General features: G+C 44.9%; 59 protein-coding genes, 1 pseudogene and 1 other annotated feature (1 of these 61 running past the window's edge). Of the genes and pseudogenes, 12 read left to right on the top strand and 48 right to left on the bottom strand.

The window, feature by feature from the left end; translation table 11 throughout:
• Nucleotides 1–190: 190 nt before the first annotated feature.
• A complete protein-coding gene (locus SLU01_RS12195) occupies nucleotides 191–3328 on the bottom strand; it encodes a DEAD/DEAH box helicase (protein ID WP_147058711.1) in 3138 nt (1045 codons plus the stop codon).
• Nucleotides 3301–3717, bottom strand: a complete 417-nt coding sequence (locus SLU01_RS12200; RefSeq protein ID WP_147058712.1) for a (deoxy)nucleoside triphosphate pyrophosphohydrolase — start codon at nucleotides 3715–3717, stop codon at nucleotides 3301–3303. Before SLU01_RS12200 ends, SLU01_RS12195 begins: the two co-directional genes overlap by 28 nt.
• Nucleotides 3718–4042: 325 nt before the next feature.
• Here SLU01_RS12200 and fmdA point away from each other — a divergent pair, with 325 nt between their 5' ends.
• The 3 genes from fmdA (at nucleotide 4043) to SLU01_RS18025 (ending at nucleotide 5779) form a co-directional block, all read left to right on the top strand.
• A complete protein-coding gene (gene fmdA / locus SLU01_RS12205) occupies nucleotides 4043–5221 on the top strand; it encodes a formamidase (protein ID WP_147058713.1) in 1179 nt (392 codons plus the stop codon).
• A gap of 12 nt (nucleotides 5222–5233) precedes the next feature.
• Entirely contained in the window at nucleotides 5234–5503 is a 270-nt protein-coding gene (locus SLU01_RS12210; protein WP_147058714.1) for an FmdB family zinc ribbon protein, read from the top strand.
• Between the two features lie 123 nt (nucleotides 5504–5626).
• Complete coding sequence (locus tag SLU01_RS18025; protein ID WP_170232696.1) at nucleotides 5627–5779, top strand: hypothetical protein; 153 nt, start codon at nucleotides 5627–5629, stop codon at nucleotides 5777–5779.
• A 489-nt stretch (nucleotides 5780–6268) separates the two neighbouring features.
• Here the strand turns inward: SLU01_RS18025 and SLU01_RS12220 are convergent, their stop codons facing one another.
• A complete protein-coding gene (locus tag SLU01_RS12220) occupies nucleotides 6269–7453 on the bottom strand; it encodes a serine hydrolase domain-containing protein (RefSeq protein WP_147058717.1) in 1185 nt (394 codons plus the stop codon).
• Between the two features lie 436 nt (nucleotides 7454–7889).
• Here SLU01_RS12220 and SLU01_RS18475 point away from each other — a divergent pair.
• Nucleotides 7890–8228, top strand: a pseudogene (locus SLU01_RS18475) (PD-(D/E)XK nuclease family transposase); the annotation flags it as partial.
• On the top strand, nucleotides 8194–8529 hold the full coding sequence (locus SLU01_RS12230; protein WP_147058721.1) for a FliH/SctL family protein: 336 nt from the start codon (nucleotides 8194–8196) through the stop codon (nucleotides 8527–8529). The pseudogene SLU01_RS18475 and the gene SLU01_RS12230, both read left to right, overlap by 35 nt.
• 51 nt (nucleotides 8530–8580) lie before the next feature.
• Here the strand turns inward: SLU01_RS12230 and SLU01_RS12235 are convergent, their stop codons facing one another.
• From SLU01_RS12235 to SLU01_RS12245, 3 genes are all read right to left on the bottom strand, one after another.
• A complete protein-coding gene (locus tag SLU01_RS12235) occupies nucleotides 8581–9432 on the bottom strand; it encodes a dimethylarginine dimethylaminohydrolase family protein (protein ID WP_147058842.1) in 852 nt (283 codons plus the stop codon).
• 184 nt (nucleotides 9433–9616) lie between these two features.
• On the bottom strand, nucleotides 9617–10939 hold the full coding sequence (dsdA, locus tag SLU01_RS12240; protein WP_147058723.1) for a D-serine ammonia-lyase: 1323 nt from the start codon (nucleotides 10937–10939) through the stop codon (nucleotides 9617–9619).
• A gap of 59 nt (nucleotides 10940–10998) precedes the next feature.
• Nucleotides 10999–11859: a D-alanyl-D-alanine carboxypeptidase family protein gene (locus tag SLU01_RS12245; protein ID WP_147058725.1), complete on the bottom strand. Its 861-nt coding sequence runs from the start codon at nucleotides 11857–11859 to the stop codon at nucleotides 10999–11001.
• 195 nt (nucleotides 11860–12054) lie between these two features.
• Between SLU01_RS12245 and SLU01_RS12250 the strand changes: the two genes are divergently transcribed.
• Entirely contained in the window at nucleotides 12055–12546 is a 492-nt protein-coding gene (locus SLU01_RS12250; protein WP_170232697.1) for a hypothetical protein, read from the top strand.
• A 438-nt stretch (nucleotides 12547–12984) separates the two neighbouring features.
• Here SLU01_RS12250 and kynA read toward each other — a convergent pair whose 3' ends face one another.
• From kynA to SLU01_RS12295, 9 genes are all read right to left on the bottom strand, one after another.
• Complete coding sequence (gene kynA / locus SLU01_RS12255; protein ID WP_147058729.1) at nucleotides 12985–13803, bottom strand: tryptophan 2,3-dioxygenase; 819 nt, start codon at nucleotides 13801–13803, stop codon at nucleotides 12985–12987.
• A complete protein-coding gene (gene kynB / locus SLU01_RS12260; RefSeq protein WP_147058731.1) occupies nucleotides 13800–14432 on the bottom strand; it encodes an arylformamidase in 633 nt (210 codons plus the stop codon). Before kynB ends, kynA begins: the two co-directional genes overlap by 4 nt.
• Entirely contained in the window at nucleotides 14429–15700 is a 1272-nt protein-coding gene (kynU, locus tag SLU01_RS12265) for a kynureninase (RefSeq protein WP_147058733.1), read from the bottom strand. Before kynU ends, kynB begins: the two co-directional genes overlap by 4 nt.
• 270 nt (nucleotides 15701–15970) lie before the next feature.
• Entirely contained in the window at nucleotides 15971–16576 is a 606-nt protein-coding gene (locus SLU01_RS12270) for a response regulator transcription factor (protein ID WP_147058735.1), read from the bottom strand.
• Complete coding sequence (locus SLU01_RS12275; protein ID WP_147058844.1) at nucleotides 16573–17703, bottom strand: sensor histidine kinase; 1131 nt, start codon at nucleotides 17701–17703, stop codon at nucleotides 16573–16575. The genes SLU01_RS12270 and SLU01_RS12275 overlap by 4 nt, the downstream gene beginning before the upstream one ends.
• Before the next feature lie 76 nt (nucleotides 17704–17779).
• Entirely contained in the window at nucleotides 17780–18841 is a 1062-nt protein-coding gene (gene desA, locus SLU01_RS12280; RefSeq protein ID WP_147058737.1) for a Delta(5) desaturase DesA, read from the bottom strand.
• A 161-nt stretch (nucleotides 18842–19002) separates the two neighbouring features.
• On the bottom strand, nucleotides 19003–19743 hold the full coding sequence (locus SLU01_RS12285; RefSeq protein ID WP_147058739.1) for an SDR family NAD(P)-dependent oxidoreductase: 741 nt from the start codon (nucleotides 19741–19743) through the stop codon (nucleotides 19003–19005).
• Nucleotides 19744–19827: 84 nt separating this feature from the next.
• Nucleotides 19828–20154 carry a bacillithiol system redox-active protein YtxJ gene (gene ytxJ, locus SLU01_RS12290; protein ID WP_147058741.1) on the bottom strand — a complete coding sequence of 109 codons (327 nt, stop codon included), beginning with the start codon at nucleotides 20152–20154 and terminating at the stop codon, nucleotides 19828–19830.
• An 80-nt stretch (nucleotides 20155–20234) separates the two neighbouring features.
• Nucleotides 20235–20813, bottom strand: coding sequence for a glycerol-3-phosphate acyltransferase (locus tag SLU01_RS12295; protein ID WP_170232698.1), 579 nt, complete (start codon nucleotides 20811–20813; stop codon nucleotides 20235–20237).
• Nucleotides 20814–20892: 79 nt separating this feature from the next.
• On the opposite strand from SLU01_RS12295, the gene SLU01_RS12300 reads away from it, so the two are divergent.
• Nucleotides 20893–21546: a phosphatase PAP2 family protein gene (locus SLU01_RS12300; protein WP_170232699.1), complete on the top strand. Its 654-nt coding sequence runs from the start codon at nucleotides 20893–20895 to the stop codon at nucleotides 21544–21546.
• 15 nt (nucleotides 21547–21561) lie between these two features.
• On the opposite strand, the gene SLU01_RS12305 is transcribed toward SLU01_RS12300, so the two are convergent.
• Nucleotides 21562–22110 carry a hypothetical protein gene (locus SLU01_RS12305; RefSeq protein WP_147058747.1) on the bottom strand — a complete coding sequence of 183 codons (549 nt, stop codon included), beginning with the start codon at nucleotides 22108–22110 and terminating at the stop codon, nucleotides 21562–21564.
• Between the two features lie 83 nt (nucleotides 22111–22193).
• Here SLU01_RS12305 and SLU01_RS12310 point away from each other — a divergent pair, with 83 nt between their 5' ends.
• A complete protein-coding gene (locus SLU01_RS12310) occupies nucleotides 22194–22520 on the top strand; it encodes an MGMT family protein (RefSeq protein WP_147058749.1) in 327 nt (108 codons plus the stop codon).
• Nucleotides 22521–22624: 104 nt separating this feature from the next.
• Here SLU01_RS12310 and SLU01_RS12315 read toward each other — a convergent pair whose 3' ends face one another.
• Nucleotides 22625–22846 carry a transcriptional regulator gene (locus SLU01_RS12315; protein ID WP_147058751.1) on the bottom strand — a complete coding sequence of 74 codons (222 nt, stop codon included), beginning with the start codon at nucleotides 22844–22846 and terminating at the stop codon, nucleotides 22625–22627.
• A 91-nt stretch (nucleotides 22847–22937) separates the two neighbouring features.
• Here SLU01_RS12315 and mscL point away from each other — a divergent pair, with 91 nt between their 5' ends.
• Nucleotides 22938–23318, top strand: a complete 381-nt coding sequence (gene mscL, locus SLU01_RS12320) for a large conductance mechanosensitive channel protein MscL (RefSeq protein ID WP_147058753.1) — start codon at nucleotides 22938–22940, stop codon at nucleotides 23316–23318.
• A 214-nt stretch (nucleotides 23319–23532) separates the two neighbouring features.
• On the opposite strand, the gene SLU01_RS12325 is transcribed toward mscL, so the two are convergent.
• The 10 genes from SLU01_RS12325 to SLU01_RS12365 all read right to left on the bottom strand — a co-directional run bounded on the left by SLU01_RS12325 (nucleotide 23533) and on the right by SLU01_RS12365 (nucleotide 33328).
• The gene (locus tag SLU01_RS12325) at nucleotides 23533–25470 is read right to left on the bottom strand and encodes a DUF2207 domain-containing protein (RefSeq protein ID WP_170232700.1); all 1938 of its coding nucleotides are present in this window, start codon (nucleotides 25468–25470) and stop codon (nucleotides 23533–23535) included.
• A gap of 191 nt (nucleotides 25471–25661) precedes the next feature.
• Nucleotides 25662–26669: a nuclease-related domain-containing protein gene (locus SLU01_RS12330; protein WP_170232701.1), complete on the bottom strand. Its 1008-nt coding sequence runs from the start codon at nucleotides 26667–26669 to the stop codon at nucleotides 25662–25664.
• Nucleotides 26670–27216: 547 nt separating this feature from the next.
• Nucleotides 27217–27375 (bottom strand): hypothetical protein, encoded by a 159-nt coding sequence (locus tag SLU01_RS18030; RefSeq protein WP_170232702.1) that lies wholly within the window; start codon nucleotides 27373–27375, stop codon nucleotides 27217–27219.
• Entirely contained in the window at nucleotides 27372–28613 is a 1242-nt protein-coding gene (locus SLU01_RS12335; RefSeq protein ID WP_147058757.1) for a helix-turn-helix domain-containing protein, read from the bottom strand. Before SLU01_RS12335 ends, SLU01_RS18030 begins: the two co-directional genes overlap by 4 nt.
• Before the next feature lie 324 nt (nucleotides 28614–28937).
• Complete coding sequence (locus SLU01_RS12340; protein WP_147058759.1) at nucleotides 28938–29921, bottom strand: ABC transporter permease; 984 nt, start codon at nucleotides 29919–29921, stop codon at nucleotides 28938–28940.
• Nucleotides 29899–30816, bottom strand: coding sequence for an ABC transporter ATP-binding protein (locus SLU01_RS12345; protein WP_147058761.1), 918 nt, complete (start codon nucleotides 30814–30816; stop codon nucleotides 29899–29901). The genes SLU01_RS12340 and SLU01_RS12345 overlap by 23 nt, the downstream gene beginning before the upstream one ends.
• A complete protein-coding gene (locus SLU01_RS12350) occupies nucleotides 30813–31532 on the bottom strand; it encodes an ABC transporter ATP-binding protein (RefSeq protein ID WP_147058763.1) in 720 nt (239 codons plus the stop codon). Before SLU01_RS12350 ends, SLU01_RS12345 begins: the two co-directional genes overlap by 4 nt.
• Nucleotides 31525–31893 carry a GntR family transcriptional regulator gene (locus SLU01_RS12355; protein ID WP_147058764.1) on the bottom strand — a complete coding sequence of 123 codons (369 nt, stop codon included), beginning with the start codon at nucleotides 31891–31893 and terminating at the stop codon, nucleotides 31525–31527. The genes SLU01_RS12350 and SLU01_RS12355 overlap by 8 nt, the downstream gene beginning before the upstream one ends.
• 2 nt (nucleotides 31894–31895) lie before the next feature.
• Complete coding sequence (locus tag SLU01_RS12360) at nucleotides 31896–32549, bottom strand: hypothetical protein (RefSeq protein WP_147058766.1); 654 nt, start codon at nucleotides 32547–32549, stop codon at nucleotides 31896–31898.
• The gene (locus tag SLU01_RS12365; protein ID WP_147058768.1) at nucleotides 32546–33328 is read right to left on the bottom strand and encodes a hypothetical protein; all 783 of its coding nucleotides are present in this window, start codon (nucleotides 33326–33328) and stop codon (nucleotides 32546–32548) included. Before SLU01_RS12365 ends, SLU01_RS12360 begins: the two co-directional genes overlap by 4 nt.
• Before the next feature lie 416 nt (nucleotides 33329–33744).
• On the opposite strand from SLU01_RS12365, the gene SLU01_RS12370 reads away from it, so the two are divergent.
• Entirely contained in the window at nucleotides 33745–34113 is a 369-nt protein-coding gene (locus tag SLU01_RS12370; RefSeq protein ID WP_147058770.1) for a VOC family protein, read from the top strand.
• Between the two features lie 5 nt (nucleotides 34114–34118).
• On the opposite strand, the gene mazF is transcribed toward SLU01_RS12370, so the two are convergent.
• The 3 genes from mazF to SLU01_RS12385 are packed head-to-tail and all read right to left on the bottom strand — an operon-like array spanning nucleotide 34119 to nucleotide 35683.
• On the bottom strand, nucleotides 34119–34454 hold the full coding sequence (gene mazF, locus SLU01_RS12375) for an endoribonuclease MazF (protein ID WP_147058772.1): 336 nt from the start codon (nucleotides 34452–34454) through the stop codon (nucleotides 34119–34121).
• Nucleotides 34448–34678 carry an AbrB/MazE/SpoVT family DNA-binding domain-containing protein gene (locus SLU01_RS12380; protein ID WP_147058774.1) on the bottom strand — a complete coding sequence of 77 codons (231 nt, stop codon included), beginning with the start codon at nucleotides 34676–34678 and terminating at the stop codon, nucleotides 34448–34450. The genes mazF and SLU01_RS12380 overlap by 7 nt, the downstream gene beginning before the upstream one ends.
• Before the next feature lie 54 nt (nucleotides 34679–34732).
• Nucleotides 34733–35683: a hypothetical protein gene (locus SLU01_RS12385; protein ID WP_147058776.1), complete on the bottom strand. Its 951-nt coding sequence runs from the start codon at nucleotides 35681–35683 to the stop codon at nucleotides 34733–34735.
• A gap of 117 nt (nucleotides 35684–35800) precedes the next feature.
• On the opposite strand from SLU01_RS12385, the gene SLU01_RS12390 reads away from it, so the two are divergent.
• On the top strand, nucleotides 35801–36274 hold the full coding sequence (locus tag SLU01_RS12390; protein ID WP_147058778.1) for an immunoglobulin-like domain-containing protein: 474 nt from the start codon (nucleotides 35801–35803) through the stop codon (nucleotides 36272–36274).
• A 54-nt stretch (nucleotides 36275–36328) separates the two neighbouring features.
• Here SLU01_RS12390 and SLU01_RS12395 read toward each other — a convergent pair whose 3' ends face one another.
• From SLU01_RS12395 to SLU01_RS12470, 16 genes are all read right to left on the bottom strand, one after another.
• The gene (locus tag SLU01_RS12395) at nucleotides 36329–36787 is read right to left on the bottom strand and encodes an acyl-CoA thioesterase (protein ID WP_174842651.1); all 459 of its coding nucleotides are present in this window, start codon (nucleotides 36785–36787) and stop codon (nucleotides 36329–36331) included.
• Nucleotides 36788–36989: 202 nt separating this feature from the next.
• Nucleotides 36990–37937 (bottom strand): C40 family peptidase, encoded by a 948-nt coding sequence (locus SLU01_RS12400; RefSeq protein WP_147058782.1) that lies wholly within the window; start codon nucleotides 37935–37937, stop codon nucleotides 36990–36992.
• Between the two features lie 59 nt (nucleotides 37938–37996).
• Complete coding sequence (locus SLU01_RS12405) at nucleotides 37997–38920, bottom strand: S66 peptidase family protein (RefSeq protein WP_147058784.1); 924 nt, start codon at nucleotides 38918–38920, stop codon at nucleotides 37997–37999.
• 110 nt (nucleotides 38921–39030) lie between these two features.
• Complete coding sequence (gene dppA, locus SLU01_RS12410) at nucleotides 39031–39855, bottom strand: D-aminopeptidase DppA (protein WP_147058786.1); 825 nt, start codon at nucleotides 39853–39855, stop codon at nucleotides 39031–39033.
• A 202-nt stretch (nucleotides 39856–40057) separates the two neighbouring features.
• The gene (opp4A, locus tag SLU01_RS12415; RefSeq protein ID WP_147058788.1) at nucleotides 40058–41902 is read right to left on the bottom strand and encodes an oligopeptide ABC transporter substrate-binding protein; all 1845 of its coding nucleotides are present in this window, start codon (nucleotides 41900–41902) and stop codon (nucleotides 40058–40060) included.
• Between the two features lie 21 nt (nucleotides 41903–41923).
• Nucleotides 41924–42769 (bottom strand): ABC transporter permease, encoded by an 846-nt coding sequence (locus SLU01_RS12420; RefSeq protein ID WP_147058845.1) that lies wholly within the window; start codon nucleotides 42767–42769, stop codon nucleotides 41924–41926.
• A gap of 93 nt (nucleotides 42770–42862) precedes the next feature.
• Nucleotides 42863–43831, bottom strand: coding sequence for an oligopeptide ABC transporter permease (gene opp4B, locus SLU01_RS12425; RefSeq protein WP_147058790.1), 969 nt, complete (start codon nucleotides 43829–43831; stop codon nucleotides 42863–42865).
• Nucleotides 43832–43845: 14 nt separating this feature from the next.
• Nucleotides 43846–44772: an ABC transporter ATP-binding protein gene (locus SLU01_RS12430; protein ID WP_147058792.1), complete on the bottom strand. Its 927-nt coding sequence runs from the start codon at nucleotides 44770–44772 to the stop codon at nucleotides 43846–43848.
• Nucleotides 44753–45778: an ABC transporter ATP-binding protein gene (locus tag SLU01_RS12435; protein WP_147058794.1), complete on the bottom strand. Its 1026-nt coding sequence runs from the start codon at nucleotides 45776–45778 to the stop codon at nucleotides 44753–44755. Before SLU01_RS12435 ends, SLU01_RS12430 begins: the two co-directional genes overlap by 20 nt.
• Nucleotides 45779–46068: 290 nt before the next feature.
• Complete coding sequence (locus SLU01_RS12440) at nucleotides 46069–47034, bottom strand: DUF4003 family protein (protein WP_170232703.1); 966 nt, start codon at nucleotides 47032–47034, stop codon at nucleotides 46069–46071.
• Nucleotides 47035–47085: 51 nt separating this feature from the next.
• Entirely contained in the window at nucleotides 47086–47877 is a 792-nt protein-coding gene (gene trpA / locus SLU01_RS12445; RefSeq protein WP_147058798.1) for a tryptophan synthase subunit alpha, read from the bottom strand.
• Nucleotides 47874–49067 (bottom strand): tryptophan synthase subunit beta, encoded by a 1194-nt coding sequence (gene trpB, locus SLU01_RS12450; RefSeq protein ID WP_174842650.1) that lies wholly within the window; start codon nucleotides 49065–49067, stop codon nucleotides 47874–47876. The genes trpA and trpB overlap by 4 nt, the downstream gene beginning before the upstream one ends.
• The gene (locus SLU01_RS12455) at nucleotides 49057–49680 is read right to left on the bottom strand and encodes a phosphoribosylanthranilate isomerase (protein ID WP_147058800.1); all 624 of its coding nucleotides are present in this window, start codon (nucleotides 49678–49680) and stop codon (nucleotides 49057–49059) included. Before SLU01_RS12455 ends, trpB begins: the two co-directional genes overlap by 11 nt.
• On the bottom strand, nucleotides 49677–50468 hold the full coding sequence (gene trpC, locus SLU01_RS12460; RefSeq protein ID WP_147058802.1) for an indole-3-glycerol phosphate synthase TrpC: 792 nt from the start codon (nucleotides 50466–50468) through the stop codon (nucleotides 49677–49679). Before trpC ends, SLU01_RS12455 begins: the two co-directional genes overlap by 4 nt.
• Nucleotides 50465–51496 carry an anthranilate phosphoribosyltransferase gene (gene trpD / locus SLU01_RS12465; RefSeq protein ID WP_147058804.1) on the bottom strand — a complete coding sequence of 344 codons (1032 nt, stop codon included), beginning with the start codon at nucleotides 51494–51496 and terminating at the stop codon, nucleotides 50465–50467. The genes trpC and trpD overlap by 4 nt, the downstream gene beginning before the upstream one ends.
• 30 nt (nucleotides 51497–51526) lie before the next feature.
• Nucleotides 51527–52885 (bottom strand): anthranilate synthase component I family protein, encoded by a 1359-nt coding sequence (locus SLU01_RS12470; RefSeq protein ID WP_147058850.1) that lies wholly within the window; start codon nucleotides 52883–52885, stop codon nucleotides 51527–51529.
• A gap of 407 nt (nucleotides 52886–53292) precedes the next feature.
• Nucleotides 53293–53521, bottom strand: a binding site (T-box leader).
• 211 nt (nucleotides 53522–53732) lie between these two features.
• Here SLU01_RS12470 and rluF point away from each other — a divergent pair.
• Nucleotides 53733–54437 carry a 23S rRNA pseudouridine(2604) synthase RluF gene (gene rluF, locus SLU01_RS12475; RefSeq protein WP_147058806.1) on the top strand — a complete coding sequence of 235 codons (705 nt, stop codon included), beginning with the start codon at nucleotides 53733–53735 and terminating at the stop codon, nucleotides 54435–54437.
• Nucleotides 54438–55033: 596 nt separating this feature from the next.
• Here rluF and SLU01_RS12480 read toward each other — a convergent pair.
• Together SLU01_RS12480 and SLU01_RS12485 are read right to left on the bottom strand one after the other, a co-directional pair.
• Nucleotides 55034–57589 carry an ABC transporter permease subunit gene (locus SLU01_RS12480; protein ID WP_147058808.1) on the bottom strand — a complete coding sequence of 852 codons (2556 nt, stop codon included), beginning with the start codon at nucleotides 57587–57589 and terminating at the stop codon, nucleotides 55034–55036.
• On the bottom strand, nucleotides 57570–57671 hold the 3' end of the coding sequence (locus SLU01_RS12485) for an ABC transporter ATP-binding protein (protein ID WP_147058811.1). It continues 795 nt past the right edge of the window; the window shows 102 of its 897 coding nt (coding positions 796–897); its start codon lies beyond the right edge, outside the window; it ends in the stop codon at nucleotides 57570–57572. The genes SLU01_RS12480 and SLU01_RS12485 overlap by 20 nt, the downstream gene beginning before the upstream one ends.

Genomic DNA, 57671 nt, shown 5'->3' on the forward strand with positions numbered 1-57671 from the left:
TGCGTGATCTTCCTTTTCACTTCGCTTGCATAGTAAGTAACGGCCGTCCTTGTATATGGCCGCTTCTGTGTTGACGATAAACATGGTTGATCGCTCCAATCTGTAGTTTTATTGGACTAATAAAAGCAGAGCTCCGATAAAAAAGCCCTGCTTCTCTTCCATTTTCACTTCTTCGTTCAATAAAGTACTTTTATAAAACACTCTTATTCGCCACTGGTAACAGCCATGCCGGCATCCGCTCATACAATCGCCATTCAAAACTAATTGGCTTATTGCCCTCATGTGTCACATAATCGGCAGTCCCTAGGAAAACAAACGGTGAAGTATAGCCATCTTTCTGTTTATGCTCTCGAACAAACAAAGCAATTTTATTTCCGGATTGTCGATGGTTAATGTACCTTTTGCCAGTAGGACTTGTGTCTGATGTCTTATTCTGAGATTGCCAATGAAATAGTCGATCACTTATCGCATAGTCTTCATACTGCGTTGACGGTGAGAAATCCTTGTCCGATTTATTTAATGTGATGAAGAAAATATCCGTTTGTTTATCTTCAAAGTACTTAACTCCTTCTCGAAATGCTGGTTTGACTTCTTCATTGAAATAACCGAAAGCCGCCAGCACTTGATCAGATGTATATTGCGCATGCACGCGAAGCGGAGACGTATAGTCGAATGGCGATGGCTTTTCAACTGAACGGATTTTATCCATGCACACCTCTAACACTTGCTGTATTTCACTTTTATGAACTTCATTTGAAATGATTTTTTGTATACCATCATGCATAGACTTGAAGCCTAAATTTCCTGGAGGCGCGTCGAAGAACGAGTAGTATAACATCCCTACCATCAGATACTGTTCATCATTTTCAATTAAACCGCCTACCAAGTATTTCTGGTAAAATTCGATAAGATCTGCTGAGTCTAGATGAAACAAAGCATGAATTCGCTTAGTTACAACCTCTTCATATTTGCTATCAAAATCAGCTGCTATACCCGCTTCGATTTTAAGCCTCTCAAAGGACCTGTTTTTTCCCTTGCCATAAAATTCAGCCAGCGTAAGATGATGATAATGAAGAAAATTTGATAACGTTAGCTTCTCACCCGTATCTTCTTCAAAATACTTGATCTTCGTAATAAGATTTTGTTTCGTGTTTTTCACTTCTTTTACATTCCGCAATATATATTCCTTCGCTTGCTTCTCCATCTGAATGACGGATCCTTTAGGTAAATGAAAGAACCCATTTTCAATGTAGTGCCGAATGGAATGCTTTGTCCTTCCGACCAGCCCCCTGAACTTCTCTTCGAATGGATAATCTGCGTGAGCTTGTCCTACAAAATCTAGTACAGTTAAACATTCCTTGTCGTCTGATAGACGTAAACCTCGGCCTAATTGCTGTAGAAATACGGTTAGACTTGCAGTCGGTCTAAGGAATAACACAGTATTGACTTCGGGAATATCAATCCCTTCATTGTATAGATCCACAACGAATATGAATTTGATTTCACCACTTACTAATTTTCGCTTTGCTGTATTCCGATCCTCATCTGACGACTCCCCATGCAAAGCGATTGCAGGAATTTTCTTTGAGTTAAAGTATTTAGCCATATATTTTGCGTGTTCAACTGACACACAAAATCCTAAAGCTTTTACCTGATCTAGGGCAGTAACATACTTATTAATACTGCGGATTATAAGATCACTTCGACGGTCATTCGAAGTATAAACATTTGTAAGCTCGTCAGTATCGTAACCTCTTCTTGACCATTTAATTGCCGAGAGATCAACATTATCTGTTACACAAAAATAATGAAACGGACTTAACAATTTCCGATCGATCGCCTCTGTTAATCGCATCTCAGTTGCAATTCGGTCGTCAAAATAACTAAGTACATTTTGATTATCCATTCGTTCTGGGGTAGCTGTTAGACCTAATAGAATGTTCGGCTCATAATACTCCAATAAGGACCGATATGTTGGTGCTGTAGCATGATGAAATTCATCCACAATGATAAAATCATAGAAGTCAGCCGTTGTTTTTTCTATCATCTTTCTACTATTCCAACTTTGGATACTCATAAAAAGTTGGTCGTATGAAGAAGGTTCAAAACGGCCGACAAACATTTCTCCAAAGTTGGCATTCTTTAAAATCGCACGAAAGGTATACATACTTTGCTTAAGTATTTCTTCTCTATGGGCAATAAACAATAATTTCGCATTCGGACTCTGCTGCATGAAACGCTTGAAATCAAAGGCAGAGATGACTGTCTTGCCAACTCCAGTAGCCGCCACGACTAAGTTTTTCATATGCCCATGTACAGTTCGTTCAACTTCCAGTTCGTCTAAAATTTCTTGCTGGTAATGGTACGGCCGAATATCAAGGAAATACTGTTCATTCGTCTCTGCCACTTGTTCTTTCGTTAAGGATTGGCGAACTTTAGACCAGTTTTCTTCGTCACTTGCTGACAGACTTTTAAACTCTTCATCATTCCAATAACCTTCGAAAGTCGCTTCAAACTTCCGTATAATATCAAATGAATCTTTCTCTGTTACTTTTAAGTTCCACTCGAGTCCCGAGGTAAGTGCTGGATTGGAAAGGTTTGAGGAGCCTATATACGCAGTACTAAACCCTGTTTTTCGTTTAAACAAATATGCTTTTGCGTGTAAACGTGTTCTTTCTTTATCCAAAGAAACCCGAATTTCAGTATTAGGGAGCTTACTTAGCTCTTGAAGTGCTTTGTAATCTGTCGCTTCCATGTATGACGTTGTAATAATTCTTAGACAGCCGCCATGTTCAGTGAAATTACGAAGCTCTTCAATAACAATTCGCAAACCAGACCACTTCACAAATGAAACTAGCCATTCAATTTCATCAGAAGTAGCAATTTCCTTTTTTAACTCCTCTAACATATTAGGCTCGGCATGTGATCCGGTGAATAAAGAGCTTTGTGTCAAAGGCGTAACGGGTCGAAGTACTTTTTTCTTTTTTAATGATTGAGCTGTGTTTATCGTTTTATAGATTGATGTAAGTATTTCTGCATGCTCCTCCAATTTAAGTCCCGCAAAATCATTGTCATTTAATTTTTGGTGAAGCACATCAATGATTTCATTACAAATTTGAATTTGTCTAAGGAGTGAATCTTCCTTATCTCCACCGTCTCGAATATGTGATAACGCATTCCTTGTTACAGATGAAATATAACTGGATAAAAGAACCCTTGCCTCTGCTTCGTCTATTCCTTCCTTTCCCACAGCAAATATATCTGGAAGCTCGTCCAATTCAGCTTTAATTTTCTTGTTTATTAATTGTTCATAAATCCCTTCTTGCATTGTTGTATCACCCTTTCGACGGCTGGAATATCTGCTGGTGCCCATTCCAATGTTTTAAGTTCACTGAACGGCACCCATTTTAATTCACTATGTTCCATAGCAATTGGTGTTCCACTATTAATTTTGGCGAAATATGTTTCTAAACGCACTGTAAACTGCTCATATTTATATGACGTATCTTCAACAAATTGACTGATTTTAATATTACAATTAAGTTCCTCTTTTATTTCACGAACTAAAGCAGTCTTTGGTGTTTCACCTGGTTCAATTTTACCGCCAGGAAATTCCCAATAACCTGGCAAGAACATATTCTCCGATCGTCGCGCACAAAGAATATCGCCTTTTTCGTTATGTATAACTGCAGCCGCGACGTGAATGATTTTAGTCATTCGAACTCTCCTCTATTTTAGCTATAGTTCAACCTTAATGTATGTTGTATAATTCTAACTTTCTAAATTGGATACCGTTTCCATTGTAGCATTTTCTCTATTCCAATTGAACGAATTATTGAAATTCAAAATTCAGAGTGTCCACGAGCCTTTGTTAATTATTCCCTAGAATTCTCTACACTTTACAGTATTCATTTCATCACCCAATTCTCCTAATCGAAACCAATATAAATTCAAGTTTTACAAATTTCATATTTGTTTGACAGTTTAATATTTTATTGCTAATATGAAGGCGCATTCAAAATCTATGATTGGGGGAATAGGAATGGCGAAAACAATGTATGCACTTGATTTGAGTAAGCCGATGGAAGAGCAAGCACATCCGGGTCACAATCGGTGGCATCCGGATATTCCTGCTGCTTTTTCTGTAGATCCTGGTACTTCTTTTAGGATGGATTGTAAGGAATGGACGGATGGGCAGATTGAAAATAATGATAGTGCGGAGGATGTTCGGAAAGTGAACCTTTCGCGTGTTCATGTTTTGAGTGGCCCGGTGTATGTGAATGGTGCGGAACCTGGTGATTTGCTTGTTGTCGATATTTTGGATATCGGGTCGCATCAAGGGTATGAATGGGGTTTTAACGGGATTTTTGCGAAAGAAAATGGTGGTAGCTTTTTAGTGGACGAGTTTCCGGAAGCACAAAAGTCGATATGGGATTTCGAGGGTATTTATACGACTTCGCGACATGTACCTGGTGTGAAATTTGCGGGGTTGATTCATCCTGGTTTGATTGGCGTTGCTCCTTCAATGGAACTTTTACAAAAGTGGAATGACCGAGAACAAAAACTGATAGATACGGATCCGAATCGGGTACCTGCGCTTGCGAATGCCCCTACTTCGGAGAGCGTTGTGCTTGGTACTTTATCAGGTGCAGAGTTTGATAGAATCGCTAAGGAAGGTGCTCGGACTGTACCGCCACGGGAGAATGGCGGAAACTGCGATATTAAGAACTTGTCGAAAGGATCGAGAATCTTCTTCCCTACTTTTGTAGAAGGAGCGAAGTTATCGGTCGGCGATCTCCACTTTTCTCAAGGGGACGGGGAAATTACGTTCTGCGGTGGGATTGAGATGTCCGGCTGGATCGAGTTGAAAGTAGACATTATTAAGGGCGGCATGGAAAAATATAAAATTACTGAAAACCCTGTGTTCCAGCCTGGTCCGGTTGAACCGAATTATAGTGATTATCTAGTTTTCCAAGGGATCTCAGTTGATGATCGTAATGGACAACAGACTTATTTGGATGCCAATATTGCTTTCCGCAGGGCATGCTTGAATGCTATTGAATATTTGAAGACGCTTGGGTATACGGGCGAACAGGCGTATATGCTGTTGAGTACTGCGCCGGTTGAAGGGCGCATCAATGGCATTGTTGATATTCCGAATGCATGCTGTACAATCGCGATTCCTACTCAAATTTTCGATAGAGATATTATGCCGAAATAAGGGGGAATCATTTTGCCTAGTTATACATTCCGTTGCAAAGACTGCGGTGAATTTACGCTGTTCTTCAAATCTATGTCCGGCAATAAAGAGATGGCTGACTGCCCAGACTGCGGCCATGTGTCGACTAGAGTGTTTCTAGCGCCTAATCTTCATTCCCTTTCAAGAGAATTGAGTTCACGCATTGAAAAAGGGATGGAACCGCAGCGCATGACGCGGGAAGAGTTAGGTGCCAAACAGCCAAAGAAAAAGACGAAGGTCAATCGTCCTTGGCAAGTTGGTTAAGTGAATCGGACAAGCTTTTATCCACGTAGGCTCTTTTGGCTTGTGTGGATTTTTTGCATGAAATCGGTATTCGTATATCTCACTCCCGATTGGATAGCCTATATTTAGAAGGGAGTGTTGCATATGATGCCAGAACGTTTGCCGCTTGCAATATTGGATGAGGCGCAGTTGAAGGTGTTGGGTGACTTGGAGGAGGAGCTCGGGGTGACATTGGTCGCTTATGAGAGTTCGATGCATGATGATGCGACAAATCATATTGTTGAATCGGATGTTTGACTGATAAGGGCTATCTACGGATAGTCTTTTTTTGATGGATGGAATTTATTATTCCCAAGTTGAATTTATTACCTGTCGGGTTAATTCTTCCTGTTATGATACGTTTTTCACTTGCCAGCCGGGAATACATGTTCCACAACTCAGATAACAGGTTTATTTTGGGGGTGTCTGCATTTGAGTATTGCGGACAGATTGAGCCAGCTGTGCGGAGTTTTGAGCCACTGTTTACGGACAATAGAGCCAGTGAAGGCGGATGAGAGAGCCACTTGTGTAGTTTTAAAAAGAGGTTTGATCATAAGAAAGTTCCAACCATACCCACATTTTACAATAAGTAATTAGAACCCATTCCAACAAAAGATTGATCAAAATGGGTTCTAATCCAGCAAATTTAAGTTTTGTTTTCTAAAAAAGGAATAATTACTCCGGAAATTCGAATCTCCAACTAAAGCACCCGTTCAATAACTGCCTAGAACTTAAACGACAGTTTCATTATTTTTGTTTTTCACTCAACTCTTTTAATCTCTCATATGCTTGGTCATTCGCTAATAATGGGCTTTCTGATTTGATTGCTGGTAAAATATATTCATTTAGCGATATTCTTTCAAAACTTCTACCGGTTTCAATAACAATTAGCTCTAGTTCGGGAACAACTATAATCCACTGACCACCTGCACCACGTGCTGAGAATAATCGTCCATTTTCACTTTCATTCAAATAAAAATAGTAACCATAATCATAATCATACACATCAAATTCAGTATGTGGATAAAGGGATTCCTTCACCCACTCTTTTGGAACAATTTGTTCCCCATCCCATTTTCCATCATGAAGATAAAGGTAACCAAATCTTGCCATGTCCCGTGGGGTCATCTGGGAATAGGTTCCACCATGTGCTATTCCTTCATTTGTAACATAAAACTCCAAACTATCCATCCCGATTCTATCGAATATCTTTTCTTTGCCATATTCGTTTAATGTCATTCCAGATGCACGTTCAATAATGGCACCTAGAACGTAGGGCGCGCCAGTATCATAGTTCCATTCACCCACTTGTTCCTTAATGATTGGTTGATTTAGATAATATTGAAGTAGACTTTTACTATTGTCCCATACCCTAAAAAGTTGAATTGATGATTCTTCTGAGTCCCATTCCGGCCACTGAATACCAGTTTTCATCAAAAGTAATTGTTCGATCGTCATATTTTCTTTTTCTTCACTCATATTTTCAAACGTCATGTCAGGAAAATAATCAAGTACACGGTCATTAAGATTAATAATTCCTTCATCAATTGCAATTCCAGCTATTGCGGAAGTTAGACTTTTCGTTACAGAATAAGTATTATGCGGATACTTCTCATTGTATGGAGAAGTATATTTCTCTGCGACGATATGCCCATTTCGTATGATGAGTAAACCATGTAATTGTCTCGGGTCATTTTGTTCAATGTATTCAAACAGCTCTACTAACTTTTCACTATCCATTCCTTGTTCCTCCGGTGTTGAAGTCGGCCATTCTTCTGTTGGCCAAACAGTATGGAGTTCAGATAGAATAAGCTCTGATGTTTCTTCTTTTTCTCCCTTTGCCACCCTTTCACTTCCATACCTTTCCAAATAACCGGTAATAATTAAAATAAGAAGAATAACTGCTACAATAATTACTTTAGATTTTCGCATGATCTCCGCTCCTTCGGACTATGAAATGTGCTGTGAGGTCCACTTGGTTGGTACAGAGAGACCAATCCCTCAAGCTGCTTGGTACTACTATTACCTTATAGGGACAATGGAATTGTCCCTTTGTCGAACAAAATGGATAGTAATAGTTATTTTATACGACTTTCATAAATTTTTCAATTATTCTATTTAAATAAGCGAATCAAAGGAAACATGTTAATAGGCAACGCGTTCAGAGAATTCTATTTTACAGGATATAACTTGTATTACTTTGTTCAAAAAAACATCAAAAGAGTATAGTAAAATTGACATCCTCTTACTATAAGCAATACATTTTAAACAGCACCTATCTGTGAATTATTTTACAGAGGGACTGTCCCCTCTTCATCCATAATTTTCTTTTTCTTACCAACTTCGTCTAGGACATGCTGCTTTTAACGAAAGAATGTTATATTATTGGGCAAAAACGTATGTATCGCAACTTAAACGTAGAGAACCATATACTCAATTAAAGAAAATGATTCAAATTATCATTACCGACTTTTTTCTATTGCCGCCCGAAGACATTCATAGTAAATTTCAGTTACTAGATCCTTATAACGGTATGGTTTTCTCCGATCATCTTGAGATTCATGTTGTTCAATTGCCGACAGAACAAGAAAAAGGATTGCAGGAGATGAACGAGCTAGAAAAATGGTTATTATTTTTCAAAGGGATGACGAGAGAAAAAGGAGGAAATTGCGATGGAAAGTTCAGCTATCAAAGAAGCCTTCGATGAAATTCGGAAATTGAGTATGGACCCGGATACCGTACAGCTTGCGATTAATCGGGAAATTGCATTGCGTGACCATATCCAGCGGTTGGAAGACGCCGAAAAGAGAGGGATTGAGCTGGGGAGAGCCCAGGGCAGGGAGCAAGGTAAAGCGGAAGGTAAAGCCCAAGGTAAGGAACAAACAGAAGTTGAAATCGTTCTCCAAATGCATGCAGAATCCTTACCTGTACCATTAATATGTAAGGTTACTAAGCTGTCGGCGGAGAAAGTTCAGCTAATCATTGATTCTAGTACAAATGCGCGTTGAGATTTATCCGTACAAAAACCCCACATTTCATCGTGGGGTTTTGTGTATTAGTTATTCCCGTTCAAGCGGCATGGAACAGCATCTGAACGAGCCGCCGGACTTGATGATTTCGGAGAAGTCGACTTCAATGACTTCGAATCCATTCGCCCGCATGGCTGTGTTCACTTTTTCGTTTTGCGGCAAGCTGAATACTTTGCCGTCGCCTATTGATAATACGTTTGTGCCCATCGTAAATTGCTCTTCCGGAGACACTTCGATGAGTTTATATTGTTGTTCTAGCATTTCTATTATATCTGCAGAGAGAGCTTCTGGGAAGATGAGCCCTACCTCCGGTGACAATATGTTGAATACACAATCCAGGTGTAAGTATTTTTCATTGAACGGCACGCGGATGATGTCGTGTTTCGGTAGATCGCGTTGTAAATTGCGGACCGCCTCGTCGGATGTCCGGCTGCTGATGCCGACGTATACTTTGTTGCGGTCGACAATTACGTCCCCGCCTTCCACTCGGTCGGTCGTCGTCTGGTATGGAATGTCCTCTTCTTCCAGAAATTCCTCAAGTGCTTCCTCTTCACCTTTTCGGATATCGCTCGCCATTTCTGCGACGAATATTTCCTCGCCGACCGTGAAGCCGATGTCGCGTGTGAAAACCTGCTCTGGGAATTGTTCGGATGACGGGAGTTTAATCACTTCTACTCCGTGTTCAATGAGAAGTTTTTCAAATTCCTCATGCTGCTTCATCGCTAATTCCACATTGATGTTCTCTTCTGCGTATTTCTTTTGGGTGTCATTGATAACGTCCTCGATAGCCATGAATTTCGGCTGGCATAGGATGACTCTCTTTAAAGTATCGTATTCCGTATTAACTTTGGTTTTTGATTGATCTTCCACAGGGGAACTCATGCATTCATCCTCCACATCTTTTTTCTCCACCGCTTCTATTCCCTTTTATTATTTAAATAAAACATCAAAAGAATTCCAAATGAAAAAAGGGCCGAATCATCGGACCTTTTTTCATGTTTCATTTCCTAACATTGAATATTAAAATATTTCCCGAAATAAGTCGATTTCCCGGGAAATAGGTCGATTATTTCCCGTTATTTCCTTTGCCGATTCCATAGTAAATGTTCATTTCGTTTTCAGGCACCATGCTGCCGCCGGTTGCCCAGACGAGATGCGTAGCGGATGATGAGTCGGCTTGTGGCATATCATGGCGAATTGTTTGGATAGGTCCCGTCATTCCTGCGAGTGCTGATGGTTCAAGACGGATCTCCTCGGTGTCGGCAATCATGGTAAGCAACTCGAACATCGTTTCATCAGCGATTGTGTAACAACCTTCAAGCAATGGCTCCATCTTCTTACCGACGAATGCGGACGGTGTTCCGACAGCGAGTCCATCTGCAGCGGTTTGATTATCCAAGCCGAAGTCCGCGACAGACACTTTATCGTGCAAGCCCGTCATCATGCCGATTGTCATGCATGGGGAATGTGTCGGTTCCGCGAAGAAACAATGGACATTGTCGCCGAATTGCAGTTTCAGTCCGAATGCGACGCCTCCCGGTCCACCTCCAACGCCGCATGGCAAGTAGACGTATAGTGGATGCTCCTTATTGACCATAATGCCTTGTTCTTTTAGTTGCGAAGCGACTCTTTCGCCAGCTACAGCATACCCAAGGAAAAGGTCGAGCGAGTTTTCATCATCGACGAAGTGGCAGAGCGGATCGGCTTCCGCCTGACGCCTTCCCTCTTCGACCGCTTTGCTGTAGTCGTCTGCATATTCGACGACAGTCACGCCCTTTTCACGAAGAAGCTCTTTTTTCCAGAGTTTTGCGTCAGCGGACATGTGGACGGTGACGTTGAAACCGAGCTTTGCACTCATGATGCCGATGCTCAGGCCAAGATTTCCCGTCGAACCAACTGCGATTTTATGCTTCGCGAATAGATTACGGAATTCCGGCTCAGCAAATTTTGCATAGTCTTCGTCCAGTTTGATAAGCCCATGCTCCAAAGCAAGCGTTTCGGCATGTTTCAACACTTCGTAAATGCCGCCACGCGCTTTAATAGAACCAGAAATCGGAAGTGCATTATCCTGTTTCAAAAGCAGCTCTCCGGGGATATCGCTATTATATTTCGCAGCAAGCGCTTGTTTCATTTTTGGAATAGATATGATTGGCGATTCGATGATGCCGTTCGCGGCAATAGTTTCAGGAAATACTTTTTCTATATAAGATGCGAATCGTTTCAATCGGTCGCTAGCGTCTTTCACGTCCGCTGCCGTAATACCGGATTGAGCAATACCTGAGGCACTGTCGCCATTCGATGGGTTTTGCCATAGGATTTCCCGTTTATCGATAATTTCTTGTAAGAGCGGCATTTTTTCAATCCACTTTGCTTTTTCGCTTTGATTCATTCATATCGACCCCTTGCTGAATTAAGTTGACTCAAGTATAGCATGCAAGAGGTCTTTTATTATTCATTCAATACATACTTGTCGATCAGTTCTCGAGTCAAGTCAAATCTAGGAATTGTATCTTTGCTATCCTCCCCGACCCCAATGACGACGGTGATAATCCGTTTTCCTTCGTAGATGCCAGTGCTCGCAAAGCACGGTCCGGCTTCCTCGGTATAACCCGTCTTTAAGCCTTCCATGCCGGACATCGCCTGTGGCATGCCGGGCAGCATGAGGTTCGTCGTCCATAATCGATTTCCTTCGCTCGTCGTGAAGTCGGTCATACGGGAAAACTCAAGAACTTCAGGGTGCTTTTTGAGAAGCTCCTTTGCAATCGCCGCAACATCACGGGCCGTCGCTTCGTTCGTCTCTGTTTCGTCTAGCCCTGTTGCGTTCACGAACCGGGTGGCTTCAAGACCGAACCGCTTAGCTTGTTTGTTCATCTCTTTGACGAATGCTTCTTCCGATCCACTGACCATTTCTGCGAGCGCCACAGCTGCGTCATTTGCAGAGATGACTGTCATGGCGGTGAACAATTCTTCGACGGTATAGGTTTTATGCTTGTCCATTCCTAGTATGACGGCATGTCTGGATTGATTCAGCGCAGCTTCGGAAGGCTTGTAACTGCTTTCCCAACTGAGGCTGCCATCCGTTATTGCTTCGAGGACGAGGTATTGGGTCATCAGCTTTGACATGCTGGCAATCGGCAGGGCTTCCTTGGCATTTTGTTCGTAAAGGATTTTCCCCGTTTCCGCATCCAGGACAATCGCAGCTTTTGCATCACTGTATAGGGGGTCGGCTTCTGTCCTCGCTTCTTTATCTTTGACGATGAATAAAAAAGCCAATGCAGCGGCAAATATAATTGCAAGAATCTTTTTCATATGGAAAGTCACACCTTTTATTGTAATACTTCTATTGTCTACAACAAAGATGAAGATTCATGCATGGTTTTTATGAAGATTTTCTGAAGAGACCCTTAATCTTATGTGCAACGGGATAGCCGGAAGGTGCACACACCTTCACTAATTGACATGAATATTCTAATACTAACGACGTCAATGATGGTGGTGATTTGCATGGAGAGTGCGGGGATTTTGGCAGGGCCAATAGTACGGCGGGTGGATACGGATTCGGTTGCCGTTTGGGTGGCGACAGACCGTCCTGTTAAGGCGGACGCGGCCATCTATCATCTTGACACGAATTTTCGCTTTGTCACCACTACGAACACAACTACAGTTCAAGCAGGCCATCATTTGTTCATTCACCTTCTACAGGTGATTGGGCGATTTCCAATGGATACACTCCTTGGATATGTCCTGCTTTTTCACGATGGCAAAAACATTTTTAACTTAGTAGATTCCATCGTCTATGATGGGCTTCACTATCCTTTGTTTTTCTTCCCCGCTTATGCAGCTCCAACTTTTCTATATGCTTCGTGTCGGAAATTCCACGGGAAAGGGGATGATGCTCTCATTGCAGGAGATGCACTTAACCAAATAGCGGCCCGCGATCAGGAAACCCGTCCGAGTGCTATTATTTCTTACCGACGATTGGATTTACGCGGATGATGAAGCGGATCCGCTATTTCCAGTCATCAGATTGGTTTCCGAACACTATATTGGTGGTGAGGACCTTAAGCAATTTGATTGGCATCTGCAAGGGCAACCTTTTGCGGATGTAAGAAAGCAAGCGCGTACTGGACGTTTCAAGGTTGGGACAATGAGCCACAACGGTTCGGGGAGGGGTTCCTACAGTCGATGAGCAATCATTTCGACGGGTTCATTGCCAACTCAACTGTGTATAACGTTCGGGCGGTTCTATAAGGAAATTATCATGATACCGAGGTGATCGGCTTTTCAGATGCATAGAGGGGAAGGAGGATGATTCATTTTGAGGATGTAAAGGCTTCGCCGGGAGATTCAGTCGGCGGAGCTTTTTTGCAGGTGACGGCAGTTATGCGGGTTTAGTAGGAATGAAGCCGCCCGGATGGACAGCTTCCGCTTCATTTATAATTTCGTCCGTACATCCCACAGTTCCGGGAAGAATTGGTGATCGAGGACAGATTTCAAATAGTTCACGCCGGACGAGCCGCCAGTTCCTGTTTTGAAACCGATGATCCGCTCCACCGTTTTCATATGCCTAAAGCGCCATTGCTGGTGGCTGTCTTCGATATCGACAAGTTTTTCAGCAAGCTGGTACAAGTCCCAATAACGGTCGACGTCGCGGTATACTTCTAGCCAAGCAGATGCAACGGTCGGATCGCCTTTGTACGTTACGGAAAAATCGCGATTGAGCAATTCCTGGTTTATTGGGAAACCCGCACGTGATAAGGCGCGGATGGCCACGTCATAAATGCCGGGTGCCTCATAGGCCGCCTTTAATTCGCTGGCAAGCTCTGCATCTTTTTCATAGATTTTCAGGATATGCGACTGTTTGTAGCCGAGCGCAAATTCGATGAGCCGATTTTGGTACGATTGGAAGCCTGATGCCCGGCCGAGACTTTCACGGAATTCCATGTATTCGGCAGGTGTCAACGTTGACAGGACATCCCATGCCTGAATGATCTGCGTCTGCACCCGGGATACACGCGCCAGCATTTTGAAGGCTTCCGGCAGTTCCTCTTTTTCAATCGATTCGATGGCTGTATTCAGTTCATGCAAAATGAGTTTCATCCACAGCTCACTTACCTGATGGATGATAATGAAAAGCATTTCGTCATGATGGCCGGACAACCGTTCCTGGCTCTCCAACACCTTATCAAGCCGCAAATATTCTCCGTACGTCATATTGTCCTTGAAATCCGTATGAATCCCTTTTTCCGTCATGCTTCCCACTTCCTAACGACCGCGCGAACCGGACTTCCATCTCCGCCTTTGATTGGCAGCGGCAGCGCAATTAATTCGTAATCCCCCGGCTCGATTGAATCGAGGACAATATTTTCCAAAATGAAAACCCCGTTATCATTCAGCGAATGGTGGGCATCAAGTGTCTTGCTCGGCTCCGGATCGACGGATGGTGCGTCGATGCCGAGCAGCTTCACACCCCGCTCTTTCAATAATGGCCCGATATCCGTGCGCATGACTGTATACGTTTCCGGAAATACGTCCGGGTTTGGACGGCTCCCCGTTTTTAATAAAATACGTTCTGCACCTCCGAAGTCGTGCAGCTCCAGATCCGAGCGGCCTACGCTATCGAGGCCTGTTACATCGATGATCCGCGCTTTTCCGATATAGATGTCAATCGGCAATTCATCTACTTTCAAGCCTTCATCATCATAGTGGAAAGGCGCGTCGATATGCGTACCGGTATGTGTGCTCGTTGCCATCATTCCGATATTTGCTGACCCTGTATCCGCTTTTAAGAACTTCACTTCATACGAAAAAGGCGTATCCCCCGGCCACTCTGCGATTCCGTTATGCAACGGCTGTGATATATCAATCCATTTCCCCGTCATGCGACAACACCTCTTTTATTTTCAAACTTTTCATAGCGTTTTTCATCCATGATGACCTTTAGTTTCTGCACAGTATGCCAAACGTCTTCGAATGAATTATAGAGCGCAACCGGTGCAAGCCTGATGCCGTTCGGCGTTCGGAAGTCCGGAATGATTCCATCCTCTTTCAAGGCTTTGCAAATGCGTGCTGCCTCCACGTGCTCGAGCAATAAATGGCCGCCTCGCGTATTGTCGATGGGATTGCCAATTGTAAAGCCGAATTCTGCAAGTTCCTGTTTAATTAATTCCAACATATAATCCGTTAATGCTAACGACTTTTCCCGAACTTTCGCCATACCGATCTCTTCGAACATTTCGAGTGATCCGATGACAGGTGCCAAGCTTAATACATGCGGCGTCCCAATCTGAAAGGCACCTGCATCTTCTGCAGGATCCATTCTGTGATCCATCTCGAACTGTGATTCCTTTTTCGAACCGAACCATCCCGCAAGTCCAGGCGCTTTGCCGAAATGTTTTTCATGGATGAATAACCCACCGACGGAACCCGGCCCGCCGTTCAAATGCTTATACGTGCACCAAAATGCAAAATCCGTTCCCCATTTGTGGAGCGAGTGCTCGACTGCCCCAATCGAATGGCAAAGGTCGAAGCCAATCGGGATATGGCGATCATTTGCTGCTTTCGTCAACCTTTCCATATCGAGCACTTGCCCGCTCCGATAGAGAACAGCAGGTAATACGACGAGCGCCACTTCTTCCGTCATGGCTTCGATGATATCGTTTTCGTTTAAATAGCGGCCGTCTGGGCTTTTAATGCGAATGAGATGTTCGTCCGGATCGTAGCCTTTCAAGCGAAGCTGACTTTTCAATGCATAAATATCCGATGGGAAGTTCAATTCGTCTGCAAGAATTTTCGTTTTAATGCCATCAGGCTTGTAAAATGACGAAACGAGCTGATGTAGATTCGTCGTCGTTGAACCCGTTGCGATAACTTCGCCTTGCATGCCCCCAACGAGCGGCGCCATTTTCTCCCCGACCTGTTCGGATAAATAAAACCATGGATGTTCCCCTTCTGTCCATCCGTCAATGCCAAGCGTCTTCCAAGAATTGAGCAATTCAAGCAACGTGCGCTCCGCCCGTTTCGATAATAAACCGAGTGAATTGCCGTCCATGTAAATGGTATCCGCGGGCATATAAAATTCATTTTTATAAGAAGCGAGTTCATCCTGCCGATCCTGCTCCAGCGCGTGTGATAATGTGTGTTGTGTCATACAGATCCCCCTTTTGTATTCCTATGAAAAGGATAGCATATTGGTAGAGGAGTGGGTATTCTGAATTTCTGGACTTCAATGAGGGAGAGATACGGTTGCTTGAGCGCGGGACCGGTTGGCTTGAGCGTGGGAACTGTCTTCTTGAGCGCGAAACAGGCAGGCTTGAGCGCGGAAACCGTATTCTTGAGCGCGAAACAGGCAGGCTTGAGCGCGAAACCTCACTTTCCCAATAAAAAACAGGTGAAGCATTTCTCCACCTGCCAACAATTCTTATTTAAACCAGCCCTTCTCCTTGAACCGTGATATCGCTTCTATCCGGTTGCCGACTTCGAGTTTTTCGAGAATGGCTGATATGTAGTTGCGGACCGTGCCGGGCGTCAAGTACAGCTCTCCGGCAATTTCCTTCGTCGTCTTTCCTTCCGCAACGAGGCTGAGCACTTGGCTTTCGCGGTCGGTCAGCGGGTTCTCTGTATCATCCTCGTACGCGATATCGACAAGCTCGGGTGCGTAAATCCGGCGTCCGTCCTCGATGGCATGGATGGAATTGACGAGTTCCTCAATCGGGCTGTCTTTCAATAAATAACCGCGGACTTTGGCTTTACGCGCCCGCTCGAAATAACCTGCCCGCGCAAATGTCGTCAAAATGATAATCTTGCAATCCATCCCGATGAGTTCTTCTGCCGCATCCAAACCGGTCATGACTGGCATTTCAATATCCATGATGCAAATATCAGGCTCTTGTTCCTTCACGAGCCTGACCGCTTCCTCTCCGTTGCGCGCCATGCCGACAACTTGCATATCGTCTTCCATGTTCAAAAGGGAGCCAAGCGCACCTAACATCATGCCTTGGTCCTCCGCAATGACGATTCGAATCATGCTTTTCCCTCCTCGACTTGATGTGTAATGACGACTGGCATGCGAATGGTCAATTTCGTACCATTATTGACTTCTGATAATAGCGAGCCATTTACGAATTCGAGTCGCTCCCGCATCCCTTTCAACCCGGAGCCGACCGATGGCCCCTCTTTCATACCCTTGCCGTTATCCTGCACAACAATTGACACTTCATCTTCCGTCTGCTTGAATGCCACTTCACAAATCGTTGCTTCGCTATGCTTCACGACATTTGTCACTGCCTCTTTCAAGCACATGCCCAGGACATTCTCGACGTTGGACGGAATTTGGGTTACATGCGGATCGCCTTCAATCCGCAATTCAATTTCTGCAGCGGATAGAATTTGTCGGATGCGCATCACTTCATCAATCAGTTTTGTCGCACGCATATCCGCTACAAGCTCGCGCACTTCCTTCAAGGCGGTGCTTGCGGTTTGGCGGATCTCGGCTAATTCCCTTTCCGCCTCTTCCGGATCTTTCAAAATCAATCTTCTTGCCAAGTCGCTTTTCAAGCCAATCATCGACAATTTTTGGCCGAGGGTATCGTGCAAATCCCGTGCAATCCGTTCACGTTCCTCGAGCAACGTCAATTCTGAAATTCGATCCCTTGCAGTTTCCAACTGACCCTCCAGCTTCTCACGCTTGCTTCTGTTATATAGATTGAAAGGAAGGAGCGTGACGCCAATGACTGTAATGATGATGAAATGGACTTGGGGCAAAAAGAGATTGATCTCGATGAAAAATCCCGCCACAATGGCGCCAATCGTGAAAGCGATATGCAAACCGTACATGATGAAAAAACCGACCGTCGAGCGGATGTTACCAATGAAAAACGCTGTAAAAATTGATAAGTACACATAGCCGAATAGCAGTGTCATGACGATATTAATGACGATTTCGAAACTGACCCACATATAGACGAGTCCGCTTTTTGATTTAAATGAAAAGAAATAGGAGATGAAAAAGAGTGCTAACAATCCGGTTCCGACAGAAATACCTACCGCAGACCATGACCTGAAGATGAAAAAAAACGGCAGCAAGCAAAATATGACCCATGCATAGATGCTCATCCATGGATTTTTCGGGAAAATACTATACCATTTTTGCATGATTGTCACCGCCCTTGTTCCATCCATTGTACCAAAAATCTGAAACGGCCACCCTTTCTGTAGGGCGGCCGTTTGTTTATTTACTCTCAAAACTTGTACGCTTCGGTTTCAATTCTTTCAAATCGATGTTTGGCGTCGCCCGTTTGACCGCACTTTTCACCTCTTTGAATGTAATGAAGCGTTTATGTGCAGGGTCATACAGTTTGTAACGAAGCGATTCCAAGCTCGTTTTGATATTAATCGTCGTTGCCATTTGAAGCGGCGGGGTTGATTCGTGCGCAACCTCTAAATTATAGTTCGGTACGCGTGGTGCCAAGTGATGGACGTGGTGGAACCCGATATTGCCTGTCGCCCATTGCAAGACCTTCGGCAATTTGTAATAAGAACTGCCTTCGACTGCCGCCTTCACATAATCCCATTCGGACTCCTCCTCAAAGTACGAGTCTTCAAATGTATGTTGGATATAAAACAGCCAAATGCCAAGCGCAGCCGCAACAAACATAATCGAGCCTTGCACGATGAGAAACGCCTGCCAGCCGACCAGCCAAATCATGAATACATAGAGAGCCACTAGAACTACATTCGTCAAATACGTATTGTTGCGTTCCTTCTTGCGTGCGTCTTTTCGATTAATCCTCCCTGTAATGAGGACTAAATATAAAGGTCCAAGTCCGAACATGACAAAAGGATTCCGGTAGCAACGGTACTTAAACCGTTCCCATTTCGATGCTTCCACATATTCTTCGACCGTCATGACCCAAATATCACCGACGCCCCGCTTATCCAGGTTGGAGCTTGTCGCATGGTGGATCGCATGCTCGCGCTTCCATTTTTCATATGGGAATAACGTAATTATCCCTGTAATCGTTCCGACGATATCATTCGCTTTTTTATTCTTGAAAAATGAACCATGCGTACAATCGTGGAAGATGATGAATGTCCGCACAACAAAGCCCGCTGTTAGTATTGATATCCCGATCGTCAACCAAATGGACACTGACAAACTTTGATACGCCAAGAACCAAAGTATGAAAATGGGCGGTACCGTATTGATCAGTTGGATGACACTCTTTTTTAAATCCGATTTGGCGTAAGGTGCAACGTTTTTGTGTAACTGCTTTGTCTTTTCCTTGCTCATCATGAAAGCCTCCTCGAAATTTTTCCTTATTTACTATAGTAAAGGGCATTCGAGATTGACAAAATAGATGAACGTCATGACTTTCAATATGATAAGTGTCATTTATTGTGAAGCGTTTCACAATGCGTGGCATAAAAAAAATCCCTGAACGGGGATTTTCTTTATTTCAACATACCACCATCGACTTCAAGGACGGTTCCGTTAATGAAGTCAGCGGCGTCCGAAGCGAGGAACAGATAGGCCTTTGCGATGTCATCCGGCCTGCCCAACCGTATGTAAGGCGTCATTAGTTTGATTTGCTCCATAACTTTTTCTGGAATTGTGCCTATCATATTCGTTTCTATGAAACCAGGCGCCACCGCATTCACGTTGATGCCTTTACGGCCATATTCCTTTGCCCATGTCTTTGTCATGCCGATGATTCCGGCTTTTGAAGCGGCATAGTTTGTTTGGCCAACATTTCCGCCGGTGCCAGCTATGGACGATGTGTTAATGATTTTTCCTTTGCCAGCCGCAAGCATCGCCGGTAGGAAAGCTTTTGTACAATTGAAGACGCCCGTCAAGTTTACGTCGATTACTTGTTGGAATGTCTCGGCTTCCATTTTCAACAGCATGGCGTCTCGTGTGATGCCCGCATTGTTGATGAGCACATCGACTTTTCCGAAATGTTCAAGCACTTTTGACGCCACTTCCTTCACTTCTACGCCATTCGCCACATCCATTTTGAAAAATGCTGCTTCAATCCCTTTCGCATGCATTTCACTGGCAACTTTTTCTCCCGCGACCTCGTTATAGTCAATAATTGCAACTTGTGCACCGTTTTTTCCGAACAGCTCTGCCGCCACTGCGCCGATGCCGTTCGCCCCACCTGTAATAACGACTGTCTTCCCCTTCATCTCCACGAGTTTCCCCCCAATAATTGTTTGCTTTCAGTTTACCATAATCGATGGAAAAGCGGACATTCCTAAAGAAATGCCCGCTGTCATTCATCCATTCGCTTCGACGGCTAATTTGATTTTTGAATTGCTAATGGAATAATGGCTCGCATTCCACACCGCTTTGCCGTCCTTCAACAGGAAAAGCTGCGGGCTTTCATGTCGGATACCCAAGTCGCTCGCCACTTCGTTGGAAAGAGGGCGGCTCGCCTGGACGACTAAATAATATTTCGGGATATCCGTTTCGAACTTTTCGAACGCGTGATAGCCTGCCGCACTAACAGGGCATGTCGAGCTATGCTTTAATAGGAAAACCGATTCTTCATTCGACTGCTCAACAACGGATTCCCAGTCTTCGATGGATTTGATTTCTTTCATTCGATCTCTCCTCCCAATGGCCTTCTCTTTGAATGAAAGCCCGTTACTTCCATTATAAGGCATGAAAAGAGCAGCCACAATTAATTCAACCGCCCTTTCTTCTGAATGAAAGCCCGCAAATCACCGAAATGTGCACTTAAGAGGATCGCTATGACAAGGCAGGCCCACAGCGTCTGTGGCCATTCCTTCGTCAGCAAATACAAAAATAATGGCGACAAAGCCATCGCACTCAATCCAGCCAATGTGAAATTTTTGAATAAAATATATAAAACCAAAAACACCCCGATGAAGCAAGCGACGACGAGCGGACTGAAGGCAAGCATCCCGCCGATGAATGTCGAGACGCCCTGTCCGCCACGGAATTTATGAAATACCGGATAGATATGCCCAATCATAACGGCAATCAATGCGAGTAACTGCAATGAGGCGTCCACATCGATCCATTTGGCAAGTAGTATAACGAGAGCGCCCTTCATTGCATCGCCCACGAATGTTACGACAAACGCCTTCTTGCCGAACACCCTTCCTGCATTGCGGGCACCCGGATTTCCACTGCCCTCCGTACGGATATTTTGCTGAAAGAAAGACTTTCCAACAACGGTCGCTGTTAAAAAATTACCGATCAAATAAGAGCCGATCAGCAAGAAAGCAATTTGCATATGAAAATCATCCCTTCTTAGCAATAAGTGCATCCTTCAGCCGTTTCCTGTACAATAATGCGGAGAAAGGATGAGTTCTTTGAAAGAAACAACATTACGCCCTACCATCGCAATTCTATTATGTATTTTATTCACCGGTATTTTCGTTTTCCTTGCTGTCGGCATAAGCCGCGATACCATGATCGGCTTCGATCGGCCTATTATTCAAACTGTTCAAGGATGGGAAGCGTCCTGGTTGACGCCGATCATGAATGCCTTCACACTCATCGGCTCTACAAAGGCCGTCATGTTTCTTATTATCGCCGTAACAGCGCTTTTATATTGGGTCTTTCGTGCACGCTCCAGTGCTTATTTCTTTTTCTTCGCCTTAATTGGAACAGGCGTGTTGAATCAATCCTTGAAAATCATCTTCAAACGGGCACGACCAGAATTCCACCGACTTGCCGAAGCGACAGGCTATAGCTTTCCGAGCGGACATACAATGATGGCATTCAGTTTGTACACAATGGCCGTCATTCTTCTTTGGCGTCAACTCCGAACAACTACAGCTAAAATCGTCCTATTGGCATTCGCCGTTTTCATGTTCGGCATGATCGCCATTAGCCGTATCTATCTAGGTGTTCATTATCCTAGCGATATAGCAGGCGGCATCTCGGCTAGCGCATTTTGGATTATCCTCACTGTGGCGCTATTTGATCACTTTCAACGACGGAAAAAACGAAGCCCCGTCTAATTTGCGGGGCATTTTTCACATATACTTCTCCGCTTCCTCTTCGGACAGGATGCGTGGTCCTTCGTTGCCCATAGCTACATAATCCGACCGATCTTCCAAGTTCACCTTGAAGACATATGAGTCCTTCGTTTTTTCAATGGACTTGATAGCCAGTCCCTTCTTCTCATAAAACGGCTTTAAATCAGACCGTACCCAAAACGGAGCATCTCCATCTGGATAAGTAATAGTCTGTTGCTCCTCCTGCTCCTTCACCCATTCCTGCTCAGCTTCCGGATTCAGCCGGAAATAAATCTTCTGCAGTAAATCGATCACTTCTCCAAATCCTATGACCAGCAAACCGTAAAGGAAATGCGTCGCCACAATGCCGACAAATGCGAACAATGCAGCACCGGTCATCCCGCTTGTATATTGGATTTCGCCCCATTCATTGACCATCTGACCGCCCATTTGCACCATCATCACCAGTGAGAAAATCCCCTGAATGACGCCCCATGCCATCACGACAAGGCCGGCAATTTTCAACGCATAGCCCATCAGGCTTTGTTTAATGAATAATTTTTTCATCTCAACCAATCCCCCATTTAAATTTCAATATGCTTACTGTACGATTGAGTCAAGAGGATAGTTTCACTACAAGGAGGGATAGTATGGTTCCATTTACAGAACGCACCGTAAAAATCATTTATGAAATTCCGGCAGGACGAGTCATGACGTATGGACAAGTTGCCAGTGCAGCAGGAAATCCGCGCGGCGCTAGGCAAGTTGCGAGAATTCTTCATTCGATGAGCGCTAAACACGGATTGCCTTGGCACAGGATCATCAATGCGCAGGGCGGCATCTCGACCCCTTCCGGTCGCGAGGAAAAAGGTGGACTGCAGCGAGAATTGCTTGAAACTGAAGGTGTTGTTTTTATGGACAATGGGAGAGTAGACCTGAGCGTTTATCGTTGGTTTCCTGAAGAGGAATTCATTTGATGAAAACCATGTATGTCGGAATGTTATCCTTTTGCCTATATTCATCGGACTTCTCTCAAGAAATGCAATCACGAGCTGGTTGGACGAACGAAAAAGTGAGATTTCTATATCGCCCACGATTCACGGCTGATAACACGTTGGACAGACAAAACCCGGTCAATCGTAAAAGTTCGATTCCCGCGGCGGAAAAAGCAATATGCTTTGAATGAATCCTCACAAACTGCTAAAATCTGAATGCGCCTCTTTGTCAATGTCCCATCCGCGCGCATATAGATCATCTCAGCCAATTCCTGGCGCTCGCATATTTTGATCAATTCCCGTTTCATCGCACTCATCTCCATTCGGAACGTTTGTTCTTATTATATGCGAACAACAAACTTTTAGACAATGATTTACTTCAGAAAGGTGGTAATGAAAATGTGGAAAGACTTCAAGGAATTTGCATTTAAAGGCAACGTCCTCGACTTAGCAATCGCTGTCGTCATCGGTGGAGCATTCGGTAAGATTGTGTCATCACTCGTCGAAAACATCATCACGCCCCTGATTGCCGCACTTACCGGAAAAGTCGATGTATCAGGGCTTCACGCAGTAGTAGTGGGAGCAAAAATTCCATACGGATTATTTCTGCAATCCATCATCGATTTTCTCATCATCGCGTTCTCCATCTTCCTTTTTGTTCGCTTATTAATGAAATTCAAGCGAAAAGAAGAACCTGCGAAGGAAGAAACACCTGCAATTGATGCGAAAGAGCAATTATTAAAGGAAATCCGTGATTTATTGAAAGCCGAACAAAAATGAAAAATGCCGACCCTATGACGAGTCGGCATCGGACTGTAGACCATCTCGAGAGAAGAGTGGCTGCAGTTTTTTTATTGTGCTTTGTGATATTATGAGCGTGTATTGGTGAGTTATGAGCGCGGAAGCCAGAATATGAGCGCAGGGCGACGGGCTATGAGCGCGGATTCCAAACTATGAGCGCAGGGCGACCAGCCCATAAGCGTGCTCATGCTTATCAATCCGCACCGGCTCCGCCTCCGCCGCCATCTCCTCCGCCGCCGCTGTAGCCGCCTCCGTAATCGCCACCTCCACTGTAGGAGGAGCCACCTTTGCTAGCGGACATCTGTGGACCCCATGTCGAATAGGCGAAATAAAGTGGATCCATCTGCATGGCAAATAGCGGTGTTAACGGGTAGGCTTCCGGCAGCCTCCCTCTCAGCTTCGGCATTCTTTTCTTTGATGAATTCAGTAAATATGCTCGCGTCATCCAAAGATCGATGTCTTCCGGGTGCAGATGCTGAGGGACGCCCCATTTCATTTGCAATCTGAATTTCGCAATGCTCATTTTTGTATAAAGTGCGGTCAATGATTTTGTCATTGCCCTTGGCGTAACCAAGAAAAGGACAGCTCCAACAATGACTGTCTCCAAGACTGCGTTCGTTAGATCCGCATCCGCAGTTTGAGCGCCTGTAGAAAAAAGACCGATAAAGAACACAATAGCTGGCCATCTCTTTCCTGGATTTGCAATATAAAAGTAATAACCGAGAATAGCAACAATGACAGGAAATGCAATTCCCCAACCACCTGCCCCATCCGCGTAAAATCCGAATATTATTGCGACTGTAAGCAGAAAGAAGATGGCCATTTTGATTATTTTCGGCAGCCTCGTCGATAACGCACCCGCCTCAATCATGAGCTGAAGCACATCCTCATGCCATGTTTCATGGTTTTTATGGAATTGAAGTTGCTTTCGCAAATGGTTGCGATTCTTTTTTTCGCCATGCTCAGAAGGACCCGCCATATCATGCAAATGGAATTTTCTGTGGCCGACCCTCCCTTTGAATAACCAGGTCATCAAATATTGTTCATGCGGCAGTAATTTCTGATTGGACTTCTTCAATTGTTCATTTGACTGGAGCAGATGGAAAACAAGCGTTTTTTCAGGCGAACCCTTCTTGTCCAGGAAGCGCGCAGCCGAATCCGTCATTTCCACTTTAATGACACCTTTTTCAACGAGCGAGAATAGGCCGGACAAAAAGCTTTTTCGGTTAAACTTTCCATTCCGGTCGACAAACGCTAAATACGTTGGATCGGTCCGTAAAACGAGATCTGTGCTGCCGAATAGCGGAAAAATTCGTTGTCTCAAAAGAAGGATTAGCACGATCAACACCATGAATATAATGCGCAATCCATCGGCCACTTTAATTGCAAAAGGAATATTAGACCATCTGGATTCATTTTTGGCAATCAAATCACGTTCTTGCCGGATAGCGTCTTGCAAAGGAAGCGGCGCGGTATACTTACTCTGCTCCGTCATAATCATTGAAGGAAAAAATACACGGGTCCCCGTCTCTGTATATGCAGCCGACTTGGGCGTATGAAACGACACCCCGTTGCGATAAACCTTATGCACTTGCCCTGCACGGTCATGAATAAAACCATTAACGCTACTCTCCCCCACATCCCCCGGCAACACATAATCAATGCTTATATTATTTATGTCCTCGTCATGATTGACCCCGTCCTCGAAAAAGGTGACGGCCAAATCACTGTATGTATCATACGACTTCACCGCATTCTGCATCCTATAAACGTATAAAACAGACACGGTTTCATTCTCCGCCTGAACGGAAGTCGAATAAGTAACACCCTTCGCAGACACCTCCGCCTTCGACAAGGTTGAATCATCAATCTCCCCGACGACAGGGCCCTCATCGTGAATCACATATGCCTCAAAATTGCGGACCTGGCCAATATGCTCCTCCGGGAACGAGCGCGTCAACCGCGAAAACGAGCCATCCATCGTATACGTGAACACCTCATTGACCAACATCTCCCCATCCGGCTGCACCCACCCCTTAATCTGCACCCGGTCCACCGTGTATGACTTCGCATGTGTGGTGGTTGGTGAAAGTATGAATAGCGTCATCATCAGTAGTAATACTTTCCTCACCGTAAACACCTCCTTTTGATTGTCTTACGTCGGATGTGGATTGGGGGTTTCAATATTGCATAAAATAGGGTTAATTAGCATACTTGGCAGCAGGGAATTAGTAGTTATCTATCAAATCTTTAGTTTTATCTATTGAATCAAATGAGTTATCTATCGAATAATGGATTTTATCTATTGAATCTGCAAATATATCACCAGATCGGGACCTTTGATTCATACTCTGCGGCTCTTTTTGACAGTGATTCTATCTCCTTCAAGCCAGCAATATAGACTCTGCCTTTTTTCTCTCCTTGTGATGGTATTTCTAGTTGCTTTAATATCCGATTTGCTTTTTGATGACTTTGGAGTTGAAGGAAGTGCCTGCATTCTTTATTTGAAATCCGATTATTCACCAACATAAAGAAATCTAACATTCCTGGTATATGCCCGTACTGGTCTGTATAGCCACATTGGTTACATCCCCATCCTTTGTGAATGGATTGCATGCCAAATAGACCACATTGCCCGCAACGTACGCCTGTTTTTAATTCGTTAGGTGAAATATTGTAATTTGATGATAAGGGAAAAGGGTTGTAATCACGATGGCTTTCCATCAAAGCTGTTGCTATGCTTCTCAGTTGAGTATCATCGAGAGTTGGGGATTGTTCTCCGATGTTTCGTAGGAATACGGGTATTTCTAGGGGAAATAAAATTGTCAAATTGGTTCGCGTATTTTCAAATTGCTGTTGCGGCCGTGGAAAAACCACTGCTTTTAAAATAGGTATAGACATGTTTCGTGCGTAAAACCAATCTTCTAGCAAAATTTGATTGCGATTGAGTTGAATGGATGGACATTCAAATGAATCTGTTTGGCCGTTATCCAGGGTACGGATAATTTGGTTCTGATCTGCTGGAAAACTAATGCGACCTGCAATGTTTTTCATCTCAAGAATAACCACCCCTTGCTTGCAAAGAAAGAGTGTGTCTATTTGAAACCGCCCGGTTGACCGTAGATGCAAATCATGAAATATGTAATGTTCAAACGGGAATTGATACTTATGAAAAACCTCTGCTAGTAGTCTTTCACCATTCTCGCCTGCCCGAGTTGCTTTTAAAGCATTTTCAATACTTAAGTAGCGTGGATGATGATCGGGTAATCTTTGAAATAACCTTTCCAGTCCCAACAATTTACCGGAATTCTTTTTCTTCTTAATTATCAATAAAAGCACCTCCAAAAATGATTGTAACATGGTGAAAATGCTTTTTCCATAAGAGGCTTTCTGCAGAAATAGGCATACTAAAAATTTTCTATTGAATCTGCTAGATTATCTATTGAATAATTGGGTTTATCTATTGAATACGGCAACATATCGATTGAATATCAATTTATATCTATTGAATCCGTCATTATATCACCAAATCAGGACCTTTTACCTAACACAACTACTTCTCATAAAAATTCCTCCTCACACCCCTCAAAAATTCGACAACCCTGTGTCGCTCGTTGCCTACCGTGCGGACTAATGATACAATGGAATGTAGGATTAGCATAAAAAGGAGTGAAGTCTTCATGTGGTTCTTATACATCATGTACACATTGTTTGCATTCATTTTAATCGGCACTACGTTTGGTCTTGTGAGCACTTTCAACAATCATAAGTGATTGTTGAGGTGCTTTTCTTTTTTGGGGGAATCGCGTCAGGTTGTCTGCAAAATTGAAAAGGTGTCCCGCGGCCTTGATCGGCTGAGGGACACCTTTTCTTAATGTTATACTTGGGGAGGCAGGATTTGTGGTGGAGCAAAGTTTTCCCGGCCAATCGCACTAGCATCCACATTGTCGTTCGGCTCCATTGCCATAGCGCTTCCCGCTCCGGCAAACGAGGCAAATAATGCAGCTAGTAATAGAACAGACAGTTTCTTTTTCATGGTTCTTCATCTCCTTTGATAAAGTAATACAAACTATATTTATCCGCTTGTCCATCATTTCCGATGGTTCGGTAATAGTTTGCCAATTTCCATGCCATACTCCTTGCTTCTCTTATATAACCATGTTTGACGAGAAAAGGAAATGCAGTTTCTTCACAATAGTCAAAAAGTTCTTGTTGGGAAATTTTTGACTTTCTAAAGTAGGTCCCCAACATCCTTAAATACGGGTCTTTTTTCCTTTCAACAATCACATCTAATTCATCAATTAAGGAATCCATCTCCATATTTTCTTCTGTTGCTGTGTGAAGCAGGTGAATCAGAACGGCTTGATAATAATCCGTGCCCGGCCCGATGAGCGACTTTAACTCTTTTAATAAAGCATATGCAGATTTGTGGAGACCTCGGCGGTTTTGCAGTTCGGAGTAATTATATAAAGCGCCTTGGTATAGTTGATCAAATTCCATCATTTTGGCATTGCGTAGTATGATTTTAAACAAGCCTTCCGCCTGCAGGATGAAGTCTCGATTTGTATAATTGATCGCCAATAGCAGTTGCGCATGCAGCAACCGTATGTAATTGCAGTCTTTCCGAAAATGATCAACGGCCAATTCTGCGTAATATGTTGACTTGCCGTATTGTGTTCTGCCGTGCAGCAAATAAGCTTTCTGATAGAACAGCTCGCCTTCGAACATATAGGGAATCCGTTCGCGGTTTTCGTCAATTTTCTTTAATTGTTCCTCCGCTTCTTCGAAGTTTTGGGAGAAAATGTCGTACATTAAATGAATGACCTTCGAAATGCCTTTTTCGTAGTCCGTAAATGACGACTCCATCCGCTTTAAAATGGATACTTGTTGGGTGGCGCGGGGCATGTCCTGTTTGAATAAATAGAAGCGTAGTTTATAGAGCTCGTATCTGTTTACGAGGTCGGTAGATTGCAAGTAGTCCTCTTGACTGGAGAGCTCTATGTAAGCTTGTTCCATCGATTTCAAGTCGTAGTAGACTGAGTGCATGATGAAGGTTTCCAATTTTTCTTTCCAATAGGCATACGTATCAATTTCCCGCTCCCATTCAATGTTCATCCGCTTGAACAAATTATTCATGGTTTCAGCATGGGGATCGTATTTATTCGACTCGATTTTGCTTAAATGTGAGATGGAACAGATGCCTTCACATAGCTCCGCCTGTGTCATATCGTTTTTCATACGGTAGTATTTCAGGATGGATCCGACGTTCAACATGATCACCTCTTTAAATTTCCCACTATTCAAACATTATCATGTTTAGTTGCAGAGCACATGAGAAAACAGTCCCGGGGGAGTAAGGGACTGTTTTCTTACCTAATGTATGGGATTTTCATTAGGAGGCTAATTTCACTGTAACAAACATTTCGACTATAGGAAATCGGGAAAAATCTGATAGAAATCGACGGTTTTCGCAAGTATGTCCTCTATCTATCCACCCCTAAAATGGCATTTACATAATTCTAAAGAACTAAAAAACACCGGCTATCATGCAGCCGGTGTTGGGCAAATCATTCATTACGTATTTGAAGATACCTACAATCAAGCAGTTACGTCACGTTTTACGAATGTTGAATAACTGATGACGAGGAATACGACGATGTAAACTGCCAGCACAGTGAGTGAGAATGGCATTGTAATGTCTTCAACCAACATCATGCCTGTTTCGAACTGTGTCAAATCCATATGTGTGAACAGCAAGTATTTCGCTACTTCATATTTCGAAAGCATTGCGGAAATTGTCGTTCCTGTGAAGTAAATGAACAGCGACAATCCGATCGCGAGTGAGCTTGAGCGGAATACACTGCCTACCGCGAAAGCGAATGTTGAAGTGACGAATACACTGCCGAATGACAGAAGCAACATATAGAGGCTCTGGCCCCAAACGGATGCTTCTACCACTTCTTTGCCATTCCAAACAAGATCCTGGCCTGTTCCTGATTTGAATAAAATCATCGCCAAAAGGATATAAACGATATAGCCGATCACCATAAGTAAAATACCGAATAAATTCACTGTGAGAAATTTTGAAGTAAGGATCTTCCACCGCTTCACGGGGCGTGTCAGCAACATTTTAATCGTCCCTTGTGAAAACTCGGAAGCGACAATGCCGGCCGCTACGATGACTGTCAGCAACAATACCGTCCCGCCAATGTCTGCAGGCTGTTTGATCATACCTTCTCTGCTGAAATGATCTTCCGGTTCAATATTATTCGCAAGGCGGTATTCAGCGACTTTTTCCTCACCTTCAAGCTTTTTGCGCTCGGACTTCGTCAGTGAATCATCTGCAAGCCTAGTTTGAATGGACGCTAAATCCCCTTGGACGCCTTCATGCCAATCCGGAATGCTTTCAGCTTGTACTTCTACCGATAACCCCGAACCGTTGTCAAAATTAGAATCCTGAATACTGATCCACTTCATTAGCGCCATCATTCCGGCTGTAATCACGATTAAAATCGCGACCATCACCCACGTCCCTTTTTTATGCCATAATTTCATCCATTCATTTCGCATAAGATTCAGCAATCTGGCCACCTCCAGTCATCTCTAAGAACTCATCTTCCAACGTTTTCTTATGCGGCTGTACCGCAAAAACTTCCAGGCCTTCTGCAATGAACGAACGTATTATTCCCGGAATCTGTTGCTGTTCCGCATTTACGAGGAAGCCGTTTTTGAAAACCTCTACCGCTAAGCCTTCATTCACAAGCAGCTCCTTCACCTTCTCAAGAGGTGTTGCTTCTATATAATAATAGGATTCCTTTGTCTCAGACATTTCCCGTATATCAATCAGCTTACCGTTCTGGATAACCGCGATCCGGTCGCACATCAGCTCGATTTCAGACAGCATATGGCTTGAAACGAAGACGGACACGCCTTCCGTTTCTGCAATTTGACGCAAGTATTGACGGAATTCACGGATTCCAGCTGGATCGAGTCCATTTGTCGGTTCATCCAAGATTAAAAACTTCGGACGGTGCAATAACGCTTGCGCCAATCCAAGTCGTTGACGCATTCCTAGTGAATACGTCCCCACTTTTTCATGAATACGGTTTTGCATTCCGACTTGGCGGATAACTTCATCAATCCGCTCCTTCGTCACGCCTTTATGCATGCGCGCGAAATGCACTAAATTCTTATACCCAGACATGAACTTATACATTTCCGGATTTTCAACGATGACCCCTACTTTCGAAAGACCTTCCTCAAAATTATCTCGAAGTGATATTCCTTCGATGATGACGTCTCCCCCTGTCTGTTTCATCAAGCCGACCATCATCCGGATCGTCGTCGTTTTCCCAGCCCCATTCGGACCGAGGAAGCCCGTGATTTGCCCTGGATACAATGACAAATTTAAGCTATCGATAATTTTCTTACTTCCAATCGTTTTAGATAAATTCTTCAGTTCCACTACCGGTTTCATTTTCCCAACTCCCTTTCCACTTGCTGATTCTTGAACAACGACACCATCCAACTCGTTGCGTCCATCCCATAGAAGTCACGGATTTCGTCAACCGCTTCATGGGCAATGACGACTCCTCCGCGCATAACGATAATGTCATCTAACAACGGCTCGACTTCCCGGATCTCATGCGTTGACATGATGACCGTCTGACGCTCCGTGTCCGTAAACCTAATAAGTCCTTTCGCAATATCGTCCCGTACCATCGGGTCAAGGCCGGAGAACGGTTCATCGAGCAAATAGACATCCGCTTCACGTGCAAGCGTTACCGCAATTTTCACCCGTCCCCGGTTCCCTTTCGACAAGCTTTTTATCCTTGCACCAAGCGCCACGTTCAGAAATTGCACGATTTCTTTCGCTTTAATGACATCAAAATCGTCAAATTGCGATGCATAGAAATCGATAAGCTGTTGCACGGTGAAGTACGTATAGAAATCATCCGTGTCGGACATATATGCTATTTGAGCAGCAATCCGCCGTGTGATCGGTTCTCCGTCAAACGTTGCGGCTCCGCTATTCGGTGTCAATAAACCCGCCATCATCTTTAATAGCGTCGACTTGCCGCTCCCATTTTCACCAACAAGCCCAATCACTTTACCTCTTGGAATGGACAAAGTCACGTCTTGCAATGCCCTTTTACTCCCATATTTCTTTACGATATGTTCCAATTCAATCATGTTCGCCACCCCGTTCCTGCAGACACTTTACTATTTCATCGGTCGTAAATCCGAATGCCGCCACACTTTGAAGAAACGTCGTCACGAGTTGCTCCTTCATTTCATCCCGAAGCGCTAAAATCTTTTTCTGATCCTCCGTCACGAATGATCCCTGCCCCCTTCTCGTTTCAGTGATCTCCATCTGCTCCAACTCCTTGTAAACGCGCTGCATCGTATTCGCATTCACGCCAACTTCCACCGCGTATTCACGGACGGACGGCAATTTTTCTCCCGCCGCAAGCGTGCCCCGCATAATATCCCCCAAAATCCGGTCGATGAGCTGCTGGTAAATCGGCTTATCCGGTAAAAAGTCAATGCTCATCGTCAGTACCTCACTTTCTTTTCAAGCAATATTGCGCCGCTTGCAAATAATGCAATTGAAACGATGATGTAAATAATCGAACTAACAGGGAGTTCCAACGTCTCCCATACTGCAATTAGAAATCCCCATATCATAACTGCGATAGAGATGGGGATTAGTGAAATCAATGAGGCCAACCAACCAATCCTGACTTCTAAAATCTTATAGATCACCCAAATCAGCAGGCCCGCAGAAATGAAGAGGAACGTATTAAGGAGTACTTTCAACAATGGTGTAAGTCCTGGAATTCCACCTGCAAAACCGCCAATGAAATAGGCACCTACCCCTATTCCGCTCCAAATGATGAAACCTCCAAAAACAGTTAGAATTGCCATGAAGGTCTTGGCACCCAAAAGCTTCACTATCGAAAAAGGTGAGTGAAGCCATAAATCAGGCTGCTTCGTATCTGTATGAAGACTATGAAGGAAAAACGAAGCTGCCATCAGCGTAAGCATCGTCGAAAACATTTGAGTAAGCTCGATGCCGTCCATAATACCGCCAACCGCCATAGGTGCAAAACTTGATACGGCTATCACGACAAAGACCAGGGCAAACGTGATCAGTGAGTATCTTAAAATCATCCACTCTTTTCTTAATAAACCGCTCCAGCTCGTCATAGCCTCACCCTCTTCTCAAATAAGGCAATTGCCAAGTAGAACAGGCCGACAGTAAAGATAACGGCAACTAGGAACTCTCCTGCGTACAACACGGTATTCGTGACAGTGAAATAATCATATTGAAGATCAATCGCCGGGTTCTTTATTGACATCAAATCGAAGCTGCCAACCCGGATGAATTTATCATAAACATAGGAGCCTGTAACCTCTCCATACATCCTTACTGAAATAATGAATAAAATTAATGTCACAACAAAGGAAAAGCTTTTTAGAAACGGTTTCAACAACTGATCGATGACAATAAAAAAAAAGCCGTAAACCATGAACTGGATAGAAGCGAGAAAAACTGCGCTGATGAGCAAACTTCCGTAAAATAACAACTCATTGAAAATGGCTTCCGGTTGAGGTGTAATTGCATATCTGATTGCAACGACAAATGCTGTAACTAGCAAGTATGCCAAGCCCAATCCAGCTGACATCACCATTTTCACCACCACAAGCTTCACCGTGGAAGCTGTGGAATGAAACCATAAATCCGGCCTTTTCATCTCTTTGTTGAACATCATAGAAAACGCAATGACAGGGACCAAAACACACGCACCGGCCGCTACGAAACTGATAACCATCGTAATTTCAAATACGGAAACTTCCCCTACTGTAAGTACCCTCGCAAAGTAGGGCAGTATGAACAATCCCGCCAATAGCAGGAAAATCACTACGATGATCTGTCCTCTCCACTGCACCCATTCCTTTTGCAATAAACCATTCCACTGCTTCACCTTTCTACCTCCTTCTGTACTGGTGTATTAGTTACATAGTACACTATAGTATTCTGAGTTGCAAAGGAATTTGATTGTTTATTGAAGTTTGATTCGAAGGTCATGATTTGGTGTTAATCTGAACTAATGAAAACCTTTTAAATGGCACAGAATAGTGCCAACAATGCCCCGTATTTGCCGTAACAGAAATTTATCGATCATTTCCCAAGTTATATTGTCATTTCAGGACTAAGGAACCACCAAATGTCCGCCTCGGAAATAACAAAATCCCTCTTCCTAGTTTAGAAAAGGGATAAACTTATGCCGTATTTATTATTCTATAAGGTTTTATTATGTTAATAGTTTCAAATCCCGTCATAGCCCTTCCCCGCAAACTCCCCTACACTTAAGATAACAACCTTAAAGGAGCGATCCATATGACTAAATTCCTCACAGGCATCGACCATATCCAACTAGCCGCACCTCCAAATTCAGAGGAGCAAGCGAGACAATTTTACGGCAAACTGCTCGGAATGAAGGAAATTCCGAAACCTGAAAACCTGCAAGCACGCGGTGGCTGCTGGTTCCAATGTGGCGCACAAGAAATCCATATTGGCATCCAGACTGATTTTACACCCGCCAAAAAAGCGCATCCCGGCTTTACCGTACATGCGCTTAATGTGTTGAAATCCCATTTGGAGACGGCTGGATACGAAATCACCGAAGAGCCGCCAATCGATGGGCGCGGCCGCTTTTTCACACACGACCCGTTCGGCAATCGCATTGAGTTTTTAGAGTTTGATTAAGACCATCAATCCAGCAGCAAACGGGTATTTTCAAGAATATCCGCAAGCGCCGCATCATTAATCCTTTCGATGAAATTTGCCTCTCTCGCGCGCCAATCTAAACTACGAACTTGGTCTGAGAGAACTGCTCCAGAAGTTGTCAATGTATCACCAAGTGCAACTTCAAATGGATAACCTTTTCGCTTTGAAGTTACTGGACAAACGAGAACTAATCCTGATTTTTCATTATAAACGGAAGGCGACAAAACAATAGCCGGTCGTCTTCCCGCCTGTTCCACACCTGATTGCAGCGAGAAAGATAGCCAGATAATATCACCGCGTTCCGGCACATACTTCACCACACTTCCCCTCCCTCAGGCCTTCCAAATTCGATTTCCGAATGGATATTATCTTCCGTTATATCATCAACCAATGTCTGAAGTGATTTTCTCTTTGGCTCAATAATTAAACGATCATTTTCCACGTATAAATAAACCTCGGAATCTTCGCGAAGTAATAGTTCATCGCTAACCGACTTAGGAATACGGATACCTAGACTATTCCCCCACTTTTTCACTTGGTACATGTCTACACACCGCCTTTGTATACACATTGTATAAACGACAGTGCGGATTGTCAATCACGAAACAATAATATCCTTCTCCTGCTGATCCAACCGATTTAACTCCTCCATCGCTTCATCACGCTTCCGCCGTAATTGGTCTTGCACGCGGCGGACGTCTTGAAGGACGACATTCAATTTGCCTTTCGCGTCTGTAATGCGCGAATGAACTGCCCAGTCGGAGAAGATATTATCAAAGAATATATCCGTAAACGTGAAAAAGTCATTTTGATTTACTTTGAATGAGTCGGATGCGACATTTTGCACGTCCATCAATTCAGTTTCATAATGCCTAAGAGCCCGCTGCGCACGGTGAACAAGGTCGTCCGAGCTGTTCATCTCCGAATACTTCATCGCGGAAACAATAAGGCCGCCGCCTAAAAACGTGTCCCACATTGACAGGCCTTCCGCATTGCCCAGCTTATCGAGTGCGGCGTCAAGCGTACGAATCGCCTTGTCGCCCGCTTCGTACGCCTCGTCGATTTCACGCATTAACGACCTAACGCGCACCCGGTCATCCGCGATTCTCTGCAATGTGCCGTTCGCCACCGAATCGTTTTGCCGGATCCACGTCTCTTTCTCCTTCAAGAAATCCGCCCAATCTTCATCGATATAATGAAAATCCTCCCGATTCATCTCGGCACGCAGTCGTCTCACTTCCGCTTCCAAATCCGTCACCGTTTTCTCAGCCTCATTGTATTTTAACTCGACTTCCGCGACTTCATTGATTTCCTTTTCCATCTGCTCATCCCATTTGCCCGTCCACTCTTTTATTTTATTCGCAAATGAGAACTTCCCAAGCTTCACAACATCCTGCTGCTCCTTCGACAATTGCCGATGAAGCCGATCCCGTAATTGGGCTGCTTCCTTATATTGCGCCTCCGCCCCATCCAGCCGGCGCTTCACACGATTCCGCTCATTCCGCAGCATCGTCAATTCCATTTGCCGTTCCTGTATATCCGTCCTCATCGTATTCACTCCTTTCCTTTTATACGGAAATAGTCCCTTCTAGGTTTCATTAAAGCTTGATACACATCAATGTTTCCGGAGCAAATTCACTATATACTCTTAGTAGAGGTGATCACGATGAAACGAATTGTCTTCATGGTTTTCGCATTGTTATTAGTAGCTTGCACGAAAGAACCGACTGTACCTATCCTGCCCGATCCCGCGCCGGGCCAAGTGATGCCTTCATCAGAAGAAGGGTTATCTTTGGAGCTTGTAGAAGATACATTCGAAAAATCGCCCGTAACCATCCGTACCATCATCCGAAATGACAGTGGACAGACGTACCGATTAGGCGAGTTCTACCATATCGAGATGAAGATTGACGGCCAATGGCATGTCGTCACCTATTCAGACGCCGTATTCCTCAAAAATCCGAGCTTCCGTGATTTCGGCAACACCTTAAAGGACGGTGAAACGGGCGAGCAAACCTTCTCAGTCGAGACACTTGGCATTACGCTCATTCAGGGAGATTACCGACTCGTTAAAACTTTCCTTTCCAGCGGGGAGCCGTACCATGAAGTTTCCGTCGCCGCTCCGTTTTTTGTGGAATGAAGAATCGTATAATTTCCATTCAAAAAGCCGCCCGATTTACTAGGCGGCTTTCCTTCAATGTTTAATTTCCCTGCGTAGTTTCCGATGATCCCGACGTGCAGGTCCCGTATCAAACAACCGTTTTTCCGCATCGGTCTCCGGGTAGACGCCGGGGACGGGTGTCGGTTTATTCTCCGCATCCATGGCGACCATCGTCAAAAACGACTCTGTTGTAAGCTTTTTCGCTCCTGATAATAAATCCATCGAATGCACTGTCACAAACACTTCCATAGACGTGCGTCCTGTCGAGCTGACGACCGCTTCAAGTTCGAGCACATCCCCAACCGTCGCCGATGACAGAAAGTCCACCGAGTCAATGGATGCCGTGACGACCGCTTTGTTTGAATGCTTCATCGCCGTGATAGCCGCAATTTCGTCTATGTATGCGAGGACCTTACCACCGAAAATCGTGTCCAAATGATTTGCATCCGGCGGTAGTACGAGCTTTGTGATAATTGTACGTGAATGACTCATTGGCCGTTGTTCCAAAATCGTTCATCTCCCTTTCAATATCTTCCTCCAGTATACCCTTTTTTATAATAAAATGATGAACAAGCGCCGTTGTATTTCCGCGAGCATAGTTTCGTTCACTTCATGCACTCACCTACCCGCAACCCATAAAAAAAGCCGTCCCGAAAACTTAGGACGACCCGACTGCTTCCCTCACTCTTTTCTGTCATTCAGTTTTCCGCTCTTCCTTGCCATACCGACGAACCGCGCAGATTTCACGCTCCAGTTTCGACCCGGACAATTTCAACAATTCCACTGACTGTCCCGTAGACGGCGAGTGAAGTATCAAACCGTTTCCATAGTAAAACCCGACATGGCGGACATTGCCTTTCCCTTCATCATTCGCGAAAAACACCAAATCACCTTTCTCCCAGCTAGATGGATCACCCATCGGGATCTCTTCGCCACTTTTCGCCTGATCTCCCGCATCGCGTGGAATGAAATGCCCGCAAGCTTTCAGCATATTGTACGTGAAGCCTGAACAATCATAGCCGTATGATGACATGCCCCCCCAGAAATAAGGGAGATCCAAATAAGCCATTCCTTCTTCAACAGCGGACGCTGCCGGCCTCTTTTTAAATTGGTGGACTGAAGAAGCACGAACGATATCCGTTTTCAGCACCAACGCCTCTCCATCTGGCGTTGTCACACGAAAATATTCTTCGCTTTCATCGGTCAATGGAAGAATTGTGTTAAATGCAACAATCATAAATGGTGTTCCGTCCGTATGCCAAAGTTGCGACTTCGAAACTGTCACTCTTATGAACCCGCCAGCTTCTTCAAGCGGCCCAGCCTTCTTCAACTGCGCAACCGGCACCCAGCCTGGATAACCTCTCTCGTCCTTTTTCGACGGTTGCCAAACCGCAATTACCTTCGCCCACTCTCCATCCACTTCATCCACAATGACCGGCTCTCCATATAACAATTGCGTCTGCACGCGATTGCCATTGCAAAGATCGAGACGCTCCTCATACGTAAGCTTCTCCAGCCTTTTATTCAACTGCAGCGGGTTTGAAACACCTTCCGTGTCCAATTCCCGTGCGGATTCCGGCGAAGTCCAAACCGTCGCAACCGGAACCGCGCATGCATACATATTTACAGATACCTCTGTCATTGCACTTCCCCCCTTTCCTTCGATAAACCCCATCCTTGCTTAATCCAATCCGAGCGCTTTTATTCCACCCCCGGCAAAATCGTCAAGGTTTTCTTATCTGCATCGAGCTTTGCTAAAACGCCTAGCGGAATCGCGAAATGGGGCTCGCAGTGACCTATCTTGAAGCCCTCCACAACAGGCTTTCCCAAGCCCCCCATATAATTGCGGAACACTTCATCCAACGTCAAGGTCCCTCGTCCTGCTTTCGGCTCGGCTTCTGAGAAATCTCCAATGACAAAACCGGCTGCGTCAGCCAACTTCCCTGCCATTCGCAACTGGTTCAACATGCCATCCACCCGATATGGCTCCTCGCCGACATCTTCGATGAAAAGCAGCTTGTCTTTCGTATCGATTTCAAATTTTGTACCGATTGTGTTCGTGAGCAATGATAGGTTGCCGCCGACAATTTCACCTTGCGCAACTCCGCCTTGTAATGATGTCAGCGGAGAGATGTCTTCTGTATAGTGCAGTTCCATCGGTTCGAATAGTTGCTGGAACATTTTCGCGGATAGCTCATGGAAGGTGTCTTTTCCGACACATGAAGCCAGCATCGGGCCGTGGAAAGTGACGAGATTGGAATAAAGTCCGATGGCTGTATGCAAGAAAGTGATGTCACTGAATCCCCAAAATATCTTAGGGTTTTCTTTAATGAGCTGTAAATCGAGCTGGTCCGTATATCGGGCAGAGCCATAGCCGCCCCCTGCACAAATGATACCCGCGATGGACGGGTCGGCGAACATCTCTTCCAAATCTTGCAGCCGTTCGTCGTCGCTTCCTGCAAGATAACCGTTTACATTGTTGACGTGCTTTCCGAATCTCCATTTCAAGCCGAGCTGCTCTAAAAAAGCAAGCGAACGTTGAAGACTTTCTTGATTCGGTGGGCTCGACGGTGCAACAATCCCAATCGTATCCCCTCTTTCAAGCCGTTTCGGTCGTATCCTCAAATCCCAGCACCCCTCTCTCCTTTTTAGGTGCCTGCCTTTTAGGGTGGCAGGCACCAATGAAAATATCGCGGCGCCATGAAGGACACCGCGACTGTGAATTAGTTCTTATCTTAGCAGAACTTTGTTTGCATCGCCAATTCAACCATTACGAGCATTGCCCGGTATGCCTCTAAAATATCTTTCGCTTCAAATTTCACAATCGTCGTGCCTGATTCAATTTCACAGCCAGGCATAAGAGCCGCCCATTCCGCCTGTCCGTAATTCGTGAACTCAATTCGCAAAGTCGGATTCGTTGGAGGGACTAGCGGTTGTATGGAAGCACGGTTTTTGATCGCTTCCGCCGTCTTTACTTCCAATAATGCGTGAGCCTTTTTCGGATGGAGCGTCTTTACGGCGGATCGAGAAATCGATTGCTTCACGGCCGCCGTCACTACGCCCGGGATTAACGCTTCAGCTTCCCGGCATGCGCAATCATCCCCTGCAACCATGATGACAGGCACTCCGTAATGTCCAGCCACATAAGCATTCAGACCAAGCTCACCGATTTCCACATCATCGATAAACATTGTCCGAACCCCGAAAGTCATCGAGTGGCTCATCACACCGGGTTGCCCGGCCCTCGCATGGTATCCTGCGAATATGGCGCCGTCAAAAGAATTATCCAATGCTTGCACCATCGATAATGCTTTTAAATCTCCTGTTATCAAATCTGCATCAGGATGCAGCTCTTCCACTAGTAAATTATTCATTTTGGAGTGGCTGTCATTGACGAGAACCTGCTCCGCTCCCTGCCCGATTGCAGCGCGAATGATTGCATTTGCCTCCTCCGTCATAATACGCCGTGCACGCTCATAATTATGCCTTGCCGAATCGACAAACGTATAATCAGGCAACCCCGTAATGCCTTCCATATCGACGGATACGTAAATCTTCAAAACGATTTCCCCCGTTCCTTCTATCTAAATAAAGGTTAGATTGATTATTTGGTAATTTCAATACTATCAAACCTTTGCGAATCCTACAATATGGTTTCAGAAAATAAAGAAATAGGCTTATTGGTTTCCAACCGCTAAAAAAACCGCCGTCCGATTAGCCGGACGGCGGTTCAGATTATCAAAGGAACTTAATAATCAATTATTATTCAGTTACTCCCCACTGCCACAGACGTAAATCAGTGCCTGGTTCGATAGAGTAGTTTGTCAAACGCTTGTTAGCAGCAGTCAAAGCATAACGGAATACTGTTGGTGCAACTGGAACTTCATCAACCATTAGCTCTTGCCACTCTTTGAACTTACCAGCACGGAAGTCTGTATCCAATGATTGTTCGCCTGAGATTGCGGCAAGAAGCTCGTCGTTCTTCTCGCTTGTGTAACGTGTGTAGTTGAATGCAGCAGTTCTGCCGTATAGACCGGATGGGTCTGGGTCAGAACCAACGCCCCAAGCACCTTGGTAAATGTCGATTTTTGGATCATCAGCTTCTACCTGATCGTAGAACGAGTTGAACTCGTGTAGACGACCGTCAAGAAGTTGTACTTTAATACCTACGTCAGCCCAGTTTTGCATGTAGAACTGTGCAATCGGCTCAGCAGTTTCTCCACCTGACATAGAAGCAAAGTTCAATACTAACTCATTACCGTCCGCGTCTTCACGGAAGCCATCTCCATCAACATCGACGAATCCTGCTTCATCAAGAAGAGCTTTCGCCTTTTCAGGGTCGTAAGTTGGTGTTTCAATGCTTGCATCATGGAAACTAGCAAAAACAGGGACAATTAGAGTTGTACCAGGGAAACGAAGACCATGGTAAAGTTCTTTACCGATCGTTTCGTTGTCCATTGCATACCACATAGCTTGACGAACACGCTTGTCAGCCAATCTTGCATTTGGATCTGTTATGTTTTCTTTCTTTTCTGCATCCCACTTACCAAGTTTGAAACCAATGTAAGTGTAAGCAAGGTCAACTTTCGCTAGCAATTCGATATTATCGATTTCTTTAGCGTTCAAGTACTGGTCAACCGGAACTGATGAGAGATCAATATCGCCTTTCTTAAGTGCTTCAAGAACAGAAGCGGAACTTACTACTTTCAATACGATTGAATCTAGTTGAGGCTTGCCTCTCCAGTAATCATCATTGCGTTCGTAAAGTACAGATTCACCTGGAACGATTTTTGCAACTTTGAATGGTCCAAAGCCGATAGGGCTTGTACGGATTTTTTCAGAAGCAGCAAGTTCTTCCATTGTAACTTCACCAGTCATAACATCACCGACATGGTGTCTTGGTGTTGCGTTTGCCCAGATACCAGACAATAGTGATGGAGTTGCTTCTGTGTAAGTGATTGTAATTGTTTTGTCATCTTCAGAAACTTCGATACCTGAAATTTCAGTCGTTTCACCGTTATGGTATGCAGGCATACCTTCAACGTTTGAGATCATGAATGTGTAACGAGTTCCTGTGTAGTCAGGGTGACCAAGTAGTTGGTAAGAGTAAAGAAGGTCACTTGCTTTAACAGGCTCGCCATCATGCCAGTTTACATTATCACCGATTTTGATTGTGATTGATTTATTATCATCAGAAACTTCATATGTTGCAGCACCGTCATTAGTGATCAAGTAGTCACCATCATAAGCGAACAAGCTTTCATTGAAGAAGCTCATTACGTCCGCATCTGGAGCACCAGAGTAGAACACTGGGCTTAGAGTTCCTTCGAATGGAGTGTCAGAAACGAGTCCAAAGTTCAACTCTCCGCCTTCGATCGGATCTCCTGTGTTAGTAACTGTTAGAGGGAAATCTAGACCAGCATTCGGATCTTCTTCAACTTCCTCTGCATCTTCACCGTCTTCTGTTTGTTCTGTGTCTTTTCCTGGATCTTTAGACGTATCTTTTTCACCAGCGCCATCCTTTTCGTCTTTGCCTGTACATGCAGCTAAAAATACGCTGAGAACGAGCAATAGACTTGCAAGTAGCATAAATTGCTTCTTGGCCATTGTATTACCTCCCCTTATTTTTTAGGCTAATCTTTGCCTTGCGTCAGACGCACGTTTTACCGCTTGCCCGACATAATTTATACACAGCATCATTACTAGAATTAGTAATGCTGCAGGTAACCATACCCACCACTTATTTTGCACAATATCAGGATTCCTTGCGAACGAAATCAACGTTCCAAGTGAAGGAGTACCAGCAGGCAAACCGAAACCTAAGAAAGTAAGCCCTGTCTCTATCCCGATATTTCCTGCAAGAGAAAGCGTCATATTTACGATAACGAGTGAACTCAGGTTAGGAAACATTTCAAAAAACATGATTTTCCAACTTGGTGTTCCCAACGTCTTGGAAGCATTAATATAATCAAGCTCCCTTTCCTGTAACGCCCTGGAACGAATGAGCCTAGCTTTTCCAAACCAATAGAAAGCACTCATAATAAGAATAAACGTAAAAACATTATAGTTTGGTACGATAGTTACAAATACGATGATGAACATCAATGTTGGCAATACCATTAAGAATTCCAGGATACGCATCATAACATTATCAATAGCACCCCCGTAAAAGCCAGAGATTAGGCCATACGTAAGTCCTATCAATCCTGCGAGTACCGTTACGGCAATTCCGATTGTAAATGAGTTGCGCGCACCAAGCATCAATTGACCAAAGACATCACGACCACCATCATCTGTGCCAAGCCAGTTGGTCGCAGAAGGCGGCTTCCAGGTATTCAAGAAGTTCACTCGAGTCAATGCTGCATTGTCAATGAATAATGGTGATAAATATGCTGTTGATAAGATGATTATTAGCAATATCAATGAACCCAAAGCCATTTTATCATGCTTTATCTCTCGCCAGATCGTACGCATAAACGATGGATTATTTAATTTTTCTTGAGCAATTAACTGCTTCTCATCTAAGACTGGATTTTTCAATTGCTTCCCCTCCTATTCTTTCTTTCATCATTCAATACGAATACGTGGATCGACGATGCTCAGAATGATATCTGAAAGCAACGTACCGACGATTGTAGCAGTTCCGAATATCATAACAAGCGCCGTAACCACCGTAAAATCACGTAAATTGATTGATTGGAGGAAAAGTTGTCCTAATCCTTGATAACTGAAGATAGATTCAATGAAAATTGATCCACCGATAAGACCTGTAATTTCATACCCTAGAAAAGCTGCAATCGGTAAGAGTGAATTACGCAAAATGTGACGCGTATACACCTTTCCTTCTGGTACCCCTTTTGCCCGTGCCGTTTTCACATAATCTTTGATCTTCTGATCGATAATGTCATTCCGTAAATACTGGATTGTAGCGTATGTTCCAATTAATGCTGCAGACATGACTGGCAAGAATAAATGCTTTGCTCTGCTCACAACATAATCCCATGTTCCGGTCTCAATTCGTATATCAACGGTACCGCCAATCGGGAACCAACCTAATACGAAAGAGAATAGGAACAGCATCAAAAGAGCAAAAACAAATAGTGGCGTCGCAAACGCAAAATAGTTATACGTGACAATCATTTTATCTGCCCATGTATCCGTCCAGCGTCCTGCTATAATGCCAAGCGGAATAGCCATTAAATAGATCATAATCGCTGTGAACAATGATAATAGCACTGTGTTTTCAACCCGGCCTGCTATTAAGGTTGTAACAGGCTGTTGATGGGTGTATGATTGCCCAAAATCACCTTTTACTGCTTTTCCAATCCAACGTCCATATTGCTGATACCACGGATCATTCAAACCAAATTTCTCACGGATTTTTTCAATTTGTTCAGGCGTTGCATCAGGATTTCCCATGAACGCCCCCGTTACCGCATCACCCGGCATCGCTTTTGCAAGCATGAAGATGATGAGGCTCAGGAGGATGAGCTGCGGAATCATGAGCAATGTTCTTCGTAAAATGAACTTTAACATTTACATCATCCTCCTTATTGCATGGCAACGGAATGTGAATCTGAAATCTTCTTCAAATCGAACATCCGTCCATCTTTATCAAAGTAGTTATTGTATTCAGTTTGGTACTCCTCATTAATCGACTGGCGTAGATGCATCTTTTCGAAACGTTTTTCGGGATTCATCTCTGGAATTGCAGCGATCAATCGTTTTGTATATACGTGTTGCGGGTTATTATAGATTTCAGAAGCAGTACCTTCCTCTACGAAACGGCCGCGATACATGATTCCAATGCGGTCGCACATATGCTGAATGATTCCCAGGTCATGTGATATGAACAAATAAGTCAAGTCGAATTCCTTTTGAATCTCTTGCATGAAGTTCAATACTTGTGCCTGAACGGATACGTCTAACGCGGAAACCGGCTCATCCGCAATAATCAGTTTTGGATTCAAAGCAAGTGCGCGAGCAATTCCGATACGTTGTCGTTGTCCACCGGAGAATTGGTGTGGGTATTTATAGATTGATTCCGGGTTCAAGCCAACTCTTGCAACCAATTCTTGTACTCTCAAAAGCTCTTCTTTAGGAGATAGCCTTTCGAAATTACGTAAAGGTTCAGCGATAATGCTCAATACGTTTTTTCGGCCATTCAAAGATGAATAAGGGTCTTGAAAGATCATTTGGATGTCCTTCGTATAACCGCGTCTTTCAGCCTTGCCCATTTTGGCCAAGTCCTTACCCTCAAACAACATCTCCCCGCTAGTCGCTTTATTCAAGCCAATCAGTGCTCGACCGGATGTCGTCTTGCCGCAACCCGATTCTCCGACAAGTCCGTAAGTTTCCCCAGGTTGCAATTCAAAGCTGATACCGTCGACAGCTCTCACATGGTCTACGACTTTTCGAAAAAAACCGCCTCTTATTGGGTAATGCACTTTCAAATCATTAACTGTTAGTAGCGACATATTCTCTCTCTCCTACTCTGTCCTCCGGGAAGTAGAACGTTTTATAGCATGAGCAACGGACAAAATGGTTCGGTGTCGCTTCATGCATCTCCGGGTTCTTCTCGTGGTCCTCTTCAGGAATCCATTCGATACGAGGTGCGAAACGGCAGCCTTCACGATCGAGGTTCTGAATAGAAGGAACTATTCCATCGATAACATGCAATTTTTCTTTAGCTTCCAAGTTTGAAGGAATTGAATTCAATAGTGATCTTGTATACGGGTGTAACGGATTTTCGAACAATTCCTTTACGTCAGCGATTTCAACGACTTCCCCTGCATACATGACTACTACGCGATCAGCCATTTCTGCTACAACGCCCAGGTCATGGGTGATCAGGATGATGCCTGTTTTCATCTGATTCTGCAATTCTTTCATCAAGTCCATGATTTGGGCTTGAATCGTAACGTCCAAGGCGGTTGTAGGCTCATCCGCGAGAAGAAGGACCGGGTCGCAAGCAAGTGCGATGGCGATGACGACACGCTGTCTCATCCCACCCGATAATTCATGCGGGTATTGCTCATACACGCGTTGTTCGTTCTTAATACCAACACGTCGTAGTAGTTCCATTGTCCGTTTTTTCTTATCCGATGCAGATAACTTCATATGGTAATCCATCGGCTCTTCAATCTGTCTACCAATGGTAGCAAGCGGGTTGAGAGCAGTCATTGGATCCTGGAAGATCATCCCTATGTCTTTCCCTCTTACTTTGTTCAATCGAGAGCGGGAAAGCGACAGGAGGTTTTCATCTCCAAAATTGACTTGACCTTCAAGTTTCGTGTTCTTATGGTCATGTAAGCCCATGATCGAGAGCGCCAATGCACTTTTCCCACAACCTGACTCCCCAACGATAGCAACAACTTCATTTTCATGGACGGTCAAAGTGACACCATCTACGGCAGCATAGTAATCACCTTTAATTCTGAATGATGTACGCAGATCTTTAATATCCAAGACCGGTTTTTTCAACTGAACTTCCCCCTAACTAACTGACACTTGTTCAAATAACCAATTTTCATATTTTGCGAAAAGTTATTGAACTCAATATACTACACAACATTAGTCCTGACAATACTGTTTTTTTAGAATATCAAAATCTTATATTATTTCTAATGTGACAAACATATTACAAACATTGATATGTAAGCGTTTTCGCGTTTACATATTCTTAAAAATAAATTTTAAAAAACAGGAGTAAAAAGCCGTCACTTTCTATAACGGCTTCTTCTCCTGTTCGCTTTTCGTATTCATTTTTATAATTAATTTGATGAATTTGTAGTGGATGAAGCGGCTACCGCGGCTACAGTCGCTGCCATCACCGCCTGCTGGGCTTGCAAGATCATATCGACTGAAGCCGCCATGCTGACACCTACCTGATCTGCGGTCTCTGTCAATTGATGCAGCACCATGCCGATGGCGATCGATAATGCCATTTCACGATTCCATTTGAAACGCTTTGATTTCTCCAATTCCTTTGCTAGGAATATAATTTCACGGATTTTAGCATCCTCAACCTGAAACACCGTCAGAAAGCCGATCATTGGATAATGGACGGGCTTCGCTTTCAGATCATTACCAAGCAGTTCAAAAACCTCAGCTGCCCTTTCGACAAGTCCCGGCTGAAACGTTATATCCAAATAGGTCATCACTTGCGACAGCCATTGAAGTTCATTTCCGGTCCGGAAGCCTTCTTTTCGCAACGCATCGTAGTATGCGCGCATCGCTTTTGCATGGGTCTCGGGATCTTCTCCCTTTTTCCCTAAAAGCATAGAATACGCATAATCGTCGTCCGAAGTTAGAAGGAAATGTTGTTTTTTCATTGCATCGTAAAGTTTCTTTGCCCGTTCTGCTTCTTTTTCAAACATATCGGAATCATCATCCATGAGAAGCGCGGCAAGATAGGAATGAATCGAGTTCCGGAAGCCGGCTTGCTTCAACGTACGTTGCTTTTCCATAAGGCGGTCCGCACTTTCATCCATAAAGTTACCGGACTGTGTTAGAAATGCGGCCATTATTGGCAATAAATGCCCGCGCAATGGTGAAAACCAGCCAGCCCTTTCTTTCAAGGCAGCCATGGCACGGCTAAAGTTGACAGCGTTGAATTCCTTAGCTGCGGTCACGTAATACGAAGTGATCGTCAACACAACGTTTTTATCCACGCTCCAACCAGCTAAAGATTTCACCTTGTCATATGTCGTCTCGACTTCATGTCTAATCATTTCCATGCCGCACGTCTCCTTTGCTATATGTACGTCCATATAGCAGAAAAAGTTTCATTATGAAATGCCAATTTTAAATTTTCCATCAGACGTATTCATCAAACTGCGAACCGATTCCAAATCATCCCGATAAAAAGCATCCACAATCGCACTTCCGACAATAACACCATCCGTACATTCCCCGAGCTGTTCCACCTGCGATGGTCTGGAAATACCGAATCCCGCTAGCACAGGTAATGGACTCACCGCCTTCACCCGCTTCAAATGCTCTACTACCTCCTCCCCGAAATGATCACGTCCCCCTGTAATTCCATTAACCGTCACCGCGTAAATGAATCCTTCCGCTTTTACTGCGATGTCCTGGATCCGGTCGTCCGAACTTGTCAGCGACACAAGAGGGATCAATGCGATATCCGTCCCTTCCAGCCTTTCGCGCAGCAGGCCATCCTCTTCAAGAGGCAAATCGGGAATGATCAAGCCGCCAATGCCGATTTCCAGACATCTGTCGATAAACAACTTCATATCGAACGCCAAAATCGGATTCAAATACGTCATAAGAATTAACGGAACAGACACTTTCCCCTTAATTCCCGACAATTCCTCTACCACTTTCCGCAATGACACACCATTCGCCAGCGCTCGCTCTCCTGCCTGTTGAATCACTTCTCCGTCCGCGACAGGATCAGAAAACGGAATGCCAATCTCAATTGCTGTCGCTCCGCACTTTTCAAGAAAAATGAGCTTATGATGGAGCGTATCCAATCCCCCGTCGCCCGCCATCATATAAGGGACGAATGCCTTTTTCCCATTCGAAACACATTCACGTATCCGCTTCTCGACCGTCTTCATTCCACTCCACCTCCAAGCGCTTCACGTACCGTCTGCATATCCTTGTCGCCGCGACCTGACAGACAGACGACCACTATTTCATCCTGTCTCATATCCTTCGCCAGCTCCACTGCAAACCGGATCGCATGCGCACTCTCAAGCGCAGGGATGATCCCTTCCGTCCTCGATAATATCTGCAATCCTTCCAACGCTTCCGCATCCGTCACAGACGAATACGTCACCCTGCCTATACTATGCAAATGGCAATGCTCAGGTCCAACCGCCGGATAATCGAGCCCCGCCGAAATCGAATGCGCCTCCTGTATAAAACCGTCCTCGTCTTGCAGCACATACATATAAGACCCATGTAGCACACCTTCCTTTCCATCCGCAATTGCGGCTGCATGCCGTCCAGTAGCGATTCCGCTTCCCGCAGCTTCAACACCGTATAACGCAACTGCCTCATCTTCGACAAACGGGTGGAACATGCCAATTGCATTGCTCCCACCCCCGATGCACGCAACTATTGCATCGGGCAAACGGCCTTCCTTCTCGACGATCTGCCGCCGCGTCTCCACACCGATCACCCGCTGGAAGTCCCTAACGATTTCAGGAAACGGGTGCGGTCCGAGCGCCGACCCTAATATATAATGCGTATCCTCCACATTCGCAACCCAATACCGCAACGCTTCATTAACCGCATCCTTCAACGTCCCAGAGCCCTTATCGACCGACACGACCTTCGCCCCGAGCAACTCCATCCGAAACACATTCAACTCCTGCCTGCGGATATCCTCTTTGCCCATGAACACGACGCACTCCAGCCCGAACAGCGCACAAGCCGTCGCAGTCGCCACGCCATGCTGTCCGGCACCCGTCTCAGCAAAAATCTTCTTCTTGCCCATCCGTATCGCAAGCAGTGCCTGCCCGAGCGAATTATTGATCTTATGCGCGCCCGTATGATTCAAATCCTCACGTTTCAAAAAGATCTTGGCGCCACCAATCTTTGCAGTTAAACGCTCCGCGAAATAAAGCGGATTCTCCCTGCCGACAAAATCTCGTAAATAATAGTCCAACTCCTCCGCGAAAGCAGGATCCGCCTTCGCCTCTTCATACGCCTTCTCCAGCTCAATCAGCGCAGTCATCAACGTCTCAGGCACATACTGCCCGCCAAACTTCCCATATCTTCCTCTTCTCATCTCAATTGCCATATAGGCTCTCCTCCTCTTTCACCGCGCGAATAAACTCGCGGATCAACGTCTCATCTTTTCGTTTATCAATCTCCACACCACTTGACACATCCACCATGAACGGGCGCGTCCGCCGAATTGCCTCTTTTACATTTTGCGCATTCAGCCCACCCGCCAAAATCATCCGATCCCGCGGCAAGTTTCCGTCCAGAAAGCTCCAGTCAAACACCTCGCCGCTTCCCCCGCGGAACTCAGTCCCCGGCGTGTCGAATAAAACATATTCCGTTTGAACGGTTTTCGCATTTTCCACATCTTCAACACCTCGAACTGATAACACTTTAATGGAAGGAAGTCCTACGGTTTTTATGAATTCCTCCGACTCATCCCCGTGATACTGAATAAAATCGAGCGGCACTTCTTGAAAAGCCCGCTCCATCTCTTCCCGCGTCGCATCTACGAACACTCCGATTTTCATAACGTGTTCAGGCACAAAGCGCGCCAGTTCCTTTGCTTGCGCAATCGCGACACGGCGTCTGCTCGGTGCAAACACAAATCCGACTGCATCCACCCCTGCATCCACCGCAGCTTGAACATGCTGCAGCTCCATCAGCCCACAAATCTTCACCTTCGTCAAAGAGGTGCACCTGCCTTCTGGATTTGCAAGCAACGAAGCGCGTCCTCCACGGAATCACTCCGCATCAACGACTCGCCGACAAGAACAGCGCTCGCCCCGGCCGCTGCCGCACGTTGAGCATCCATCGCATTCATGATGCCGCTTTCACTGATGAAAATCCGTTCTTCATGGAACGGAAAATGCCTTGCCACTTCTTCCGTCCTAGCAAGATCGACTTCGAACGTCCTCAAGTTCCGGTTATTGACGCCAATTAATCTTGCATCAACCGCTAATGCCCGCTTCAATTCTTTTGCGTCATGTACTTCCACTAACACTTCGAGCCCCATTCCTGTCGCATAACTATGAAGACGTTGCAATGTCGCATCGTCTAGTGCCGCCACAATTAGTAGAATGACGGAAGCTCCAGCCTCCTTTGCACGGTCGATCTGCACTTCATGGATGATAAAGTCTTTGCAAAGGAGCGGAATTCGTACAGCTTCAGAAACAGCTGCCAAATCGTCAAAAGAACCCTTGAAAAAGGATGTATCCGTCAATACCGAGATGCATGCTGCACCTGCTCGCACGTAAGCCTTTGCCTGCGTAACCGGATCCGCTTCATTCGCAATCATTCCCTTCGAAGGTGAAGCGCGCTTCATTTCCGAAATGACTTCGAGACGGTTCGATTTCTGAAGCATTTCAAAAAGGGACGGCCTTTTCGACAAAGTTTCACATGAAACAACAAGCTTCTCCATCAGCATCCGTTTCACTTCAAGCCTTTTCACTTGTAGAATTTCATCTAAAATCGTCATCTCACGACCGCCTCCTGTTCAATCTCAGCACTGAATGATACGACTGCTTCAAGCTTCTGAAATGCTTTTCCAGATAGAATACTGTCAGTCGCAATCCCGATTCCCTCTTTTATCGCCCCCGCCATGCCATTCGCAAACAACCCGATTCCTGCATTCAAAACGACCGTGTCAAACCTTGGTCCCCGCTTCCCTTTTAACACTTCGCGAATTATGCCTGCATTCTCCTCAGCAGTCCCCCCGCGGATTGCAGACAGCGGAGCATGCACTAGCCCGACATCTTCCGCAGTCAATGTGAAGGGGATCAAATCGCCTTTATCCATGAGGACGAATGAGTTCTGTCCCGCAAGCGAAGCCTCATCCATCCCGCCTGCCCCCGACACGACAATCGCCCTGTCTCTACCAAGCATCCGGAGGACGGACGCATATTCCATGAGAAAATCGGGCCGGTTGATGCCCGTGAACTGTGTTAAAAGTGGAACCGGGTTCGTCAGTGGTCCAACGAGATTGAAAATTGTCGGCTTACCGATTTTCCGACGCGCTTCTCCGATTTTTTTCATCTTCGGATGGACGACCGGCGCGAAAATGAATGCCAACCCTTCTTTTTCAAGCATCCGGCTCATGTCTTCTGTAGTGAAATTAGAATGAATGCCAAGTCCGTCAAGCACGTCATGACTCCCAGCTGCACTCGAAATCTTCCGGTTGCCGTGCTTTGCGACTTTAACGCCAGCGCCTGCCAACACGAAAGCCGATGTCGTACTAATATTGAACGAGTTCGAGCCATCGCCGCCCGTGCCGCAATTGTCCAAATAGCGGGCTTCCGGGATATCCAAAGGGATTGCATGCTTTCTCATCACAGAAGCAAGCGCCGCCACTTCGGAAGCCGTCTCGCCTTTTTGTGCTAGCGCAACTAAGAAATTTGCAATCTCCATGACATTTGCATTAGCCGCGAACAACTGATTTGCCGCGTCCTCCATCTCTTCAAATCTCAAGTGCTGCTTTTCCTCTACTATTCTCGTATAGCTTTTCATCGCTCATCTCTCCTATTCTCGACTCGTCTTTTATTTCAAAGCTTCCAATAAAGAACGTGCTTTGTTCACCGTTTCCTTGTATTCAAGGGTGGGAATGGAATCCTTCACTATCCCTGCCCCCGCCTGCACAGTTGCTACTCCGTTCTGCACCGTCATCGTTCGGATCGTCAGCGCAAAATCGATATTGCCATTCAATCCGATATAGCCGATTGCACCTCCGTATATGCCCCGCGGCTCATCCTCCAAATCTGAAATGATATCCATCGCAAGCTTTTTCGGTGAACCCGTCACCGTTCCCGCTGGCAGTGTCGCCTTCAACGCATCGAGTGCATGGAGTCCCGATGCGAGTGTTCCCTCGACTTCCGAAACAAGATGCATAACATGTTCGTATCGAACGGTTGCCATATACTTAGAAACCATGACTGATAACGGTTCACAAATTCCTTTCATCTCTTCTTTGCTCACCTCGACTAACATATCGTGCTCTGACAGCTCTTTCGGATCGTTTCGCAGTTCGTTTTCCAGAGCCTGATCCTCATTTGCATCACGACCCCGCCGCCGTGTTCCCGCAATTGGATTCGTCATTACTATTCCATCCGTCACTTTTATAAGACTTTCGGGAGAAGCACCGATGACGATATGATCGGGAAATTCCATATAGTACATGTACGGTGATGGGTTCTTCTTGCGCAGTTTTCGGTACAGAGCGAATGGGTCGCCTTCAATATCCGCTTCAAGTTTGCGCGAGAGAACGACCTGCTCGACTGTTCCTTTTTTGATGAACTCCTTCGCTTGGCGAACTCGGTCTTCAAATTCCGATTGCGACAGCGCGCAACGGTAATCCGAAATCGTGATACCCCTTTCCTCCTCTACCGGGCCATTTGTAATGAGGTTCTCCAGTTCATCTAAATCAGGCTTCGTGTATTCGGGGTGGATTTCGGTATGAAGTAGCGTCACTTCATTTAACTGGTGATCAAACACAATCACCGTGTCGTAAACGTTGAAATACACATCAGGCGCTTCATTGGAACGGGTATTTTTCTCTTCCGCCGCCCCGTACCCAACATATCCGACAGCCCCTCCCATGAACGGATACTCTCCACACTCCGCAATTCGCGGCATCAATCTTTTTAGAAGTGTATACAAATCTCCTTCATGCACGTATGTCTTCTCCGTCGCGTACACGTACTCTTCCAACCGCCCATTTCCTCCGCGATACGCCTTCATCGGATTCACCCCGATGAACGAATAGCGCCCCGATCCCTCATGCTGCGAAGAACTCTCCAATAAGAAACGGTGCCTCCCTTGCAAACGCCTGAAAATTAGGATTGGCGTCAACGAATCCCCTTCAATTTTCTGCTTTGTAATACGTAAACTCGTCTTTTCCATACTCAGCTCTCCTCTTCTAATTGTTCTTGTGTAGTTATTGATCATTTCCCAGTGGATATCGTTCATTTCCCGGAAGTTATTGATCATTTGGGAATGGTTATCAATCATTTCCCGAAAGTTATCGATCATGTCCCAGAAGTTATTGTCATTTCATGACCTTTTACCTAGTCACTCCTTTGAATAAAACCTTTAATTTGTCAAATACACTTGGCGCGATGAACAGCACATCATCCAAACAGCTCCCCGCGACAATATTCACGCATAAATCCGGTGAATCACGCATAATCCGGGGCATTCACGCATAAATTGCGCATTCCACGCATATCCCGAAATACGCGCGCATAAATCCATGAAATCACGCATAAAAAACAAAAAAGCCCTCTGCAAAAGGACAAAAAAGTCCAATTGCAGAGGACGGGTTACCCGCGTTGCCACCTCTATTTGAAGCCATCATAAAACAGCTTCCACTCGGCGCGCCTAAAAAAGACACCTCCCGTAACGTGGGAAAGACGTCCGTCCGGAAAATTCCAGACAGCTCTCATAAGTCCATTCACACCGGCCACGAATCAGTTTCCACCACCCACTGACTCTCTACATCGCGATTCCGTTGCTACTCCTCTTATTCAACAATTTCTCAGCTATGCTCTTCTCAACTCGACTCATCTGTTCCTGGGCGGCGCCGCTCCCGGCCCCTCTACCCTCTCCGAACAAAAAAAGTTATATAGAATGTTACTAAGGGTTCTGTTAATTGTCAACCTTTAAATAAATTTATGCATCCTCTTCACTTTGTATAACTGTACTTCTAGCTGTACAATGAAGAAAAGAAATCCGAAAATAGGTGAACCTCATGCGTATCAATAAATTTTTAAGCGAAGCCGGCATCGTCTCCAGACGCGGCGCAGATAAATGGATCGAAGACGGACGCGTCACAATCAATGGCCAACCCGCCGAACTTGGAAGCAGGGTGGAACCCGAAGATGAAGTCAGTGTCGACGGAAAACCGGTGAAAACTGAAGAACAGCTCGTCTATATCGTTCTTAATAAACCTGTCGGCGTCACAAGCACAACCGAACGCCATATCGAAGGGAACGTCGTCGATTTCGTCAACCACCCGCTCCGCATCTTCCATATCGGGCGACTCGACAAAGACTCCGACGGCTTGTTGCTTCTTACAAATGACGGCGACATCGTCAATGAAATCCTGCGTGAAGAACACGGTCACGAAAAGGAATATATCGTCACCGTCGACCGACCGCTCACGAAGGAATTCATTCACAAAATGGAATCCGGCGTCGAAATCCTCGACACAATAACGAAACCATGCAAAGTGAAGCAACTCGGCCCACGTAAATTCAACATCACGTTAACACAAGGCCTGAACCGCCAAATCCGCCGCATGTGCTCAGCACTCGGCTACAACGTCAGACGCCTCCAGCGTACACGGATCATGAACATCCATCTCGGCAATTTGCCAATCGGACAATGGCGAGACTTGACGGATATGGAACTGAAGGAAATGTTTCAAATGCTGGATTATGAGCCGAAACGATAAATCATACAAATCCCCTTCTCTTGCAACAGTTAGCCAAAGGTTGTATAATTCAGACATATACTTCGTACAATAAAAAGAACCACCCGGTTGCAGCCGAGTGGTCAGGGTAATTGTCAGGTTCCCTATAAGGGGACGGCTATATCGGTTGGAATAACCCATCCAAAATGAGCTCCGAACTCAAGGATGGGTTATTTCTTTCTATCATTTGACAGTATCAAGACAACTAATGTTGCAAGACCAATTGCAACCATTAATGATTCGAATACTGACATGGGCATCACCCCCTTTCGAAAAGGGATGAGCCGTCCATCCTTAAGTCACCTATTCAATTACACTTACTCTTTAATTATAGCACATACACTCCAATTAACTAATTATTATGACGGATAATGTCATGTATTCAGGTCACTTGCATTAGCGGGCAAACAATTGTATAACTCAGATAAAGAATTCATAAACTAAAAAGAACCACCCGGTTGCACCGAGTGATCACAGCAATTGATAGGTTCCCTGTATCAAGTGAAATAACCCGTCCGATGTGAGCGCTGCATTCAAGGATGGGTTATTTATTTTTGTCATTTGACAGTATCAAGAATTCACATCGCCGCTGTAACCGACTTCCCTTTCCTCACAACCCTGTCCCCAAAACTTAATCCGACATAAGCTGCAATCAAAAGGAATGCCATTGCTCCGAACAGTATGACACAGCCCATATACAAACTGATTGACGGATTGTTCAGCAGCGTCATAATCTCTCCGTTGACGACTTTCGGGATGTTGAGATAGAGAAACGGCGAATACTGTGCGAAGTCGTCCAATTTCCAGCTTACTAAATACCCTGCTAAATTAATCAATCCAGTCAGTGCGTACACGACTAACGGCTGGCGGATGAAGAGTCCCAGGACATTCGTCAATGCAAGCAGGAACAAAGCGACACAAACATATAACAAGAGGGACTTCAACAAAAATTCTCCAAGCGGCATAAAATGATAGCCGCCCTCGAATGCCCGCTGTCCTGTAAAATCAAACGATTGGAATTCCTTTCGGCTATGATAATGCAGCACCGGATACATCCAGTCTCCGAACCGGTTGAACACCGTTCCGACTAACACGGCAAAAAGGAAAACAACAATCGCGCTCCCGACCGCAATGATAGAACTGAAAAGCACCTTCCCAAGGAAAAGGGAACGCTTCATAATCGGCAATGTCACAAGCATTTGCAACGTCGGTCTCTTCCCGCGTTCACCCGAAAAGCCTGCGCCTACGAGGATAAGGAATAAAAGCATTGGAATGAAATATAGATAGTCCCGGAAATACATGAAGAGCGAAAACAATCCGCTATGATCTACTTTCCGGTTCGCCTGTTCATTCCACTTCTTCTCCTTCCGGTGTTCCTCCTTCCATTGGTCATGGATATTCGGTATATAGGTACCCGCAAAGACCGGTTGAATCGTATGCTCTTTCATCCACTCTTTTTGCGCAATTGCTGTTTCATAGCCGAAAATAGTGTACGGGCTGTAGTTATGCTTTTTCATCTCTATTAAGCTTTCAAGATATCGATGGTCATTGGACAGCTGATAATCATAAAGTGGGTCCCACTCCTGCTTTTCATAGCCATCCAACGCTTGCTTGGCAAGCGCGGCTTCTTCACGGGCAACATTTATATTCCCTTGAATGTATTCAATATTATGCCCATATATGAAATCCCCGTCTTCACCTCTTGCATTCGCTTCTGCTATCAGCTTCTCCATTTCCTCGATGGATTCCAAATAGTAAGCAATGAGTCCCGTATCATTCTCCGCCTCCTCTACAATCGACGCTAACCCTTCAAGCGCTTCATTTTCCTTCTCTTTCACTTGTTCCGCAAAATAGAAGTAACCGACAATAACCGCTATGGATAGAACAATCAATGACTGCCCAACAAGCCCCCTTCGCTTCGTCTTCCGCCATTCAAACAGACTATTATTCCATATGGATTGGAGATGTGTCATCTTTCCTTTATGGTACGGCTTCAGTTCCTGGGCCGATTTAAATAAACCACGTTCGCCTTCACGCAATAAAATGGCTACCGCTAGCAATAAAATACACCACAGAAACGCCGAAACTGCATACAGCCATATCGGATGGATCGGCATTTCGGTCAAAAACCTGTCCGCGCGGAAAAACTGGAAGGGGTTCCAAGGTATCTGCGTGATCGGCAGAGCATCCGTCAGTACAACGCCGATCATTGTAAGGAACCCTGTCAGCATGATTGTTGAAAATGAGCTTCTTAATTGCGTACCGATTAAAAGCAACAAGGCAAAAAGGAATGCCCCCGCTCCCAGAAATAAAATCGTCACATTCAACAAATGTTGCCAAATGGGAATAAGGGAGAAAGAATCACCTGTTTCCAGAAACGTTGGATACAACAAGTCATTGAATGTGTCTCCGAAAACAACCGGAATCACCCATCCGCCAATCGCTATGACTACTAAATAGAAAAACGTCACAGATAACAATCCGGCATACTTCGCAAGCAGCAATTTCCATCTACGAAGTGGCTGCGTCCTTAACGTCAATAATGTCTGCTGCTCCTTCTCCGACGTGTAGGCGTTTCCGAAAAGGAGTAATAGCAACAAAAGTCCGGCCGGTCCTAGCAAAATGGGAGTTATCTCACTCATTTGCAAGGCAGGGGACACCGGATCAGTTTCGTTGGCATACGGCAAATCATGCTTCACCAAATAAGCATTCTTATCGATAGCCTTTTCTCGTTCTACGCCCTCTAAAGTAGTAAAGACTCCACCGGCATCCTCATATTTTTCCAATAGCGAGTAGAATTCATTCTCGACTTGTGGTATTTCATCCCAACGCTTTCCGTAGATGGCGCTCTTCCATTGAAACGTGGACGTCGCCATATTGTTCAAGATATCAAATTGCTTTGCCTGTTCCTCCGTCAATCTGTTCTCTCGGTCCAACGGCAAGAGCTGCGCGTATAATTGATCAACCTTTAGAACAATTGGAAGGATCTTTTCCTCTGCCTCTTTTGACATTAAATCCTGCTCGATGTTATTTTGGTAAAAAAACCAGCCAACAGATAAGAGTACAAGAACCATTAACCAAACAAACTTCTTCTGCCGCAGGATCTTCTTCAGCTCAAACTTGAACAAGCTCATCTGCCTTTGCCTCCGTGAAAATCTTGCGGTAGCGCTCTTCCGAACCAAATACTTTCTTCTCAATATCGTCTATGACAATGTA

Origin of the sequence: Sporosarcina luteola, assembly GCF_007991495.1 — a bacterium.
In the GTDB taxonomy this organism is placed as follows: domain Bacteria; phylum Bacillota; class Bacilli; order Bacillales_A; family Planococcaceae; genus Sporosarcina; species Sporosarcina luteola.

What these genes read in the sequence shown, in the direction of transcription:
- SLU01_RS12195 (WP_147058711.1), bottom strand. Translation starts at nt 3,328, where the DNA reads ATGCAAGAAGGGATTTATGAACAATTAATAAACAAGAAAATTAAAGCT.
- SLU01_RS12200 (WP_147058712.1), bottom strand. Translation starts at nt 3,717, where the DNA reads ATGACTAAAATCATTCACGTCGCGGCTGCAGTTATACATAACGAAAAA.
- fmdA (WP_147058713.1), top strand. Translation starts at nt 4,043, where the DNA reads ATGGCGAAAACAATGTATGCACTTGATTTGAGTAAGCCGATGGAAGAG.
- SLU01_RS18025 (WP_170232696.1), top strand. Translation starts at nt 5,627, where the DNA reads ATGATGCCAGAACGTTTGCCGCTTGCAATATTGGATGAGGCGCAGTTG.
- SLU01_RS12220 (WP_147058717.1), bottom strand. Translation starts at nt 7,453, where the DNA reads ATGCGAAAATCTAAAGTAATTATTGTAGCAGTTATTCTTCTTATTTTA.
- SLU01_RS12230 (WP_147058721.1), top strand. Translation starts at nt 8,194, where the DNA reads ATGGAAAGTTCAGCTATCAAAGAAGCCTTCGATGAAATTCGGAAATTG.
- SLU01_RS12235 (WP_147058842.1), bottom strand. Translation starts at nt 9,432, where the DNA reads ATGAGTTCCCCTGTGGAAGATCAATCAAAAACCAAAGTTAATACGGAA.
- dsdA (WP_147058723.1), bottom strand. Translation starts at nt 10,939, where the DNA reads ATGAATCAAAGCGAAAAAGCAAAGTGGATTGAAAAAATGCCGCTCTTA.
- SLU01_RS12245 (WP_147058725.1), bottom strand. Translation starts at nt 11,859, where the DNA reads ATGAAAAAGATTCTTGCAATTATATTTGCCGCTGCATTGGCTTTTTTA.
- SLU01_RS12250 (WP_170232697.1), top strand. Translation starts at nt 12,055, where the DNA reads ATGGAGAGTGCGGGGATTTTGGCAGGGCCAATAGTACGGCGGGTGGAT.
- kynA (WP_147058729.1), bottom strand. Translation starts at nt 13,803, where the DNA reads ATGACGGAAAAAGGGATTCATACGGATTTCAAGGACAATATGACGTAC.
- kynB (WP_147058731.1), bottom strand. Translation starts at nt 14,432, where the DNA reads ATGACGGGGAAATGGATTGATATATCACAGCCGTTGCATAACGGAATC.
- kynU (WP_147058733.1), bottom strand. Translation starts at nt 15,700, where the DNA reads ATGACACAACACACATTATCACACGCGCTGGAGCAGGATCGGCAGGAT.
- SLU01_RS12270 (WP_147058735.1), bottom strand. Translation starts at nt 16,576, where the DNA reads ATGATTCGAATCGTCATTGCGGAGGACCAAGGCATGATGTTAGGTGCG.
- SLU01_RS12275 (WP_147058844.1), bottom strand. Translation starts at nt 17,703, where the DNA reads ATGCAAAAATGGTATAGTATTTTCCCGAAAAATCCATGGATGAGCATC.
- desA (WP_147058737.1), bottom strand. Translation starts at nt 18,841, where the DNA reads ATGAGCAAGGAAAAGACAAAGCAGTTACACAAAAACGTTGCACCTTAC.
- ytxJ (WP_147058741.1), bottom strand. Translation starts at nt 20,154, where the DNA reads ATGAAAGAAATCAAATCCATCGAAGACTGGGAATCCGTTGTTGAGCAG.
- SLU01_RS12295 (WP_170232698.1), bottom strand. Translation starts at nt 20,813, where the DNA reads ATGCAAATTGCTTTCTTGCTGATCGGCTCTTATTTGATCGGTAATTTT.
- SLU01_RS12305 (WP_147058747.1), bottom strand. Translation starts at nt 22,110, where the DNA reads ATGAAAAAATTATTCATTAAACAAAGCCTGATGGGCTATGCGTTGAAA.
- SLU01_RS12310 (WP_147058749.1), top strand. Translation starts at nt 22,194, where the DNA reads ATGGTTCCATTTACAGAACGCACCGTAAAAATCATTTATGAAATTCCG.
- SLU01_RS12315 (WP_147058751.1), bottom strand. Translation starts at nt 22,846, where the DNA reads ATGAAACGGGAATTGATCAAAATATGCGAGCGCCAGGAATTGGCTGAG.
- mscL (WP_147058753.1), top strand. Translation starts at nt 22,938, where the DNA reads ATGTGGAAAGACTTCAAGGAATTTGCATTTAAAGGCAACGTCCTCGAC.
- SLU01_RS18030 (WP_170232702.1), bottom strand. Translation starts at nt 27,375, where the DNA reads ATGAAAAAGAAACTGTCTGTTCTATTACTAGCTGCATTATTTGCCTCG.
- SLU01_RS12335 (WP_147058757.1), bottom strand. Translation starts at nt 28,613, where the DNA reads ATGTTGAACGTCGGATCCATCCTGAAATACTACCGTATGAAAAACGAT.
- SLU01_RS12345 (WP_147058761.1), bottom strand. Translation starts at nt 30,816, where the DNA reads ATGAAACCGGTAGTGGAACTGAAGAATTTATCTAAAACGATTGGAAGT.
- SLU01_RS12350 (WP_147058763.1), bottom strand. Translation starts at nt 31,532, where the DNA reads ATGATTGAATTGGAACATATCGTAAAGAAATATGGGAGTAAAAGGGCA.
- SLU01_RS12355 (WP_147058764.1), bottom strand. Translation starts at nt 31,893, where the DNA reads ATGAGCATTGACTTTTTACCGGATAAGCCGATTTACCAGCAGCTCATC.
- SLU01_RS12360 (WP_147058766.1), bottom strand. Translation starts at nt 32,549, where the DNA reads ATGACGAGCTGGAGCGGTTTATTAAGAAAAGAGTGGATGATTTTAAGA.
- SLU01_RS12370 (WP_147058770.1), top strand. Translation starts at nt 33,745, where the DNA reads ATGACTAAATTCCTCACAGGCATCGACCATATCCAACTAGCCGCACCT.
- SLU01_RS12380 (WP_147058774.1), bottom strand. Translation starts at nt 34,678, where the DNA reads ATGTACCAAGTGAAAAAGTGGGGGAATAGTCTAGGTATCCGTATTCCT.
- SLU01_RS12385 (WP_147058776.1), bottom strand. Translation starts at nt 35,683, where the DNA reads ATGAGGACGGATATACAGGAACGGCAAATGGAATTGACGATGCTGCGG.
- SLU01_RS12390 (WP_147058778.1), top strand. Translation starts at nt 35,801, where the DNA reads ATGAAACGAATTGTCTTCATGGTTTTCGCATTGTTATTAGTAGCTTGC.
- SLU01_RS12395 (WP_174842651.1), bottom strand. Translation starts at nt 36,787, where the DNA reads ATGAGTCATTCACGTACAATTATCACAAAGCTCGTACTACCGCCGGAT.
- SLU01_RS12400 (WP_147058782.1), bottom strand. Translation starts at nt 37,937, where the DNA reads ATGACAGAGGTATCTGTAAATATGTATGCATGCGCGGTTCCGGTTGCG.
- opp4A (WP_147058788.1), bottom strand. Translation starts at nt 41,902, where the DNA reads ATGGCCAAGAAGCAATTTATGCTACTTGCAAGTCTATTGCTCGTTCTC.
- SLU01_RS12420 (WP_147058845.1), bottom strand. Translation starts at nt 42,769, where the DNA reads ATGCGTACGATCTGGCGAGAGATAAAGCATGATAAAATGGCTTTGGGT.
- opp4B (WP_147058790.1), bottom strand. Translation starts at nt 43,831, where the DNA reads ATGTTAAAGTTCATTTTACGAAGAACATTGCTCATGATTCCGCAGCTC.
- SLU01_RS12430 (WP_147058792.1), bottom strand. Translation starts at nt 44,772, where the DNA reads ATGTCGCTACTAACAGTTAATGATTTGAAAGTGCATTACCCAATAAGA.
- SLU01_RS12440 (WP_170232703.1), bottom strand. Translation starts at nt 47,034, where the DNA reads ATGGAAATGATTAGACATGAAGTCGAGACGACATATGACAAGGTGAAA.
- trpA (WP_147058798.1), bottom strand. Translation starts at nt 47,877, where the DNA reads ATGAAGACGGTCGAGAAGCGGATACGTGAATGTGTTTCGAATGGGAAA.
- trpB (WP_174842650.1), bottom strand. Translation starts at nt 49,067, where the DNA reads ATGGCAATTGAGATGAGAAGAGGAAGATATGGGAAGTTTGGCGGGCAG.
- trpC (WP_147058802.1), bottom strand. Translation starts at nt 50,468, where the DNA reads ATGACGATTTTAGATGAAATTCTACAAGTGAAAAGGCTTGAAGTGAAA.
- trpD (WP_147058804.1), bottom strand. Translation starts at nt 51,496, where the DNA reads ATGAAAAGCTATACGAGAATAGTAGAGGAAAAGCAGCACTTGAGATTT.
- SLU01_RS12470 (WP_147058850.1), bottom strand. Translation starts at nt 52,885, where the DNA reads ATGGAAAAGACGAGTTTACGTATTACAAAGCAGAAAATTGAAGGGGAT.
- rluF (WP_147058806.1), top strand. Translation starts at nt 53,733, where the DNA reads ATGCGTATCAATAAATTTTTAAGCGAAGCCGGCATCGTCTCCAGACGC.
- SLU01_RS12480 (WP_147058808.1), bottom strand. Translation starts at nt 57,589, where the DNA reads ATGAGCTTGTTCAAGTTTGAGCTGAAGAAGATCCTGCGGCAGAAGAAG.